General features: G+C 53.6%; 46 protein-coding genes. 22 read left to right on the top strand and 24 right to left on the bottom strand.

What is annotated here, in order from left to right; translation table 11 throughout:
* Positions 1 to 79: 79 nt before the first annotated feature.
* From Pla144_RS12800 to Pla144_RS12810, 3 genes are all read right to left on the bottom strand, one after another.
* Positions 80 to 334, bottom strand: coding sequence for a hypothetical protein (locus Pla144_RS12800; RefSeq protein WP_146451090.1), 255 nt, complete (start codon positions 332 to 334; stop codon positions 80 to 82).
* Between the two features lie 21 nt (positions 335 to 355).
* On the bottom strand, positions 356 to 4,552 hold the full coding sequence (locus Pla144_RS12805; protein ID WP_146451091.1) for a beta strand repeat-containing protein: 4,197 nt from the start codon (positions 4,550 to 4,552) through the stop codon (positions 356 to 358).
* A gap of 1,548 nt (positions 4,553 to 6,100) precedes the next feature.
* Entirely contained in the window at positions 6,101 to 7,615 is a 1,515-nt protein-coding gene (locus Pla144_RS12810; RefSeq protein WP_146451092.1) for a carboxypeptidase M32, read from the bottom strand.
* Positions 7,616 to 7,759: 144 nt separating this feature from the next.
* Between Pla144_RS12810 and bshB1 the strand changes: the two genes are divergently transcribed.
* Genes bshB1 through Pla144_RS12830 form a run of 4 tightly spaced genes read left to right on the top strand, consistent with a single transcriptional unit; the run spans position 7,760 to position 10,577 of the window.
* On the top strand, positions 7,760 to 8,449 hold the full coding sequence (bshB1, locus tag Pla144_RS12815) for a bacillithiol biosynthesis deacetylase BshB1 (protein WP_146451093.1): 690 nt from the start codon (positions 7,760 to 7,762) through the stop codon (positions 8,447 to 8,449).
* Positions 8,450 to 8,491: 42 nt separating this feature from the next.
* Entirely contained in the window at positions 8,492 to 8,695 is a 204-nt protein-coding gene (locus Pla144_RS12820) for a hypothetical protein (RefSeq protein ID WP_146451094.1), read from the top strand.
* The gene (locus tag Pla144_RS12825) at positions 8,664 to 9,089 is read left to right on the top strand and encodes a DUF6036 family nucleotidyltransferase (protein WP_231936343.1); all 426 of its coding nucleotides are present in this window, start codon (positions 8,664 to 8,666) and stop codon (positions 9,087 to 9,089) included. The genes Pla144_RS12820 and Pla144_RS12825 overlap by 32 nt, the downstream gene beginning before the upstream one ends.
* 57 nt (positions 9,090 to 9,146) lie before the next feature.
* Positions 9,147 to 10,577 (top strand): bifunctional folylpolyglutamate synthase/dihydrofolate synthase, encoded by a 1,431-nt coding sequence (locus tag Pla144_RS12830; protein ID WP_146451096.1) that lies wholly within the window; start codon positions 9,147 to 9,149, stop codon positions 10,575 to 10,577.
* Positions 10,578 to 10,689: 112 nt separating this feature from the next.
* Here the strand turns inward: Pla144_RS12830 and Pla144_RS12835 are convergent, their stop codons facing one another.
* The 6 genes from Pla144_RS12835 to Pla144_RS12860 form a co-directional block, all read right to left on the bottom strand.
* Positions 10,690 to 11,016, bottom strand: coding sequence for a hypothetical protein (locus tag Pla144_RS12835; protein WP_146451097.1), 327 nt, complete (start codon positions 11,014 to 11,016; stop codon positions 10,690 to 10,692).
* Between the two features lie 360 nt (positions 11,017 to 11,376).
* Complete coding sequence (locus tag Pla144_RS12840) at positions 11,377 to 12,711, bottom strand: S41 family peptidase (protein WP_146451098.1); 1,335 nt, start codon at positions 12,709 to 12,711, stop codon at positions 11,377 to 11,379.
* Positions 12,712 to 14,387: 1,676 nt separating this feature from the next.
* Positions 14,388 to 15,746: a PQQ-binding-like beta-propeller repeat protein gene (locus Pla144_RS12845; protein WP_146451099.1), complete on the bottom strand. Its 1,359-nt coding sequence runs from the start codon at positions 15,744 to 15,746 to the stop codon at positions 14,388 to 14,390.
* A 97-nt stretch (positions 15,747 to 15,843) separates the two neighbouring features.
* Positions 15,844 to 17,859, bottom strand: coding sequence for a sodium:solute symporter family transporter (locus tag Pla144_RS12850; protein ID WP_146451100.1), 2,016 nt, complete (start codon positions 17,857 to 17,859; stop codon positions 15,844 to 15,846).
* A 259-nt stretch (positions 17,860 to 18,118) separates the two neighbouring features.
* The gene (locus Pla144_RS12855) at positions 18,119 to 20,215 is read right to left on the bottom strand and encodes a glycoside hydrolase family 97 protein (RefSeq protein WP_146451101.1); all 2,097 of its coding nucleotides are present in this window, start codon (positions 20,213 to 20,215) and stop codon (positions 18,119 to 18,121) included.
* Between the two features lie 86 nt (positions 20,216 to 20,301).
* Positions 20,302 to 21,390 (bottom strand): substrate-binding domain-containing protein, encoded by a 1,089-nt coding sequence (locus tag Pla144_RS12860; protein WP_146451102.1) that lies wholly within the window; start codon positions 21,388 to 21,390, stop codon positions 20,302 to 20,304.
* A 576-nt stretch (positions 21,391 to 21,966) separates the two neighbouring features.
* Between Pla144_RS12860 and Pla144_RS12865 the strand changes: the two genes are divergently transcribed.
* The 10 genes from Pla144_RS12865 to Pla144_RS12910 all read left to right on the top strand — a co-directional run bounded on the left by Pla144_RS12865 (position 21,967) and on the right by Pla144_RS12910 (position 31,990).
* Entirely contained in the window at positions 21,967 to 22,575 is a 609-nt protein-coding gene (locus Pla144_RS12865; RefSeq protein ID WP_146451103.1) for a PEP-CTERM sorting domain-containing protein, read from the top strand.
* 178 nt (positions 22,576 to 22,753) lie between these two features.
* A complete protein-coding gene (locus Pla144_RS12870; RefSeq protein ID WP_197530660.1) occupies positions 22,754 to 23,533 on the top strand; it encodes a hypothetical protein in 780 nt (259 codons plus the stop codon).
* 96 nt (positions 23,534 to 23,629) lie between these two features.
* A complete protein-coding gene (locus tag Pla144_RS12875; protein WP_197530661.1) occupies positions 23,630 to 24,742 on the top strand; it encodes a DUF1559 domain-containing protein in 1,113 nt (370 codons plus the stop codon).
* Between the two features lie 23 nt (positions 24,743 to 24,765).
* Positions 24,766 to 25,326 (top strand): hypothetical protein, encoded by a 561-nt coding sequence (locus Pla144_RS12880; RefSeq protein ID WP_146451106.1) that lies wholly within the window; start codon positions 24,766 to 24,768, stop codon positions 25,324 to 25,326.
* Between the two features lie 76 nt (positions 25,327 to 25,402).
* Complete coding sequence (locus tag Pla144_RS12885) at positions 25,403 to 25,840, top strand: hypothetical protein (protein ID WP_146451107.1); 438 nt, start codon at positions 25,403 to 25,405, stop codon at positions 25,838 to 25,840.
* Positions 25,841 to 25,862: 22 nt separating this feature from the next.
* Positions 25,863 to 27,974: a hypothetical protein gene (locus Pla144_RS12890; RefSeq protein WP_197530662.1), complete on the top strand. Its 2,112-nt coding sequence runs from the start codon at positions 25,863 to 25,865 to the stop codon at positions 27,972 to 27,974.
* 124 nt (positions 27,975 to 28,098) lie between these two features.
* Positions 28,099 to 29,895 (top strand): translation elongation factor 4, encoded by a 1,797-nt coding sequence (gene lepA, locus Pla144_RS12895; RefSeq protein ID WP_146451109.1) that lies wholly within the window; start codon positions 28,099 to 28,101, stop codon positions 29,893 to 29,895.
* A 103-nt stretch (positions 29,896 to 29,998) separates the two neighbouring features.
* Complete coding sequence (locus tag Pla144_RS12900) at positions 29,999 to 30,538, top strand: transposase (protein WP_231936344.1); 540 nt, start codon at positions 29,999 to 30,001, stop codon at positions 30,536 to 30,538.
* 471 nt (positions 30,539 to 31,009) lie between these two features.
* Positions 31,010 to 31,558, top strand: coding sequence for a hypothetical protein (locus Pla144_RS12905; RefSeq protein WP_146451110.1), 549 nt, complete (start codon positions 31,010 to 31,012; stop codon positions 31,556 to 31,558).
* 123 nt (positions 31,559 to 31,681) lie between these two features.
* Positions 31,682 to 31,990: a hypothetical protein gene (locus tag Pla144_RS12910; RefSeq protein WP_146451111.1), complete on the top strand. Its 309-nt coding sequence runs from the start codon at positions 31,682 to 31,684 to the stop codon at positions 31,988 to 31,990.
* A gap of 149 nt (positions 31,991 to 32,139) precedes the next feature.
* On the opposite strand, the gene Pla144_RS12915 is transcribed toward Pla144_RS12910, so the two are convergent.
* Together Pla144_RS12915 and Pla144_RS12920 are read right to left on the bottom strand one after the other, a co-directional pair.
* The gene (locus Pla144_RS12915) at positions 32,140 to 35,367 is read right to left on the bottom strand and encodes an efflux RND transporter permease subunit (protein WP_146451112.1); all 3,228 of its coding nucleotides are present in this window, start codon (positions 35,365 to 35,367) and stop codon (positions 32,140 to 32,142) included.
* Positions 35,368 to 35,748: 381 nt separating this feature from the next.
* Positions 35,749 to 37,134: a BBP7 family outer membrane beta-barrel protein gene (locus tag Pla144_RS12920; protein WP_146451113.1), complete on the bottom strand. Its 1,386-nt coding sequence runs from the start codon at positions 37,132 to 37,134 to the stop codon at positions 35,749 to 35,751.
* Positions 37,135 to 37,357: 223 nt separating this feature from the next.
* Between Pla144_RS12920 and Pla144_RS12925 the strand changes: the two genes are divergently transcribed.
* The 3 genes from Pla144_RS12925 to ribD all read left to right on the top strand — a co-directional run bounded on the left by Pla144_RS12925 (position 37,358) and on the right by ribD (position 41,792).
* Positions 37,358 to 38,410, top strand: a complete 1,053-nt coding sequence (locus Pla144_RS12925) for a transaldolase family protein (protein WP_146451114.1) — start codon at positions 37,358 to 37,360, stop codon at positions 38,408 to 38,410.
* Between the two features lie 134 nt (positions 38,411 to 38,544).
* Positions 38,545 to 40,674, top strand: coding sequence for an SEC-C domain-containing protein (locus tag Pla144_RS12930; protein WP_146451115.1), 2,130 nt, complete (start codon positions 38,545 to 38,547; stop codon positions 40,672 to 40,674).
* Positions 40,675 to 40,688: 14 nt separating this feature from the next.
* The gene (gene ribD / locus Pla144_RS12935; protein ID WP_197530663.1) at positions 40,689 to 41,792 is read left to right on the top strand and encodes a bifunctional diaminohydroxyphosphoribosylaminopyrimidine deaminase/5-amino-6-(5-phosphoribosylamino)uracil reductase RibD; all 1,104 of its coding nucleotides are present in this window, start codon (positions 40,689 to 40,691) and stop codon (positions 41,790 to 41,792) included.
* A gap of 83 nt (positions 41,793 to 41,875) precedes the next feature.
* Here ribD and Pla144_RS12940 read toward each other — a convergent pair whose 3' ends face one another.
* The 3 genes from Pla144_RS12940 to Pla144_RS12950 form a co-directional block, all read right to left on the bottom strand.
* The gene (locus Pla144_RS12940) at positions 41,876 to 43,249 is read right to left on the bottom strand and encodes a hypothetical protein (RefSeq protein WP_146451116.1); all 1,374 of its coding nucleotides are present in this window, start codon (positions 43,247 to 43,249) and stop codon (positions 41,876 to 41,878) included.
* Positions 43,246 to 43,785 carry an RNA polymerase sigma factor gene (locus tag Pla144_RS12945; protein ID WP_146451117.1) on the bottom strand — a complete coding sequence of 180 codons (540 nt, stop codon included), beginning with the start codon at positions 43,783 to 43,785 and terminating at the stop codon, positions 43,246 to 43,248. Before Pla144_RS12945 ends, Pla144_RS12940 begins: the two co-directional genes overlap by 4 nt.
* Before the next feature lie 122 nt (positions 43,786 to 43,907).
* A complete protein-coding gene (locus Pla144_RS12950; RefSeq protein ID WP_231936347.1) occupies positions 43,908 to 44,345 on the bottom strand; it encodes a secondary thiamine-phosphate synthase enzyme YjbQ in 438 nt (145 codons plus the stop codon).
* 462 nt (positions 44,346 to 44,807) lie between these two features.
* On the opposite strand from Pla144_RS12950, the gene Pla144_RS12955 reads away from it, so the two are divergent.
* Positions 44,808 to 45,038, top strand: a complete 231-nt coding sequence (locus Pla144_RS12955; RefSeq protein WP_146451119.1) for a hypothetical protein — start codon at positions 44,808 to 44,810, stop codon at positions 45,036 to 45,038.
* Between the two features lie 192 nt (positions 45,039 to 45,230).
* Here Pla144_RS12955 and Pla144_RS12960 read toward each other — a convergent pair whose 3' ends face one another.
* Positions 45,231 to 45,449: a carbon storage regulator gene (locus Pla144_RS12960; RefSeq protein WP_146451120.1), complete on the bottom strand. Its 219-nt coding sequence runs from the start codon at positions 45,447 to 45,449 to the stop codon at positions 45,231 to 45,233.
* A gap of 695 nt (positions 45,450 to 46,144) precedes the next feature.
* A complete protein-coding gene (locus Pla144_RS12970; RefSeq protein WP_197530664.1) occupies positions 46,145 to 47,185 on the bottom strand; it encodes a phosphotransferase enzyme family protein in 1,041 nt (346 codons plus the stop codon).
* Positions 47,186 to 47,321: 136 nt separating this feature from the next.
* On the opposite strand from Pla144_RS12970, the gene Pla144_RS12975 reads away from it, so the two are divergent.
* Positions 47,322 to 47,669, top strand: a complete 348-nt coding sequence (locus Pla144_RS12975; protein ID WP_146451123.1) for a P-II family nitrogen regulator — start codon at positions 47,322 to 47,324, stop codon at positions 47,667 to 47,669.
* 47 nt (positions 47,670 to 47,716) lie between these two features.
* Positions 47,717 to 48,085, top strand: a complete 369-nt coding sequence (locus Pla144_RS12980; protein ID WP_146451124.1) for a hypothetical protein — start codon at positions 47,717 to 47,719, stop codon at positions 48,083 to 48,085.
* 3 nt (positions 48,086 to 48,088) lie between these two features.
* Here the strand turns inward: Pla144_RS12980 and Pla144_RS12985 are convergent, their stop codons facing one another.
* The 8 genes from Pla144_RS12985 to groL (Pla144_RS13020) form a co-directional block, all read right to left on the bottom strand.
* On the bottom strand, positions 48,089 to 49,372 hold the full coding sequence (locus tag Pla144_RS12985; RefSeq protein ID WP_146451125.1) for a hypothetical protein: 1,284 nt from the start codon (positions 49,370 to 49,372) through the stop codon (positions 48,089 to 48,091).
* A gap of 98 nt (positions 49,373 to 49,470) precedes the next feature.
* Positions 49,471 to 49,650: a DNA gyrase inhibitor YacG gene (locus tag Pla144_RS12990; RefSeq protein WP_146451126.1), complete on the bottom strand. Its 180-nt coding sequence runs from the start codon at positions 49,648 to 49,650 to the stop codon at positions 49,471 to 49,473.
* 329 nt (positions 49,651 to 49,979) lie between these two features.
* Positions 49,980 to 50,306 carry an FmdB family zinc ribbon protein gene (locus Pla144_RS12995; RefSeq protein WP_146451127.1) on the bottom strand — a complete coding sequence of 109 codons (327 nt, stop codon included), beginning with the start codon at positions 50,304 to 50,306 and terminating at the stop codon, positions 49,980 to 49,982.
* 86 nt (positions 50,307 to 50,392) lie between these two features.
* On the bottom strand, positions 50,393 to 50,950 hold the full coding sequence (gene grpE, locus Pla144_RS13000; protein WP_146451128.1) for a nucleotide exchange factor GrpE: 558 nt from the start codon (positions 50,948 to 50,950) through the stop codon (positions 50,393 to 50,395).
* 22 nt (positions 50,951 to 50,972) lie between these two features.
* Positions 50,973 to 52,100, bottom strand: coding sequence for a molecular chaperone DnaJ (dnaJ, locus tag Pla144_RS13005; RefSeq protein ID WP_146451129.1), 1,128 nt, complete (start codon positions 52,098 to 52,100; stop codon positions 50,973 to 50,975).
* A gap of 258 nt (positions 52,101 to 52,358) precedes the next feature.
* A complete protein-coding gene (gene groL, locus Pla144_RS13010) occupies positions 52,359 to 53,978 on the bottom strand; it encodes a chaperonin GroEL (protein ID WP_146451130.1) in 1,620 nt (539 codons plus the stop codon).
* 74 nt (positions 53,979 to 54,052) lie between these two features.
* Positions 54,053 to 54,349 carry a co-chaperone GroES gene (gene groES, locus Pla144_RS13015; protein WP_146451131.1) on the bottom strand — a complete coding sequence of 99 codons (297 nt, stop codon included), beginning with the start codon at positions 54,347 to 54,349 and terminating at the stop codon, positions 54,053 to 54,055.
* 132 nt (positions 54,350 to 54,481) lie between these two features.
* Entirely contained in the window at positions 54,482 to 56,173 is a 1,692-nt protein-coding gene (groL, locus tag Pla144_RS13020; protein WP_146451674.1) for a chaperonin GroEL, read from the bottom strand.
* Between the two features lie 419 nt (positions 56,174 to 56,592).
* Between groL (Pla144_RS13020) and Pla144_RS13025 the strand changes: the two genes are divergently transcribed.
* Positions 56,593 to 57,129, top strand: coding sequence for a dihydrofolate reductase family protein (locus Pla144_RS13025; RefSeq protein WP_146451132.1), 537 nt, complete (start codon positions 56,593 to 56,595; stop codon positions 57,127 to 57,129).
* Positions 57,130 to 57,159: 30 nt separating this feature from the next.
* Positions 57,160 to 57,654 carry a GNAT family N-acetyltransferase gene (locus Pla144_RS13030; RefSeq protein WP_146451133.1) on the top strand — a complete coding sequence of 165 codons (495 nt, stop codon included), beginning with the start codon at positions 57,160 to 57,162 and terminating at the stop codon, positions 57,652 to 57,654.
* Positions 57,655 to 57,671 lie beyond the last annotated feature (17 nt).

The following is a 57,671-nucleotide window of genomic DNA, read 5'->3' on the forward strand; positions in this document are numbered from 1 at the left end:
TGAGGGCCACTGAAGTGACGACGTTCTCGCTTGTTGGAACTGCTCTCGCTCATCGAATTCTCCAAAGCTTCGCGTTATACTAACGCTCACCTAGGATAATTCCAATTCCGACTGAGGCAAGACACATCTGCACCGCTGCAAGTTGAAGCCCCAGATCCGCCGCAGCGGATTGTCCAACTTCTGTCAGTTTGGAAATCTGCGAATTGCGTGCGGTCGAATAAACCGAAGTACGTTTCGCTCGCGACCAAGGATGGCATGTCTGGGTGTAATCGTCGAACGTCACACCCCCGAAACGAAACCCCGACAATGGTCGCTTGAGGACAGCATCACGCATCAATGTCTTGACCTGCCGCCGTTATCCGAATACCTGCTCCAGCAGTTCTTCGCTGAGCCACGCTTCGGGGAATTCTTCTGTATCGTTAGAATCGAGGAATCGGAAGTCGAGATGATCAGTGCTCTCTACCTGAAGGAGAACCGTGTCAATCGCTAACATGGTTTCGTAGCTGATTTCCTGTTCCCCTAGAGTCTCGGTGAAGGGAACCGATTCGGCCTCGCTACTTTTCTCGAACTGATGCATTGTCAGAGCGGAATCGATGGCATCGCGGTATTTCGTTAGGGGGTCTTCGGTAGTGCTTACACGCAGTGATACCGATTCGACAGGTTCGCCGACAGTCAGTATCGCGACCGGTGGCGGCAGCAATCCTGTGGCACCAAAGGAAACCTGCCACGCCGCCAGATCACTAACGTCGACGTCGGTGTCATCATCACTGTTGCCGTCGGCGCGCACGGCATTCGCCTTGCCAAAACCTCGCTGCCAACTGAGAAAATCCCGACCATCCACATCGCCATCGCTGTCGAAATCAGCCGAAGCCGGGATCTGCGCTTCGTAGGCTCCAATGTCGATCCGCAAGGGGGGAGGACTCCCTGTCAAAACTCCCTGCGCCTCCCGAGCAAATGGCATCCCCCGCTGATCGAACGCGTTCGCATCAAACACGATCCCCAGATTCCCCGCATCCAAGGCCGGACTCCCCGGCAGGAGCGCGAGGGTCAGCGTCGGTCCCCCATTGTCGGCCAGTGGCCCCAACATCGGGTCTCCGGTGACAGTGGCGACTGCGCCCCCGCTACCGTCTTCGATTAGATTGTCGGTACCAGAAAAAGTACCACCAGAGAGGGCCGCAAGATCACCCCCCGAGGTGCTATTGGCGACGATCGTGTTGTTTAGCGTCGTCTCCATACCGTAGGTTAGAATACCGCCCCCCTGAAAGCTTGCCGAGTTGCCCGAGAGGGTGCTGTTGGTAACCGTCAACGTGTCAAGATTGGCACCGTAGCTGTAGATGCCACCGCCTCTAGCTGCCGAATTGCCCGAGAGGGTGCTGTTGGTGACCGTCGTCGTGCCCCCGGTGCTGTAGATGCCACCTCCTAGATTACTTGTCGAATTGCCCGAGAGGGTGCTATTGGTGAGGGTCAGTTGATTGCCGCTCCAGATGCCGCCGCCCTTACTTTTGGTCGAATTGCCCGAGAGGGTGCTATTGGTGATGGTCACTGAGCCGGTGTTGAAAATGCCGCCACCAAGGAAAATGGCCGAATTGCCCGAGAGGGTGCTATTGGTGATGGTCATTGTGCCGCCGTTGAGAATGCCTCCGCCAGTTGAATTGGCCGAATTGCCCGAGAGGGTGCTATTGGTGATGGTCAGTTGATTGCTGTTCCAGATGCCGCCGCCAGTGCTAATGCCGTTGGGAGCCTTGTTATTGGAGAGGGTGCTATCGACTAGCGTCAGGTTGGCGTTGCTCCAGATGCCCCCCCCTGCGTCACTGTTGGAAGTGGTAGCCATGTTGCCGGTAACGACCACTCCCGTCAGCGTGGTGGTACCGAAGTTGCGCAATCCGCCACCCCGGTCCGTCAGTCCACCGGTCAGGGTGAGCCCGCTGATGTTGGCGGTCGTCGTACCGGCAACCATCATCACGCGCGACGAGCCCCCCGCGTTGATGGTGAGTTGGTCGGCCCCCAGGCCAGTCAGTGTCCCGTCATCGCTCAGGGTAAGCATTCCCAGCGCAAGGTTGATTGTCCCGCCGGAAAGGCTGGCATCGAAGGTGATCGTATCAGCCCCGGGGTTCGCATTGGTTAACTCGAGCGCTTCACGCAGACTGAGATCATTGGCCGAGTAGTCGCCGTCGCTCTCGTCGCTCAGCGTATCGACCACCAGATTAAGCGATTGCACTTCGTAGGCACCGATGTCGATCGTACCATTCTGTCGTACGAAGGGCGCGCCCCGCTGGTCGTTGGCCGGGGAGGAGGCAATCGACGGATTCCCAGCATCCAAGGCCGGGCTTCCTGGCACCAGTGCATGGGTGGGGGTCGCCCCCCCATTGTCGGTGAGTGTCGTGTTGAGGATCGAGCCCAACACCGTGGGTGTGGTGCCATCGCTGTTGGCCAGGATGTCCGTGGCACCGGCCGTAGCGCCGTCCAAGGCTTGGGCGGTCGTCTGGTTGCTGTCGCCGATCAGATTGTAGTTGTTGAGGTTGAGCGTGCCGTCTTGTAGGTCGATTTCATTGCCTGAACCACCGGCAGAATTGCCCGAGATGATCGAGTGGCCCACAGTAGTCACCGCGTTATTTGATAAATAGATACCACCGCCATTACCATTGACCGTGTTGCCCGTGATCGTGCTGTGGGAAATCGTGACCACTGGATTATTCCACGCTCGGAGGCCACCACCATCATCGCCTGCCAAGTTGCCGGAGATAGTTGTGTTGGTGATGATCAGGTTTGAGTTGGGGTTTCCAGTAAAAATTCCTCCCCCATCGCCCAATGCAGCGGAAGCGGTATTTCCAGAAATCGTACTGCCGGTAATGGTCAAGTCGCCGGTGTTCCAGATGCCACCTCCGGCGTCAACGGCTGCCGCAGTGGCAGTATTGCCAGTGATCACCATATCGGAAAGTGTAGTGGTGGCAGAGGCGGTGTTGCGCAATCCGCCACCCCGGTCCGTCAGTCCACCGGTCAGGGTGAGCCCGCTGATGTTGGCGGTCGTCGTGCCTGCAACCAGTATCACGCGCGACGAGCCACCCGCGTCGATCGAAAGCTTAGTTGCCCCCAGGCCAGTCAGTGTAACATCGTCGCTCAGGGTAAGCATTCCCAGCGCAAGGTTGATTGTCCCGCCGGAAAGGCTGGCATCGAAGGTGATGTTGTCGGCGCCCGGATTGGCGTTTGCCAATAGGGTGGCTTCGCGGAGGCTTAGATTGTTCGTTGCATAGATACCGTCGAAGCTGTCGTCGAGGGTGCTTACTACCAATCCACCGCCGGGGATGGTGACATCGTTGAATTCATAGGCGCCGATGTCCACACGATCGAACATGATGCGCGGAAACCCGCTCCCCCGCTGGTCATTGGCCGGGGGGGAGGCAATCGCCGGGTTGCCGGCATTGATCGCTGGGCTTGCTGGCACCAGCGCGTGTGTCAGCGTTTGCCCCCCATTGTTGGCCAGCATTGTGTCGAGGATCGAGCCAAGCGCCGTGGGATTCGTGCCATTGCTGGTAGCCAGAATGTCCGTGGCCCCGGCGCCAACGCCGAACAAGGCTTGGGCGGTCGTCTGGCTGCTGTCGCCGATCAGGTTGAAGTTGTTGAGGTTGACCGTACCGCCTTGTAGGCGGATTTCATTGCCTAGAGTAGCAGAAGAATTGCCCGACACGATCGTGTGACTGAGGGTCGTGGTGCCGAAACTGTGGTAAATGCCGGCGCCCCAGGAATTAGCCGAATTGCGCGAGATGGTGCTACTGGTGATCGTGGTGGTACCGCCATTGTTCCAAATGCCGCCGCCATTGGAACCGGCCGAGTTGCCGGAGAGGGTACTATTGGTGATGGTCACTGTGCCGAGAACGCTGTTGAAAATGCCACCGCCACCAGAATTGGCCGAGTTGCCCGAGAGGGTGCTATTGGTGATGGTCAGTATATTGCTGTTCCAGATGCCGCCGCCAGAACTAGTTCCGTTGGGAGCCATGTTATTGGAGACAGTGCTATCGGCGAGCGTCAGGTTGCCATTGCTCCAGATGCCCCCACCTGCGTTCGTGCCATTGGTAGTAGCCGTATTGCCTGTGACCACCACATGCGTAAGTGTGGTGGAAGCAGGACTGTAGTTGCGTAGTCCGCCACCCTGGTCCGCCTGCCCACCGGTTAGCGTGAGCCCGCTGATATTGGTGGTCGTACCGGTAACCCGCATCACGCGCGAAGAGCCACCGGCATTGATGGTAAGATTGTTTGCGCCGGGACCGGTGACCGTAAGATTCTGGCCAATAGTCAGTTGCCCCAGCGTGAGGTTGATTGTGCCGGTAACCGAGAAGTCGATCGTTTCTCCAGCCGGGGCCAGTGCGATTGCATCGCGCAGGGAAATATCGCCGTCGACAATGCTGCCGTCGGCTTCGTCCATGAGTGTGTTGACCGTGATAGACAATAACCGTCGGTCTTCCAACGCTTCCACCCGCAAACGCCGGGCATAGGGAGACGTGATCCAAGAAGTTGCCTGCCGAGAGCGCGAGAATAGGCGTGAAGAACGAGACATGCGGACCCCTCTTTGGTGGTGTATCGATAGTGCAATAGATCGACGAGGATTACTCCCAGTCTAACCACTAGAACCCCCTCAAAGCAATCTCTTCGCGGCTTGCTATTCTCTGCAACTACCCGTCCTGACACACCCCCCGGCTGATTGCTCTGAGCCGAACGTGCTGCTGGCCAAAATCTAAGCCTCACCCTCTGACATACTAACTAGGTTCCGTAACGCCAAAGGCCCGAGGGCATGCAAAGAAAACTACCCATTGGTTTCAGATTTGTGACGTCCATCTTGATCTCAGTAGGTTTATTCCCGTCGGCGAGTCACCGGGCTGGAGTTGGGGGTTATCTAATTTGGCCTGTTTGCAACCAGGAAGTGGCGAGTTCAAAACAGCATCGCGGTCATGACTCATCGGTCGTCTCGCCTCTGGTGGTTTGCTTCGGGTCAATCTCGCATCGGTTGCATCAACCGACGCGGCTGGGCAGCAGACTTAACTCGCGGCGGTGCTCACGCCCTCTGGCGATAACTGCATTGAGCTAAGTCGCTCGTTTTTATCGACCGCACAACTTGATAAGGTAGCTTTGACTCCCAAAATCGCTCTGTGAAGTGCTCCAAATCGGCCTCGTGTGAACTGCTGGGGCATTCCTCCGCCCTTGACTTAGTGCCCCCTGGCTTGCCTCCTTCTATCCAGCCAAATAGGGTTCATCTGAGTAAAGCAAGCGCTGGGTTCATCGCATTGGGGTGGTTCCGGAACCTGGGCGTGAGTGGCGGTATTTTCTGCTCGGGCAGTCAGGGCCTAACCCAATACCGAAATACCTCCAATCCCCTCCCCGGCCGCTACCGCGTCCGACCCTCCCAGGGATGGGTATTGGGAGAGGCAGTTTGTCGCAACTTTGCGCAAGTTTTTGGCCGCGCGATTTGTTAGAATCTCAAACTAAGCTGTTAGCCGTTAGCTATTAGTTTTTAGCCTGAGATCACCGCAGTTTCGCCTTTTTTCTGGCTAAATGCTAACAGCTAATAGCTAATAAGCCTGAAGCAGCAAACACCGTGGATTCAAGTTTCTGGGTCAGCAACTGTTTTCACTTCGAGTAAGAATCAGCCTTTGTACAAGTTGCCGTGGCCGACGTTCGTGCTGCGCTGTTGTTTGACAACTGAACCCGTTTCTCACTAGCTCAGGTAGCCACCTCGCTCGCAACGACTGGGCTAGAGATCCGTCGGTAGATAGCCTGGCCTTCGATTGCGCGAAGCGATTTCTTTTTGTCACGCGGAGACGTAGTTTTGTATTACAAAACTCACATAAACCTAAGGAGTCGTATGCCACGTAAGTCATTGCCTGCCAATGAGTTGAAGCGAACAGCACTACTAGAAAAAGAGGGAGTTTTGTTTTGTAAAAAAAGTTTTCTACGAAATGACCGTGACAAAACCCCTGCACCGGTGCGCAGAAGCGATAGAAGATGGTTGGGCTTTCGCACCGCTCGGTTGCCCGGCGGATCCCTGATCTGAAAGTTGGATGTGAATCTTGACCGCCATTCTGCGTCGAGAGGTTTCGATTCCAATCCGCTATAGCCCGTAGAGTTCTCCATACTTTGCCGAAAGCTGACCAATGAGTGCCTCGTGCGACAGAGGCTTGCCCGTAATTCGTTCGGCCAACTCGGCGGCAGAGTAGCGCTTGCCGTGGCGGTGGATTTTTTCGCGGAGCCATTCTCGCAAAGTGAGGAATTCGCCGCGGCGGAATTGGGCGTTAAGATCGCCCAGGTCTTCGTTGGCTTGGGCAAAGAATTGGGCTGCGTACAAGTTGCCTAGGGTGTAAGTGGGAAAGTAACCGAACAGGCCGGCGCTCCAATGCACGTCTTGCAACACGCCGTCAGCAGCGGTGGGAGATACCACGCCCAGGAACTCGTGATACTTTTTATTCCAGGCACCTGGCAAGTCAGCCACCGAAAGCTGATCTTCCAGCAGGGCCTTTTCCAATTCGAAGCGGATGAGGATATGCAAATTGTAGGTGACTTCATCGGCCTCAACGCGAATCAGCGAGGGTTCCACATCGTTGATCGCACCGTAGAAGTTGGAGCACGTCACGTCGCTCAAGGCCTGGGGAAACTCTTTCTGGGCGACGGGGAAAAAATACTCCCAGAATGCGCGGCTGCGGCCTACTTGGTTTTCCCACATACGGGATTGCGATTCGTGGATACCCAGCGAGACATATTCACCAGTCGGCAAGCCAAACTGATCCGAAGGCAACCCTTGATCATAGATGCCATGGCCCGCTTCGTGGAGAACGCTAAAAAAGCAATCGGAAAACCAATGCTCGTCGTAACGCGTGGTCAGCCGCACGTCGTTGGGTCCGGGCATGCAACAAAAGGGATGATCGGTGGCATCGAGCCGACCGGCCGAGAAATCAAAGCCGATCGCCGCGGCGGCCTGTTTGCCAAAGGTCTCTTGCACGCTTGCCGGATAATGGCGGGTCAGGATGCTGACATCGGGGCGCTTCGCGCTGCCGGCAATGGCCTGCACGAGTGGAACCAACGCATCTCGGAGGTCAGCCAGGACGCAGGTGATATTTGCCGTTGTTTCGCCCGGTTCGTAGTCGTCGAGCAGGGGATCATAGGGCGTGGCTTCAAATCCGAGGGCTGCTGCTTCCTGTTTCTTGAGCCCGACCATTTTTTCGAGAATCGGTTCAAACGCGGCAAAGTTGTTCGCCTTGCGAGCCGCAGCCCAGACCTGCTGCCCTTCGACAGCAGTGCGAGTTAGCTGCTCGACAAGCGTCTGGGGCAATTTTGTCTTCTTGTTGTAGTCATGCTGCAAGTGCCGAATCACTGCGCCGGTGTCACTGGTTGGGTCGGCGGCCAGCGGACTATCGGCAAGCGCAGAAAGCCATTCGCCGATCATAGGATCAGTTTGTTTCTGATGCACCAATCCAGCGACATGAGCGGCCTGGTCGGCCCGATGCTGCCCACCCGCCGGTGGCATCTTGGTCCGCTCGTCCCACTCAAGCAGCTCTTGGATGCTGGAGAGGATGGCTGCCTCGCGGGTGTGGGTGGCGAGCAGATCGTAGGTTTCGTCATGCTGATTCATGATTCATGTCTTTCAGCTTGCTGGGTAAGTGGCAACTTCAGTACTGGCCAGTTAGAGGTTATGATAGCCGGGTTGTTAACGTAAGTCAGGGGAGTTGACTCAAGCAAGGGACGCCGTGAATTCCTCAAACATAAAGGTTGATCCATGCTCGATATCCTCGTAATCGCTCCGCACCCTGATGATGCTGAGCTTGGCATGGGAGGTGCCATCGTTAAGTTTATATCCGAGGGATTGCGTGTGGGGGTGCTGGATCTTACCAGTGGTGAGCCGACGCCGCATGGGTCATTGGAAATTCGCGATCAAGAGACGGCAGCGGCCACGAAGATTTTGGGGCTCGAATGGCGTGAGAATCTGGGCCTCCCGAATCGCTCTCTGGAAGCGACACTCGAAAATCGCGCGAAGTTAGCGGAAGTGTTTCGGCGCACGCGACCGAGATGGCTGTTCGCACCGTATTGGGTCGATGCCCATCCCGACCACGTGGCAGCAACGGAGTTAGTCGAAGCGGCGCGGTTCTGGTCGAAACTCACAAAAAGTGAACTCGCCGGTGAGCCGCACCATCCTGAGCGGATTTTTAATTATTACTGTGTGCATTTGAAGCTGGTGCCGCAGCCGGCCTTTGTGTTGGATATCACCGCCGAGTGGGAACAAAAGGTCGCTGCCATCCGGTCGTACGAAAGCCAGTTCATCACGGGTCGACCGACGCAGTCTCCCACGTTCCTCGACCAGCTTCGAGATGAGGCAGCGTTTTGGGGAAAGTCGATTGGCCGTCCGTACGGTGAGCCATTTACGTGTCGGGAGCCGATGGGATTGAAGTCAATGGCCGAGTTGCTGTGAGGATGTATTCTGAATCTTGGCCATACTTGATAGAATGTGGTTATGGAACCCACTCGTGATATTCTGGTGCGAAAGTCTACTTTGGCCGAGCAAGGCAATGAGACTGATCTTCAAAACATGACACCCGCCGAACGAATGGCGATGGTGTGGCCATTGACAATAGCAGCATGGGCCATGAAAGGCGAAGACATTGCTAGCCAAAGACTTCAGCGACATGTTGTGCGCATTGAACGACGCAGGCGTTGATTACCTTGTGGTTGGAGCTTTTGCTTTGGCCGCTCATGGAAACGTACGCGCGACAGGTGACATCGACATTTGGGTTCGGCCTACTCCAGACAACGCTCAGAAAGTATGGAATGCTTTGGAGATATTTGGGGCACCTCGTCGAGGCATGTCCGTGGAAGACTTCTGTAATCTTGATATCGTCTTTCAAATTGGCGTGGCCCCATTTCGAATAGATCTTCTTACAGCAATAGATGGTGTTGAATTTCCAGATGCGTGGCAGAACAGGCTTGAGACGTCCTTTGGTGAAATTGACTTGGCGGTAATCGGCCGGCGAGAACTATTGGTCAATAAAAAGGCATCGGGCCGTCCGAAAGACTTGGTGGATGCCGCTTGGCTGGAATCGCAAAACGGCTAAGATTCGGTGTGCCATCTACTTCCACCGCATGCACCGATTTGTCACTAACCTGAAACTATGACCCTACTACCTACTGACGCAGAAATCACTGACCAGCCTCCCTCCTTACGGGAGCGGGCCAGCGAGTTCTTGCTGGGACGCATCAACTACGAACGGGCCGCCAACTTGCCCTACAACAAGCGGCACATGAAGCTCGACCGCATGCGGCAGTTGCTTACCCGGTTGGGCAATCCGGATGCGGGTATGCCGATCGTACATGTGGCTGGGACGAAAGGAAAAGGTTCAACCAGCACAATGGTAGCAGGAATCCTGCAAGCGGCAGGTTACAAGACTGGTCTGTTCAGCTCTCCGCACCTGGAGGCAATCGAGGAACGCTTTCAAGTAAACGCTGTCCCCTGCCCTGGCGAGCAACTCTTCGCCCTCGTCGAGAAACTTCGGCCGATCGTCGAGGAGATGGATCGCGAAGCGGCTGCCGAGGGTTCACTTGGACTCACCTATTTTGAGCTGGCCACCGCTATCGCTCTGATGCATTTTTCCGAGGAGAAGGTGGACATCGCCGTCTTGGAAGTAGGATTGGGAGGTCGACTTGATTCGACGAATGTGTGTCAGCCAGCCGTCACAGTGATTACCAGCATCAGCCTCGATCATACGAAGCAGCTCGGTTCAACTGTCGAAGAGATTGCTGCGGAGAAGGCGGGCATAATCAAGCCGGGAGTACCAGTTCTTTGCGGACCCATGGAACCTGGACCAAGGCAGGTGATTGCTGAAATTGCCAGACAACATGGTTCACGGATGATCGAAGCCGGGCGCGATTTTCAATTCACCTATCACCCGCCTTATAAGTTTGACAAGCACGATCGCTTGGGAAGCTTAGATTTTGAAGGAGACCTGGGAAGTGAGGATGTGAGTTTGACAGATATCCCGCTCCGCATGCTAGGTACTCATCAGGCGGCCAATGCAGCGTTGGCGATCGCTACGGTTGCGCAACTACGCAAGCAGGGCTGGCGGATTTCGAGCGATGCGATTTGCCAAACCTTTACGGAACTCACCCTGCCGGGTCGTATTGAATTGATTCGTCGCAGGCCAGCGGTGGTGCTTGACGTGGCCCACAATGTGGCTGCCGTTGAGGCACTGGTCGAAGTGCTGGCAACCAGTTTCTCGTGTACGCACAGGACGCTGGTACTGGCTGCCACCCGCGACAAGGATGTCAGTGGGATCGTCCGCGTGTTGGTGCCGCACTTTGACCGCGTTATCGTCACTCAGTATCAAGACAACCCCCGCGCTGTAGCCACAGAGAAGTTGGGAAAGATCGTCCAGGCAGAATTGGTTCGTCAAAAGCTTGTGGATAGGACTGTCATCGAATGCCCTATGCCCGTAGACGCGTGGCAACTGGCCCGCAAAGGAGCGCGGGTGGACCAGCTGGTATGCATTACGGGTTCGTTCTTTGTGGTGGCTGAATTGCGTAGCGTTCTCCGCGCAGACGCTTGAGCAGCAGCGGCCTGCGGGGACTTAATCGTCTTGCTACGAGCAAGGCTAGACAACAGCCTAGATAAGTGAGCATTGCCGATTCCTATCGTAGAGAGATTGAAGATTTGGATGCCTACGAACGATCTGGCCAGTTCCAGCGGGGCTCATCACGCCAATCGAAATCCTGATCTAAGTCGGGATTAGTGGGTTCTAACTCTGCCACGGCTGAGTTCTCGATTTGCCAGTTCGAGGTGTGTCGTTCGATCTTGGCAATGCGTCGTTCCCCGCGGACTTCGTCCTGCAAGTTGGCAACCAAACGGGCGATAGTAGGATCCGACCACGGTAGGCGGTCGCTGGGACGATGCTGAATTCGATTATTGGAAACCATGATGCTTTCGTCGGCATCTGGTACCCGGACAACTGTGCAAAAAACGCGGCGAATCTTCCTTGGAGCAACCATGTCAGTTCCTTTTCCCCTTGTGGGCAAGATGTGCCCAATTTGATGATAAAACGAGAGCCCTTGAAAAGAGGCGTTGTGTTGCCCAAGCCGAAAATCCCTTAGCCTTGTGGCGGAACAGATTCGCCCGAGTGAGGTCAGCTCCTTTGCCTCCCGTCACTCTTCTGGGATCGTACAATGCAGACCCCGTGCCAAACTGCTCTGGCAGACGTGGGATTTGAAGCCGAGAGATGACAAACTATTGTCTGACAGTCACTTAGTGCGATCTGCTAGCGATGGGAAGAACCGTCCTTTCACCACGAAATGAGGAAGAACTTTCAATTCCTCTGTAACTAAATAGAATCCTTGCGGATTAGGTAATTCTTACTGTTTTTTGTTTAGTTGCGACTCCAGATAGCCGACGGCCAGATCGAGTGCTTCGTCAGTGAACTGCTCAGGAATCTTGCCGTCTTGCTCGTCGAACTGAATGGCTAGCGGGCCATCTTGATGCTCGCCGAGCAGATCGCGGCGATAACGGTATTTGCGCCAAGTTAGATATTGGTCTTCATCCATCAACACCTCAAATTCGGCATCCGGTTTGACGCCCCAGGAGTCGGACTCCTTTGCATCAGCCATGCGATGGATGTTCTGTCCGCTCGGTCGCCAGTAGGTGGCTGAGGTTAGCTTTAACAGGCTGCGGCCAGATTCGATCTGCATGATGCGCTGGACGGTACCTTTGCCGTAAGAACGCTCGCCGATGATGACAGCCCGGTTGTAGTCCTGCAAACACGCGGCAAGAATTTCACTTGCACTGGCACTATTGTGATTGATAAGCACAGCGAGAGGGAGATCGTGATAGCCGCCGCGACCGGTAGACACAAAACGGTCGCGGATCTCGCCGTCGCGATCGCGGGTTGTGACGATTGGTTGCCCGGCACGCAGAAAGAGATCACTGATGCCGACCGCCGCGTCGAGAGTGCCGCCATAGTTGTCGCGGACATCAAGGATGAGCGCCTTAATCCCAGCGGAATTCAACTCTGCCAACACGTCGGTAAACTCGTCGAGGGTCTTGTCACCGAACTTGGCGATTCGCACGTAGCCAATGCGATTATCACCAGGGACAAGGAATTGCCATTTATTCTGCTCATCGCGCAGGTCACCGAAAACGGATTCAACCGTAATCACCGCTCGCACGATTTTGACATCCGTCGGGTCCTTTTCGCCGGGATGAATTACCGAAAGGGTAACCGGGCTGCCAATCGCACCGCGGACCAATCGCAAGACATCGCGCATCTTCATTTCGTCGGTTGGCTGGCCGTCGATGGCGACGATGCGGTCCCCGGCACGGATATCGGCGCTGAAGGCGGGGGAGCCAGGCTCGGGAGGGCCGATCACTGTGAGCTGAGGAGGATCCCCCAGTTGCAGAATGCGGACACCGATACCACCAAATTCCTGGATTAAATCCTCCTGGAAATTGTCTCGTTCCAATTGGTCGACGAACATCGAGTGCTCGTCCCCTCGTTTATTCAGGACCTCGATCATGCCATTCATGGCCCCATCGAAAAGTTCCTGGTCAGGGGGGGAGACCAACGACCAACGGTCGATTACCGAGTAACTGGCCGCCACATAGCGGGCATAGGGATTCTGCTCGGCCCGCACGTAGCAGACGTACGAGAGCAAAGTAATAGCCACGAAGTAAAGCAGGTTGCGGAGCGACACGGGGGATGAGTTCTCTAAAATAGGGATTGGAATGGATGTGGGTCTAATCGTAGCAGGGGCAGAAGGAATGTTGAAGTGTGGGGCACTGGGAATTGGGGGCTTTGGTCTGGGGAAAGAGAACTGGCGAGCCGGAAACGTAAGTGATCAGAAGAATAGTAACGCAGAGAGAGACCCCCCGCCTGACATTTTTCAGGGAGGTTTGGGAGATTGAACAGGCGGGAACAGAGAGGGGAGTTGATGGCCAGGAAAAACACAAGAATGCACAAAAAGAAGAAGACCTACTGTCGGGCTGTTCGAGTTCTTTTCGCGACTATTCGTGTTTTTGTGGATATCGGAGATCATGGAACGGCATGAGATTAAAAATGGGGCGCCCCAAGCGCAAGACAACGAAGACAATCACTCAGCACCAATAATCCCGTGGCCAACATTGAACCGTCGATTGGTCCGCTGCATCTGAAGCGGTGCGAACTTCTCAGCTCATTGGACAAAAGGAAAACCTGTGCCTTGCGATGAGCTTCATTATAAGGAAACGGGGTGCAGTGTTTAGAGACTATTTTTGGCCACCTGGGAAATAGGCGCGAGACGCTAGTTGCTAGGCGTAAGTCAGAGATGAAGGGACTGGAGGAAGATTTTCACCGCGGAGACGCAGAGGGGAGAGAATGGGATTTGGATCAAGGGCTGGGGAGTTTCTGTGTCATTCCGACGGGAGTTCCGGGACCGAGTAATCTGGTTTGAATGGGTTACGACGAATGATTAACATCTCTTGTAGCTGGGGGAAGATTTTTTGCCACCGAGTTCACAGAGTGCGCTGAGGAGGGGAGAAGAATATGAGCGAGGAACAGACTTGCGGGAGCACGGCGCCACCATCCACCTTCAACTAACCACTAACAATTCCTCACCTCCCCCCTGTTTGAGGGGGTTTTATTTTGGTGAAAACGTTTTTTTTTATTAAAAAACCCCCTCACTTTCCGCCGGTCTGAATTGCTTCAACTCGTTAGTAAGTCAAGGCTTACGTAGTATATCTCGTCGTCAGATCACCGGAGTTTTTAAAAACAAAACCCTTCGATAACTCGGCCGGCCGCGCCGCTGACTGGGTTCGCAAGTTTTAGGTTTTCAAGGAACTCGCGTAACGGCTGGCTTTCGCATTATCCGAAATCGAGTGGCCAATTGCTAATAAGAAATGTGGGCCAGAGTAGTCGCGAGTTGCGAGGCGTAAATCTGTTCGGGGAGGCTGGTGGATGGGGAGGAGAGTTGAGTGGCGGGTGATTCGCCAGCGCAACTTTGCCAACCTGTTACGAACCACTTCTTACTAGCATCTAGCGAACGTCGCTGCGGCAGGCGTCACGTGACTTGTTCGACTCCGAGGCATCGTCGAGACTCCTCCTGCGGACTACTTCCCGCGCATCAATCCACTCCAACATGTATGACTCAGCACGCGCAATATAGCGACTGCAGCCGATCCGTGGCAACCTGGTAGAAGGGGGGGGAGAAACGGCGGTTAGCGGCAGGTGGGGAGTGGTTGAAGACCTGGGTTCCCGCATGCGCGGGAATGACCGGCGGGAGGGAGAATTGTTAATGATTAGAGTTAGCCGCTAGACGCTGGTTGCGAGGCACTAGTCAGAAAACAGGTGTGAATAGTAGGGAGAGGGACTTAGTCGAATGGCGATCTGCTCGTGTTACTGGGCCAAGTCGACGCAGATGATTTCTTGGTCGTTGCGGAGATAGACGCACCGGTTGGCGAATGCCGGGTGGGACCAGACGACCGGGCGACCGGCCATCATGTTGTCTGGTTCGATGAGGTGGGCGCGGCTTGTTTCCTCATAGCCTGCAGGTGTGAGCTGGGCGATGATCAGATCCCCTTTTTCGTTAGCTAGGAAAAAACGGTCCTCGTGTTTGATGAGAAACGCATTCGCCCAGCGGTCGGTTCGGCTGTGGAGGTCGCCCGTCGAGCCGGTGGCGCGGAGGTCTTCCCATTTCCGTTTGCCAGTTTCGAGTTCGAGGCAACGAAGCTGGCCGTAACTGTCTACGCCGTAGATGTGGCCATCCTCGATAAAGGGAGTGCTCATGACCGTGTGGAGCTTGTCGGTGTTGCGCTCACTGTGGCTGTCGCCGCGCCAGAGAAGTTCGGGTACGGACTCAGAATTCTCAAACCCCAGCAGCATCGGCCCATCGTAAAAAGCCGAGACGAATAGCCGCTCTCCCGCCTTGCGGGGCGTCGCAATCGTCATGCCCGCCTTCACGTCAAAAGGGATCGACCAGAGGACTTCGCCCGACACTGGATCGAGGCCGTTGACCGCCTGAGGGTGCCAAATTACTAGTTGCCGACGACCGCCGAGTTTGTAGATCATCGGGGGGCAGTAACCCGGCTCGGCCGCGGAGAGCGAGCGCCAGATTTCCTCGCCCGTGTCCTTATTGAAAGCCACCGCGACACTCCCCTTCCCCCCCACCAGGCAAATGAGCCGATCACCGTCCAAGAGCGGATGCCCGGCAAACCCCCACACGGGGGCGGGCATGTCGTAGTCTTGTTTCAAGTCGCGCGACCAGATCGGCTTGCCGGTGTCGGCATCGAGGCAGAGGAGATTGCCCTCGGCACCGAGCGTGTAGACTTTGCCTTCGGCGACGAGTGGCGAGGTGCGCGGTCCCGCGGCGTAGCTGATGGAATATTCGCACGGATACTCATGGTTCCAGTTGATCGAGCCGTCCGTCGCGTCGAGGCAGAGCACCCGTTCGCTGCCGGCGGTGGGGGAGCGATCGAAGGCATTGTCGGAATTCTGCTGTCCCGCGTTCAGCTGCCGATCGGTGATGTAAACCCGATCGCCCACCACAGCCGGTCCCGAGTAACCGCTGCCGATGGGGGTCCGCCACAGCACGGGCGGACCCTCGGCAGGAAACTCTCGCAGGATCCCCGATTCGCGCCAGACACCGTCTCGATCCGGCCCCAGCCATTGTGGCCAATCATCGGCGGAAACCGATTGGCAGCGCAAGCAGGCAATACAAAGTAGACCGATGATATAACTCAAGCGTTGCAGGGGCATGAGATTTTCTCCGTAAATTTTTCAAGGCACAACAGTTGAGGATAGCGCATCAGGGCAAAGATGCAAGGGAGAAGGGGGGGGCAGGGGACAGGGTGGGTTATTCTTTGTGATGGAGAAAGTCTCGCGCGGCGAGGACGTTTTCGTCGGAGCGGTGGATGTGGCGGAGCCAGATCCAGTAGAGACCGGCCAGGGCCAGGATTGCTGCCAGGGTGCAGATCAGTGCAGCATCGTTGTTGTGAATTAAAAAAAGCATGGGTGCCAGGAAGATCATCACTTGATAGGTGAGGGCAAAGGGGATCGCGGTTATTTCGCGGCGGTGTTCTGTGGTAACTCGCTCGCGGAGGGAGTTGGGGAGTTCGTTCTTGTATTTTGACCAGAAGCCGAAGGGGAGTGTTGTCAGATAGAAGTTGCGTAATACGGGTTCGGGGGTCGGTTTAGTTAGCAAAGAGCCGACGACCGACGCCACTAGGCCGATGAGTCCCAAGGAGACCAGGGACCACGGTTCGGTGGTGAGGAAGCGGTACGACTCACCGATCCAAGGCGTGAAGACCCTTTGAGCAATTGCCGCCAACATGCCTACGATGCATCCGATGGCGAAGCCGGTGCCGTTAAATCGCCACCAGTAGAAACGCAACAGGAGTGGCACCATGAGGCCACCCCCGAGGCTCATGATGATCCAGACCCAGATGTCGTTGATGTTGCTGACATAAAAAGCACAGAAGAGCCCCGCTGTCACCAGAGTCGCGATAAAAATCCAAGTGGCGAGGATCAGTTCGGGCATCTTGGCTGATGGCCGAAGGTGTTTTTGGTAGATGTCGCGGACGAAGAAACCCGAGGAGAGGTTGACCCACGAGTCGAAGGTCGACATCGAGGCGGCAATCAGTGCAACGATCATCAAGCCCCGCAAGCCGATGGGAATGTAGGCGAGAAATACGGCCGGCATGATCCGCTCGGAATTCACGGTTCCATAGGAATTGATGAGTAGAAGCTTGTTGGGCCAATCGGTTCCCAGTTGGGCCTCCAAGCCGGCGAGTAGCTGAGGTGGTTGCGATGCCTGATCGTGGACAATTGTGGAGAGTGTGCTGTCCCAATTTTCATCGCTCGTGGGGGCATGTTGCTGGATCAGATCGACGACTTGGGGAAGAGTCGAGGTATCGGGGATCAGTGTGTTGACCAGTGTGATGCCGAGTACCGCGATCGCCATTAGCGCGGGCCATCGAATTGAAAGTAAGCTGGTCCAAAGCAGCGAGAGTTTGGAGCAATCGGCATCGCTCCGGGCTCCGAAGTATTTGGGGTCGTCCCCGCAACCAAGCCCGAAGATCAGATTGCGGAACAAGTAGATCGTGGCGAAGAGCAGCAGTGATTCGTAGCGCTCGTATCCGGGGGGCATGTGAGTTTGGAGTCGGGGGACGGCTTCGGTCCAATGCTCGTTGTGCGTAACCGTTTCTGCCATGGTCGCGAGGCTGTGGATGTCAGGGATTTTTTCCCAAGAAAGCACCACCAGCAAGGCTGCTGCTATTCCAATGATGATGAATTGCAGCACGTCGGTGAAAACCACTCCATAGAAGCCGGAAAGCATGGTATAGCAGGTGGCGACGGCGAACATTCCCAGCGCACAATTCATGGGCGAGAAGGGGAGCATGGTGGAGAGAAAGATGCCGGTTCCCTTGGCCAGATAGGTGAGCATGCCGAGGGTCGTGAGGATTCCCGAGAGGGCTTTGGCAAATTGAGCAAATTGTCCGCCGGCATCGTTGCCGAATCGATAGATCATCCATTCAGCTCCAGTGAGGCAGCCTGAACGTCGATGCCATTTGCCGGTCCAGAGCATCATGATGACTAACAGCAAGGAAGCACCGCCGCGAAACTCGATGAACAGCCCGCGTGGGCCGAGCATGTAGAGAAAGGAAACGATAATCATCGAACCGGCCACGTCCATGTACTGCGAGGTCCCCGAGATGCCGAGCATCCACCAAGGAAGTGAGCGACCGCCGAGGAGATAGTCTTCCAGGCTGAGTGAGGCTTTTTGCTTCAGAAGGAATCCGAGAAGGATCAGACCTAAGAGGTATGCGCCGATAATGAGGTAGTCGGCGGAATTGAGATAGTACTGAGACAAGGTGCCGTGCTCTACGACGAAAGACTCGGAAGATCCCTACTCAAGAAAAGCAGAGGCATTCCCAAAGGGTTGAAAAGAGTGCCTCCATTTCTCTCGCATGACCTTCTCCAGTTTACTCTTTCGAGGGTGAATAGGAACAGGTAGGCGGAGGAAATGACGAATGTGTAATGAGCAATGTCCAATGACCAACGAGCAGTTGAGGGCTCAAGTCTAACTCGTTTGGTTATTGAACCTTGGAAATTGGAAATTCATCATGTACCTACTTCTTCGGGACAGCGGCTGCACGTTGCTGTGAGATCCTCTGGGCATCCTGCGGTTGAAAGGAGATCGCCTGTCCGCCACCGGCGGCTAGTCTTAATGGAAGGACCGTCTGAGAGGTTACCTCAACGCGATCGATGGTGTATTTCGTGGGCTCAGTTTGCCAGTCGGCATCGTCCGCATCGCGGTAGATCGTGGCCAGATAGGTGCGATTTCGATCAAGGAATGCGAGCGGCACTTCCAGAGTGCGATCAGCCTCATCGGTTATGGCGCCCAGAAACCAATCCTGGCCGCCGCGCTCTTTGCGTGCGATTGTGATGAAGTCGCCGATGGCGCCGTTGAGAACGCGGGTCTCTTCCCAATCGGTTGGCACATCGACGATGAATTGAAAGGCATCTTGATAGGGCTCATAGTTTTCGGGGACATCGGCAACCATCTGCAATGGACTGTAGATTACGACGTAGAGGGCAAGTTGCTTTGCCAGGGTGCCGTTCACGCGATTGTCTGGGCGGGCTTCTTCATAGAGCAAATCGAAGATGCCGGGGGTGTAATCCATGGGACCGGCCAGAAGTCTGGTGAACGGCAGGATGGTCGTATGATTGGGGGGATTTCCGCCGTCGGCGCTCCAGGCATCGTATTCCTGGCCACGGGCTCCTTCGCGGGTCATCATATTTGGATAGGTCCGACGCAATCCGGTTTCTTTGATCGGTTCGTGCACGTCGAGCATGAGCTTGTGGCGGGCAGCTTCTTCGAGCACTCGTTGATAATGATTCACCATGAACTGCCCATGATGCCATTCCCGACACTCGACACCATTCTCATCGATTCGCTTGATGTTTTGGCCGTAGTTGACGTAACCTGTTTTCACACCTGCGTAACCGTATTTCTGATACAAATCCATGGCGTCCTGTAGCTGACTCTCGTAGTTGAGTACCGCACCACCCGTTTCATGGTGGCCGATAAGAGAGACGTTTTTTGATTTAGCGTAGTTGGCGAGTTCTTCAATATTAAAGTCCGGATAGGGTTTGGTAAAACTGAATTGGTCACCGTTAGTTATCCAATCGCCGTCCCAGCCTTGATTCCAACCCTCGACCAAGACGCCATTAAAGCCATTTTGCGCGGCGAAATCGATGTAGCGTTTGACGTTCTGCGTCGTGGCGCCGTGGTGTTCTCCAGACCCCCAGGTCGTCCGGCCCAAGTGCAATTCCCACCATATGCCGACATACTTGCCTGGTTTGATCCAGCTCGTGTCCTTGATCTTTGAGGGTTCGTTCAAATTGAGATTTAAGTAGGAAGTAATCAGATCGCCAGCGTTGTCAGCTACTTGAATCGTACGCCAAGGTGAGACATGAGGCAGCGTCGCTTTCACCTTCGTGCCATCAGACCAAGGAACCAGATCAGCTTTGAGCTTATGATCACCCTCTCGGGCAAGGGTCATGCTGGCGTAGTCGACCAGCGCTGCTTCGTGGATGCTGAGGTAAATGCCGTCCGGGGTGGACATCGTCAAGGGAGTGTGGACTTTTTCGATCTTACTGACCGACGTATTCTGATAGAGGTATTCGTAGCGTTCTTTATCGTAAGCAGGAATCCACCAAGCCGAGCAATCATCGATCAGATTGAACTCGGTGCGTTCATCCATGATGACCAATGAGGGTAAGTTGAGTTGCTCTGGCCATTCGTAGCGGAAGCCAACACCATCCTCGAAGAGCCGGAAGACAATTGCCATTTCTCGTGCCTGGGCGCCTTGTTGACGCAAATTTATTTGAAGCTCGTTATAGGCGTTGAGTATCTGCCGCTGTTCTCCCCAGGGCTGTATCCATGTTTCTTCATGGGGGGTTTGGCTGGTCGAAGCGATTTCAAAATCTTTATCAAGGTCGATGCCGTTTGCTAAGGCGACTCCCAGTTGGGACTCACCGATAATATCTTTTCCCTGCCTCTGCATAGTATATGTGGGCACCCCCTCGCGCAAGTTGAATACAAGCTCAAGATTTCCATGAGGAGATTGGACTCGAACTTCCTGGGCTACGCCTGGTGACAGGCAAGCAAGGATAGAACCAAGTGAAAGAAAAGTTGCTAAAAGTTGAGAACGATTATTCATGAGAGCTACAGACTGGTAGTCGAGAAGGAATTTGTAATGGGAAGCAAGAAAGGAAGTTGGTTCGCCGGGATCTCGATTGGAGGTGATTATCCTAGTTCTACTAATCGCGAGGAGCTTCTTCGAATAGGTTTTGCAGTCGATTCCCCTTCGAAGAGGGCCGGTTCGTTCGGCTCAAGCAAATGAGAGCCATGATACGACTTGGTGCTGAACATCCAATTGACACATTTTTCCAAGACATCAGATAGATCGGGTAGCTTCAAACCTGTAATCGAGGGGCAAAAGAATTCGGCAGGGGGCTCGATGTTAACCGAGCAGATAGAGAGATCTTTCCCCACGCGAATATCTCGCTCCCAGCAAGCCCGCATCATGCCGATGGCAGCAGGGCATGTCGTACATATCATCGCCGTGGACTTCACCTTTTGTTCATCGACCAGTCTGGCCGCCAAGTTATAAGAAACGATGGTTGGATCCGTGAATTCAGCAGCCGGTTTGTCCCAGAGCTGACCTTTGAGACGACGCTCCTTAAGCCAACACTGCCAAATATCAATGCGACGTTCAATTTCTGGATTGCGATTCTGCGTGTTTACGCAATCGATATGCCTATGGCCGAGCCGATAGAGGTGCTCGAGTACTTCTTCAACACAAGAGTCGGAGAAAAGTCGAATAGAAGGCAGGCCTTCGGAAGAGAAATCGCCATCGAGAATCACGACTTTGTTTTCTCGAAATGCTTCAATGAGTCTGGCAGGCATTCCAGGTCCGTGCGGAATGACAAAGGTCCCGCGAGCTTGCGCAGCGGCTTCGAGCACCGTCTTCTCATCCCAGTGGACAAATTGCGCCGGTCGGAGTCGAATACCGCGTTTCTCGGCGAAGTCGGATACCAGTCCACGCAATTGAGTGAGGTAGGTCGAAGGATAAGCCGGATATAGTAGCACGACCTCGGCAGGCTTCGCGCGCTTAACGTACGAGGGATGGATACCGAGACTTCCCGAAGTGTCGCGGATGAGAACTTTGTTATCGATCAGCTTCAGCACCGCTCGTCGGGCTGTCATGTAGCTGACACCGGTCTCTTCTGCAATCTTGCGTTCACCAGGGATGCTATCAAGTAAGTAGTCACCCTCGCGAATTCTTCGCTCGATGACAGTCATTACTTCGGTGAACTTTGCTATTGGCGGCATATTGAGTTTCAGGAGACGAGCAATAGTCTCAGTTTCATGAGTCGTTCCAGATATCCGGAGAAAAAGTAATAGCGAACTTCGTCGACAAATCGCTAGGAAATCGCCTCCTTTACGGGGTCAACGGGTTCGTTTGAAAAATCAACCCTTTTTTTATTGACAAGCCCTAAAACGCAGTATAGCATAAACGCTACAAGGTGCAATAATGCTATAACATAAATCTTGCTTTTCCTCGGCATTTTCGCACTTTGAAAAAGTCAGGCCTTTTCGGAGACACTTATGCCTTGTCGCAGTAGTCGGATCAAAGAGTGAAGTCTGCCGCTGTTCTTCAATGAAGATGCACATCTTAGTTGTAGTTTTTGCGGCCTCTCATCTCAGTGATCGCTGTCGAGAGCGAGTAGTTTTCGGAATGTTCTTACTAGAAATCCAACCGAGTGCGGGGCGGGTGGTGGCAGTTTATTGGATACCGCTTAGATCAAGTACGGAAACGCAAGATAAAGAAAATGCTTTACTTAGGCGCGTGCGTGTCTGGCATGTTTCTTAATCGAAACTTTGTTTGATTGGGTAGAAATCTAGCTAATGATGGGAGAAACGATGATGAGAAAAATGATGTTTTGTGCGGCTTTCGCTGCGGCGCTGGGCGCCGTGGTTGGTACTAGTGGGCAGGTAAAGGCTGACACCCTTATCACAGATTTTAATAACTTTGTCTCCGACGCCTTGTATCCGTCCTGGGCGTTGCCTTCATCGACCATTGTGTCGGGTCCAAATAGCTACGACATCACGGCGACGGGTTACGGTAGTAATTACAAGTACATCGGAGGCCTTGGCATTGTTGGTGCTGGAAATAATAAACTTGAGCTAACGGTCACGCTTGAAGGACCTCCAGCCGCAGATGGTCAATTGGGCCCACTTGTCCAGCTCATCGATGATGATGGAACGAATCAGCACTTCAATTGGTATGGACAAACTCTAGGAAGCCATGTGCTAACCATGGACGTTCAACCTGACCTGAACCTTAATACGCTGACTCATATGCATATGGAGCTTGATCCGGGTGGGTTTGGTACTTCAGGTGCTTACACGGTTAAATGGGAGAATCTCAGGCTTATCAACACGATTCCTGAGCCAAGCTCAATATTACTGCTTGCCAGCAGTATTGGTCTGTTAATGGGAGTTCGGCGTCGTTAAGCGAGACTTTCAGGAAAGCTAAATGCCATGCACTGCTGGGTTGTCCAGCAGTGCATGGTGAATACTATTCCTATACGAAGGGTCGGATAGACCTTCAGTTCAAAAACTATTCGGTTCGCATTGATTCTTGATTTGATCGTCAATGTGTTTGAAATCATAAAGAGGGAAAGCGACTACAATGAACAGAAAAGTGAAACACTCAGCAGTGGCTTTGGCGCTCATTGCTACAATGACATTCGTCTCAGAAACCAACGCACAGACGTTGGTCACAGATTTCAATACCTTCTTTGAGAATGAGTCCTACGCTTCGTGGAATGAACCCAGTGCGATACTTATATCAGGCCCAGATTTCTACACGGTGACTGCCACAGGCTACGGCAGCAACTATACGGACATAAGTGGCTTTGGTATTCAAGGGGCTGGAAATACCCATGTTCAGTTGGACATCACCATCTACGGCCCCCCCGAAGCCGACGGCCTTCTGGGTCCGATTATTAGTTTTGTTGATGCAGATGGTTCTTACTATAATTATGCATGGTTCGGGCAAACACTGGGAAATCATGTCCTTACGCAATTGCTCGCTTCGCCGACATGGATTAGCGCTCCTGGGACAACGCCAGGCCTCGATTTGGACATGTTGGTTTCTATGCACATGCAGTTAGACCCTAGCAGTTTCGGCACAATGGGGGCATATACCTTAGAGTGGAATAACCTGAACCTCATCCAGTCGTCGATTACTCCTGGTGACTTCGACGAAGATGGTGACGTCGATGGTCATGACTTTCTGCTATGGCAGCGTGACTCCAATGTAGGGAGTCTTACGGATTGGCAATCCAACTACGGCCCAGGGCCATTGGCAACCCTTGGTGCCGTGCCTGAGCCAGGGGCAATTTTGTTGGCGCTTCTAGCGAGTGTCGGTACTCTCGGTTTTCGTAGGCCTTCCAAATCAATCAATTGATGGGGCAGCGTCGTACACCGCCGGACGATTGAGGCGGTGTGCGACTTTTTAATAATATCTCAGTCCGCTTCTGAGTGAATCAAAATGGAGAATACCTTGAAATCATTCAGCCCTCGCAAGTGCCGCGCGACAGCTTGGATTCAGAATCGTCGCCACTCGAAGTTGTCTGGAAATCAGGGGTTCACACTCGTTGAGCTCTTGGTGGTGATTGCAATCATAGGTGTGCTTGTGGCCTTGCTGCTTCCCGCGGTTCAGGCTGCTCGCGAGGCTGCCAGACGGATTAGTTGCAGCAATAATTTGAAAAACGTTGCCCTAGGTGTGCTCAATCATCATGACGTCAGAAAGCACTTTCCGTTGAATTATGGAGCCGCCTGGCCCAATGAGTCTCCATCAGGTGTAACTCAATCAGCAGTGGGTTGGACCGTCGAAATTCTTCCCCAACTCGAGCAGCAGCCGTTATACGATCGATTTAAGCAAGGTGGCGCCTACGAGGGACAATTCCGTGCGGACTTTGCTCCTAATAGGTCTCAACCCAACATGGGTATGTTTTCTACGAAGAATGGAATCTCTGTTCCAGAATTGATGGTAACAGAACTGCCACTGCTGTCCTGTCCTTCCGATGGCAGTCCGAGGATTCGAGATGACCAATGGCAATGGACCAAAGCGACTGTCGCTGTGACAAATTATAAGGGAGTTCTCGGTGACACTTATCTGGGGAAGACCTGGGGTTCCAATTATTCCAACGATGCCTCGGACTATCCCAGCGGAAATTATCAAGGCGATGTCTCGCTGACGGGATTTCAGCTGGATGATACAGATTGCCATGCCGATACACGCTGTCGCGGCATATTCTTCCGTCATAGCTTCCAAAGTCCTGTCAAGCTTAAGGATGTCGTTGATGGTACGAGCAATACATTTATGATTGGCGAGGACTTACCTGAATACAATCGCCATTCGGCTGCATACTATTCGAACAGCAGTTGGTGCAGTTGTAATATACCACCAAATAATTTGATTGGCTTTGATCCCTCGGTATTGGATATCAATGCCTGGTGGGATCAGCAAGGGTTCCGCAGTCGACATCCTGGTGGGCTTCAGTTTGCACTGGCCGATGGTTCGGTGAGGTTTGTTTCCGAAGACACGAATAACGAACTGTACCGCACAAGCTGCACGAGAAACGGCAGTGAGGTCGTGGGCACGGGTCTTTAATATGGGTTCTGAGGAGGCGATCTGTGCAAGAGTGTGATTCCAAATCATGGCAGACGATACGAACCTGGCATTGCTTCTGTTTCTCGTTGTGTTTGTTTCTTGGTTGTGGTAGTCCGCAGGGGACTGAGATTACTGGAAAAGTCACCTTGGATGGCAAGCCCCTGAACCTCGATGAGAATGTTCATGGAACGGTTGTATTCCAGCCCGCCAGCCGGCAAGGCCCCACGCTCAATGGGATGATCGACCCTAAGGGTAGATTTCAGCTCACTGCGGGAAGTTCTACCACTGTCGCACCTGGGGTGTATCTGGTAACGGTCTCTGCGGTCGAGATTCAGAAGGCTACTGAGGAGAACCCTCAAGCAGTTGGTCGACGGGTAACTCCTGCCAGATATGCAAACAGTTCGGATTCCGGCTTACGTGTTGCAGTTACACCAGGGGAGAATGCAGTTCTGCTGGAACTGGTTTCTGAAACTGAGACTCAGGAGGAGTCTGAGAAGGAAGCTGAGGCTGTTGATTCTTCGCTAGATTCTCCAACTGAACAAGTAGAGACTTCTAAGCAGCAGTTGGACACACAGGAGAAATAGTTGGATGTTCTCGGACTTAGCCCACAAAATAAAGCAGTCATATTCTCAAGTGAATTGTGATGCATTTGGAAGCTATATGCGAACCTTTGGGCTCATGGTCACTGTCCTGCTGATGACAGGTTGCGGAAACAATCTGTCCCAAGTGACAGGCGTGGTTTCTGTTGATGGCCAACCTCTCCAAGGTGGAAGCGGGGTACACGCTACGGTATTCTTCCATCCCGTTTCAAAAACAGGTGCTGCCGCAGTGGGCGTAGTAGGTGAGAATGGAATCTATAAGCTTTCTACCGGCTCGCAGAGCGGAATTACTCCTGGTGAGTATGTAGTCACTTGCTCTGCTTCTCAGATTATTCCTTCCGAGACTCCAGGGGGAACACCCTCTGGCAAACGAATTTCTGATCCGAAGTATGCCAGTGCCAAGACTTCAGGATTGCGGTGCGAAGTGCAGCAAGGTGACAATGTTTTTGATATCAGCATGGACTCCGCTCCGAAATCTGCCTCGCGTCAACGTCGATGATATTGCACGAAATAATCTACTTATGACTTACACATTGTTGCACGTGACACGATCTATCCATGGGCGTATTCCCTGGTTGCTTGGGATGCTGCTGTTGGTCACAATTTCAATCCCTGCAAGCGCGCAGACGATTCTCATTGATCTTGGCAATGACAATAGCTATCGGGGGGCCTCGGTATCCAATCCCGACGTGAATGGAAACTATTGGAACAGCGTTTGGTCCGGAGCACTATATCCCAACTTGCTCGACATCCAAGGCAATGCGACCACTGTTGACTTGGGTTTCAGTTCAGCGGCGGGAACGGATAGCTACAACGGACCAGCCGGCCCGACGGATATTTATGGTCCGAGTGACTCGGTTTACAATGCGGCAGCCCTAGGAAATTTGGGAGTTCAAAACGCGGTTTACGACTATTACGTCTCCTCTAATTTTCAGATTCAAGAATTGGATCCAGCGAAGACTTACGACCTGACGTTCTTTGGCTCGCACAAATACAACAACGATGACACCACCAAATACACGATCTATACCGATGACACGTTCACGACCCCTGTAAGTTCCGCGAACTTGTTTGTCGGATCTGGAGCGTCGCACAACCAGTCGAATGTGGTAACGATTCAAGGGGTGGCACCTCAAGCGAACAATAATCTCTATGTTGGGTTCCAAGGGGCCAATGGTGGAAGTGGCTATCTGAATGCGTTCCAAATCACCGAGGCCCAGGAGCCTCCTCCTCCGCCGCCACCTCCAGGTCCGAATTCGAAGAAAATCTACATGCACTACATGCCATGGTTTGACACGCCTCAAAGCTTGGGGGGAAGTGCCGGCAACAACTGGGGAGGCCACTGGACTGGTTTTGGAGCAACCAATCCCAACAACATTAGTGCCGAAGGCAAGCGGCAAATCGCTTCGAAATACTATCCAAAGATTGGTCCCTACGAGTCCAGCGATCCGGATGTACTCGAGTATCATATGCTGCTGATGAAAATGGCAGGGGTCGATGGGATCTTGATCGATTGGTATGGCGTCCAGGGTACGAACGGCGACATCAACAGTCTGCTCAAGAATTCCAACGCTATCGTTGCTAAGACAGACGATTTTGCGATGGATTTTGGCGTTGTTCTCGAAGATCGATTTGCTGCCAATACAGGTCAGGTGGCGACAAACGTCGCTTATCTTCGCGATAACTATTTCAACAAGCCTGAATACATCCGCATCGGCGCAGGGGATGACCCCCTGTTGGCAGTATTTGGCCCAATCACCCAGCAGCAGCCTGCCAACTGGACCACGATCTTGGCCCAGGCGGGAGAACCCGTCGAGCTGCTTCCACTGTGGGGTGAAAAAAATGATGCGGGATCGAATGCTACGGGAGAGTATGTTTGGATCTATGAGAATGAGGCGACCGACGATTACTTGACCCGACTGGAGAGCTTTTATCAGAATCGGGCCCCTGGATTGGGGACGGTCGGCGGAGTTGCGTATCCTGGATTTGATGCCTTCGGTGGTTTTTCGTTCGAGATTCCGCATGACGACGGACAAACTTTGGCCAACACGCTTGCACTGGCGGGACAGTACAGTGACGATCTGGACTTCATCCAACTTGCTACGTTCAATGATTTTGGCGAGGGGACGATTTTTGAACCCACTGTGGAGACCGGTTTTGCCTACCTGATGCAAATTCAGGAGTTTACGGAAGTTCCCTATGGTGAGGCCGAGTTGCAGCTCGTCTTTGATCTATTCCGAGCAAGAAAGGAATTCAGCGGCAACACCACGACTCAATCGCTCCTGAATCAAGCCTCAGCGCATTTGAAGGCTTATGAAATCGAGGATGCTCAAGCAATCTTAGATTCCATCTATCCGCCAGGGGACTTCGATGGCGATGGAGACGCCGATGGTGCGGATTTCTTGATCTGGCAACGGCAAAATGGTTCGACGGGATTCTATCCACTCAACACGTTGGAAGCAGACGGAAATGCTGACGGCGTTGTGGACGAAAAGGATCTTCTGCTCTGGAAGCAGCACAGCAATAATGTCTCGATGGCACTCCCTTTGAGGCAAAGTCTGGCTATACCCGAGCCATCTACGGTCGCACTCTTGCTGCCGATTGGTTTGGGAATCTTGCTGAGAGTGTTTTGACTCGGGTAATGTTCGCGTCGAAACAGGGGAATAGCCAAATCTGATGGGCGGTTTTCAGTGCGTGGCCGTATAATCTTCTCACCGCCACCTGATTCTACGCGATGTTTCCTGCTAAAACTAAGTTATGGAACACATCCGAAATTTCTGTATTATTGCCCATATCGACCACGGCAAATCGACTCTAGCGGACAGGCTCATTCAAACCTGCGGGGGCATTGCGCAGAGAGATCTGCATGAGCAGATGCTCGATTCGATGGATATCGAACGCGAACGCGGCATCACGATCAAGAGCAATACGATCACGCTGAATTATTGCGGTCCGGATGGCAAAGACTACCTGCTAAATCTCATTGACACGCCTGGCCATGTGGATTTTTCGCATGAAGTGCGGCGATCTCTGATGGCGTGCGAAGGCGCGTTGATCATTGTTGATGCGTCCCAGGGCGTGGAAGCGCAGACGGTGGCCAATTTGTATATGGCCTTGGAACACGATTTGGAACTGCTGCCGATCATCAATAAGATCGATTTGCCGTCGGCCGACATCGAGCGGGCCCAGGAAGCGATTGACGCGGAATTGGGACTCGACCCGTTCGCCGCGATCCCGATTTCAGCGAAGAACGGCATCAATATTGAAGCCGTGTTGCAGGGCATTGTCGAGAAGCTGCCCCCTCCCCAGGGCGATCCCAGCGCGCCTTTGAAGGCGCTAGTGTTTGATGCGCACTTCGACAAGTTTCGGGGCGTGATACTGCAATGCCGCGTGATGGAGGGGACCCTCAAACCGCGCGATATGATTCACTTCATGCATGCGGATCGCGACTTCAAGGTAGATGAAGTTGGCTACAACCAGTTCCAACTCAATCCCCGCAAGCAACTCAGCGCCGGCGAAGTGGGCTACATTGTCGCTGGAGTGAAGAGTGTGCAGGATATTGAAATAGGCGATACGATCACACTACTGGATCGGCCAGCGGACGAGCCAATCCCCGGCTATCAGCCAGCCCGGCAGGTGGTGTTCTCGTCTATCTATCCGATGGATACAGGCGAGTACGAGGAACTCACGAAGGCTCTGGAAAAACTCGCGATCAATGACGCGGCCCTGACTTTTGAGAAAGATAGCTCGGCGGCACTTGGTTTTGGATTCCGCTGCGGGTTTCTGGGCCTGTTGCACCTGGATGTCATTCAAGAACGCTTACAGCGAGAGTTCGATATCGGCCTGGTGATCTCCGCTCCGTCGGTAAAGTACAAGCTGACATTGAGAGATGGTTCAGAGATCGACGTGGATAACCCCAGCTACTGGCCCGATCCGATGTCCATCGAGTCTGCCAGCGAGCCGTATATTAAGGCTTCGATTCTCACTCCCGAGGAGTATGTTGGCGGGGTGATGGAATTGTGCCGCGAGCATCGTTCGGAGAGTCAAACGATGGACTACCTGTCCGCCAAGCGGCTGGAAGTCACCAGCATCATGCCGCTCGGAGAGGTACTGTTCGACTTCTACGGCAAGCTAAAAATGCTCACCCGGGGCTACGGATCGTTCGATTACGAGCCGATCGAGTATCGTACGACCGACATTGTGAAAGTCGACATCCTGGTCAACAAAGAGCCTGTCGATACGCTTTCGTACCTCGTGCATCGCGACAAAGCACGCTCCCGCGCTTTGCACTACTGCGAACAGCTGGCAAAGGAAATTCCTCGCCATCAATTCAAGATTCCGATCCAGGGCGCGATCGGTGGCGAGATCATCGCACGAACCACCGTCGCACCCTACCGGAAGGATGTCACCGAGAAACTCTACGGCGGCGATGTAACACGTAAGAAAAAGCTGCTGGAGAAGCAGAAGAAAGGCAAGGCGAAGATGAAGCAGTTCGGCAGTGTGAACATCCCGCAGAAGGCATTTGTCTCGGTGCTGCGGGCGGATGATGACTAGGTTTGCGTCCTATGCTTCACCTGGAACATACCCTCGCGGTTGAATTCGCAGTGTACGCCAAAGGCGTTACGTTATTCAGCCCAGGGTTGCCTCGGCGTCAGCCGTGGCTACCCTGGGTAAGTGGGTAATCATTTATCAATTACGCCGAAGGCGTTATGTCAACCGTGCCAATGCCGAGGGTCTCGTCATGCCACAATCGCTCGCAAACGTTGCCGTTCACTTGGTCTTTTCAACAATGAACCGACAACCATTCCTCGCGGATGACGAATTACGCGGGGAGATGCACAAACAACTCGGCGGCGCGTCAAAGACACTCGCTTGCCCCCCATTGATTGTCGGCGGCGTGGAAGACCACGTCCATCTGCTGGGCCGAATGAGCCGCTCGATCACGATTTCAGAATGGGTCAAGGAACTCAAACGGGTGACGTCGATTTGGATCAAGCAGCGGGAACCCAAGTTGGCTGAATTCCAATGGCAATCTGGATACGGTGCGTTCTCAGTGAGCCAATCCGAAACTGAGCGCGTTGTAACCTACATTGAAAACCAACGGGAACATCATCGGCAACGCGACTTCAAGGCGGAATTCCGGCTTCTGCTTGAGCGCCATGAAATCGAATTCGACGAACGGTACGTGTGGGATTGAATCGCAATCGTTAGGCAATGGCGACGCAACCCCTTCGGGGTAACTTTGATTTACGAATATACCCTGGGTAGCCACGGCTGACGCCGTGACAACCCAGGGCTGTGAGGCACAACGCCTTCGGCGTAAATAATTCCCTTTCCAGCGCCGTCCTCGAAGGCCGGAGTTTAGACCCACCGTCGATGGAATCGGACAGACGTGAAGCCACTTCGAAGTGAGAATCCGCAGAGACTTAAAACCGAGTCGGATGATGAATTCTGTGCAGTTTCGGAAGAATCGATTTCCGCACAATTAGTGTCACATCTGTGTAATTTAATCTCAGCCAGTTTCGGGCAATCGGGCGATAAGTTGATGCTTCATAGCAATACAAATACGATTGCAAATGTTAGAGCGGTACTGTTATATTTTGATTAGGAGTAGTTTTCGTGGACCTGAAACAGGGAATACCTCAACTGGTTGTGAGTTGCCTGAATTATGCGTATCGATGAACTCGATGGAACAATTATCTTTCCAAACGGCCTATCCATCAGTCCGTCGATTACACAACAAGAATTTATAGAAACTCCGGGTTTTGCCTCCGCAGAGAGCAAAGAATACGGAACCTTGCCATATATTCACTATCGCTTTTCAGGCGGATGCCACGATGGCAAGGAGCTAAGTGCCAGTGTCTGTTTTTATGACCAGATGTTCCTATCCATAAATATTTCAGCCAACCTCTATCCACCAGGTGACTGGGATTGGTCCAATTATTCGTTAGAAGTGGAATCGAAGGCAAAGCATTTTCACGACCAGTTGCTCGAACAGATTCTTGGAAAGCCGACAAAAGGTGGCAGCTTTTTGTTTCACCAGATTCCTGAAATAGACGAAACGCTCAAGAAGCCGCTTGAGTGGAGGTTTCCGTGGGGTAACGTCTATTCCGGCCACGATTGGAGAGGTGGTGGCACATCCTTTGGCCTTAATTTTGGCACTAGACACGAAAAAGCACACTGGGCATATAAGCGAATGAAGGGCGAGCTTGAGTAGAAAGGGAATGAAACGAGAGTAGGTCGCCGAATTTTTTTGGAGTGTCGTATAATTGCCTTTGATACACTTCACCAGAGATTGGAGCCTGAGATAGTCCCTCTAACTTTCAAACCAATATTGATTATGCAACCGAATTCTGATACTCCAGATTCACTTGGGATCACTGGCGACTCCAGGCCCAACGTTCCAGTATTTGTTTGCCTTGTCTACGTTCACCAAAACGAAGATGCAACAGTGACCGGCAGGGTGGCGAATCTGGCCGGGATCGAGACCAGCGGTAGTTCGGAGCGGGAGGTGTTGGGCAAACTGGTGCGCGAATTCAAGGCGCGTGTTTCAACACTGTTTGCAGCAGGTCAGGAAATTCCTTGGATTGATCCTCCTCAAGCGCCCTCAGAAAGCGAGCAAGTCCGTTCGGTTCCTGTGCACTTGTAGAACTCATCAAGAGATTACAAGAAGTAACTGTTAGGACATGTGCCGACATTCAGCCAAAGTAGAATTAGACGCGCTCCGCTTTGTCGAGCTCCACTCGACGGCGCGTCGCGGCTAACGGTAAGGCACTTCGCTTCGGGTTGCGGCTAAACTTAGCGGCCTTGGGGGCTCTCGCGGCGGAGGCTGCGGAGGCGGGCGTGTAGGGCGGCGTGCGGGCTGTCGGCGAGGTCTTTGTGATCTTCGTCCGCCAGAATCGTGCGCGTAGGTTGCGCGGGGAGTTGAGAATCCCGGGATGCAGCGGCAACTGGTTCGGCTGGCTGGGTTTTTGGCTCAATGGCCGGAGGTGGATCAATCGTTTCAAGCGACGTGGTAGGCGCAGAGGATATGTCATTAAGTTGGCCACTGGCCGCTAGTTCTTCGATAAGTTTCTTGGTGGCTTCTGCGAAGGCTCCAGGGGAGGCGAGGGCAGCGGTGCCGGCTTCAGATATCTTTCCTCCGAAGCATACGCCCAGTGGACTTGCCAGGATCGCTGGCAGTAGGAGCAGATCGCCTATGAGTGCGGCGCCCAGCATGGAAATCATCAGGTAGCCAAATTGTTGGGTTGGCGTAAAGGTGCTCGTAGCAAAGACGGCGAGCCCCAGGCCGCCGATGATCGTGGTTTGCAGCATGGCCGTGGCACAGCGGTCGTACGCGAGCATGACGGCTTGCACGCGGCCCAGGCCGATTTTGATACCGCGGCGGAACCAGGTGAGGAAATGGATCGTGTCGTCAACGGCCACACCTAGCGCGACGCTGGCACTCATCATGATGCCAATGTCTACCTTAATGCCTAGCCAACCTAGAGCACCAAAAATAATGACGATCGGGAATACGTTGGGAATCATGGAAATCAGCCCGGCCAGTGGGCTCTTGAGCAGGAACATCATCACGACGGCAATCAAGATGGTTGCCCACATGATGCTTTCATTCAGGCTGATCAAGAGTTGCCGTTGGGTCTTGTAGACGAGCGGAACCATGCCGGTGTAGACCGAGCGAATGGGGCGTGTCTTGTCCGACTCTTCTAGTTCTACAGCTGCGGAGAAGGTTTCGTCAGGAATGTCTGTCACGTCGATCAGAGGAAGACCACCTTGGGCGAATTGCTTGGCAGTGGGATCGCTGCCGGCAGAAACTAGAATCAGTGCGTCTTGATTGCTGAGGGCCTGAATCGCGCGATCGAGGTAGCCGGGTTCATCTTCATGGGCGTCGAATTCGGAAAGGTTGTAGAACGAAACGGCGCGGGCTTTGCCAGCTTTCTTGGACTGCACACCACTCTTTAGCAGAAGGTTGCGGAGGACCGTTTCCTGGGCTGTGGGCGTCGGTTCAGGATCACCGTGGGGGGTGCGGTAAAGGATGCAGACCTGCGAGCCGTCAAGTTTCTTGTCCATCTTGTGGAGGCCACGGACGATCATATCGCGCTGTTGGTAGGCGACCAACACAGGATCGACGGCACTTTTGAGTTCCTCAACGAATTGTCCGTAGTCGATGCCTCCGTTTTCGCTGTCGTCATTTCCCAAGGCAGCAACGCGGGCGCTGACTCGCCAAAGTTCGCGCCCCGTTTCCTTCTTAGATTTCTTGTCGTGCTCCATGCGGAGATAATCGCCGGAGAGAAGCTTGTCGCGATGTTCTTCGAGACTCTTATTCTTTGCGTAGTCGGCACTGCGATCGGCGCCGCCGATGCCGGTGTTAGTGGTTTCAGGAGTGAAGGTGGCGACCGACATGACGCGGCTAATTTCGGGAAACTCTTCGATGCGGGATTGAATTTCTCGCATCAGGTCCAGGCGTTCGAGCATAGTCATGCGATATTGCAGACCGTCGGCCTCTGCATGTTCGTCGGCGGTGCGGATCTTCTCAGGAGGAACGGTTAGCACGACCTCCATCGGTACGAGGTTTCCCAAGTTGCCTTCCAGCCAGGCGTAGTCGTGGATCAAGCGAGTATCTTCGTCGAGTAGTTTTAGGAGTTGCACCGATGTGCCAATGCGGGTGAAACCGATGGCAAATATCCCCATGACAGCTAGCCAGAAGATGCAGGTCAAGACATTGCGGCCTACCACAATGCCAAAGAGCCTCAAAGCCCAGTCGGGGAGGTGACCGTGTTCATGATCGCCGGACTGACGTTTGAGCAAGTCATCGCTAATGGGAAAGCGGTGGAGGAAAACGGGCAGGAGAGTGAACAAGACGACAACGGTCCCCATCACAGCAATGCCGGTGAAGAGACCGAATTTCTTGATGGGCAGGATGTCACTCGTGTAGAGCGAGCCCAGGCCGACGGCTGTTGTAAATGCTGCCAGGGTGCATGGCCACCAGCCATGACGTACGGCGGCTTCCGCTGCACCTTTGAGGCCCTGCTCACGGCGGGCATCTCGGTAGTAGTTCACGATGTGGATTGCGCCCGAGAGACCGAGCACATAAACGACGGCAGGCATCGACATCAAGATGGCGTCGACGGTGCCAAGTCGGGGCCGATCGGCACCCCCCACCATCACCTCTAGGATGCCAAAGTAGAAGACGATCGCGAGACTCATGCCCGCGCTGAGTACTCCAATGGCAAAAACAATGGTGGTGACTTTTACGCTCCGAAAACACCAATAGGAAAGGCCAAAGCCGACCAGTCCCGCCAGTGACGCCAGCCGGATGAGGGTTCTTTCACCTTCAATATCGATGGTAATATTGTCCACCGGCGGGCCACCCATATGGATAGCCTCCGGAGCGATCGCACATTCGGTAGTCGCGATCTTGGAGATCTTCTCGATCGCGGCTCGCATGGTTTTGTTGTCTTTGGTGGCATCTTCGCTGAGATAGACGATCAGACACGTGGTGCGACTTTCGTTTCCTAGAGAATTTCCCTCGGCATCGCGCTTGACCGGCCCAACGAGGGCACCTTCAAGTCGCTTGAGAGCCTCGCCGTAGCCAAGGCTCACAGGAGGACTCGTAAGTTCTTCGAGGACGGCTGGACCGCTGATGACGCGTTTATACCAGTGGGCACGTTTGGCGAGATCGGAATCAGGGCCCGCCTGGGCAAGGGCCTCTTTGCTAGGCATCAACTTGCGGGCGAGCTCGTCGAGCTTTGTGGTATTACCGAGAGTGCAGTCATCCCAGCTAAGGAGTGCGAATTGTTCGCCGATGAAGTGGTCACGAAACCAACGGAGATCAATCGATTCCGAGTAATTCGGCGGGAGCCAATCCTCGGCCTTGTTGGTGTTGCTCTCGATAGCCTTGCGCGCGCCGCGGGGCAAGAAGGCAATCAGAAACGTGGCCGCAATAGCCAACCATAGATAGTTGGCCTGTCCAAAGGTCTTGCGAGCCAAAAAGGAAGGCTTCTCGATCTGAGCGGGAGAGGACACAGGTATTAACTCTCGTGGGAAGCTTGTCTACTGTGGAAACTCGGGACTGCCAGCAACGCTTGCCTAGCATACAGGTGCGTACTGAAAAAATGTCTTCACAATAACCTAGGCTAACGAGAAACCCTGGATAAGTCTATGTCGAACGAGTGCCTTCAAGGTCTCGTTGAGGGGACTTTGTGCTTGTTAGGCAATCTGATGTAGGCCAGATCAAATGCTAGGCGAACCCGGCATGGTTGACACGGCGGTCAGGATGGCCTGCCAACAGGGGTTGATAGCAGGATTCCTCGCCAAAAACCCCAATGTACAAAGACCAACAATGTTGAAATTACAGCTAAAAGACAGTATTTTGCCTTTGGACATTGCTCATTGGACATTGCCTTTCTACCAGTAGCTTTCGAAGCCGATTGCCCCCCCCAGGTAGACCACGTCGCTGTTCATCAAGAGTTGAGGGCTGCCGCTAGGGATGAAGTCGACCTGATAGGGTGCTAGCGAGACACCCGAGAGGTGCATCACTTCGAAACTAGTTCGCAACGAAAAGTTGGGGCGCAGGTGCCATTTGCCGATGAGAGCCGCCTGACCAATCCAGGTCATGTTATCTCCTTCGAGATCGGTGCTGCCTGAAGTGATATTGCCGGTGACATCGAAACTCGAGTCGAGGTCGATCATGTTTAAATACATTCCACCCTTCACCTTGGCTTCAAGACTCCAGCGAGACGTCTCGTAGGAATGTCCGATTCCCATTTCGGTACCGATCAAGTGATTGCCTGTTCGCACATGATAGTTGCCGGTCTCGTCATTTAGGTCGGCATTTCCGTCTGGGATTCCGAAAGCCATGATTTTCAAATCCTCATCGAGGCTGAAGTAACGCAGGCCTGCCAGCAACGAGTTTGTTGACGATGGTTGAGCACGTCGCACCCAGTGGCCGCTCGGCTCGAGTTCCATGCGATCCTTCTGCATGCGCTGCTTTACATTGTAGGTCAGTTCAAAGCTGTTGAACCAACTGTTGTAATCGAACTCCATTCTTTGAGCGCCACTAAAGCTAGGATTGCCATTGGTTATTGTAAGAGGCATCACCAGGTTTCCACCGTCGAGCTCAGAGCTCTGACTCCAGTTGCCGCCGCCAAAAATGGTAAATTCCATGGTGTGATCTCGATTCGCACAATCGCGAAACAAGAAGCGACCCACGTTTAGGCGGGGGGCCCCTTCGACTCCCGGCTTGGCACCGTCGATAGCCAACTGATTTTTCGTCCCGAGTCGCTGAATAGGATTCAAGACCGAGGCGTCAAAGGCCAGGGTAACACCTGAAGTGTCAAAGCTACGTTCGAGCAATACGGCATCTATTTCGCCGTACCAGAATCCGCGTCGCAGCCAGGTGCCCGTGCTTTCAAGTAGTGCAGGTTGGCAATCGAACGTGCGGAAATCATCCTGTGCGGCTTTTTCCACATCGGACTCAAAATCATCTGAGCTCAGAGGAGTTGAAAGAGGCTCCGCGATCGGCTGAGGGATTTCTTCGCCAGGAGGCAGCATCATGCGCTGCAAGCCGGGTGCTGTCGCCTCGCCCTGAGCAGCAAACATGAACTGAGGAGGGATGTCTCCCTGGGTTTGGGCTTCATAAAGATCCTGTGCAAGAGCCCCACCCCTGGGGATTCCCAGCACACCTAATATCAGCAGTCCAACTATCTTTTTCACCGCAAAGACCTCCCCTTTGGAACGACAAGCAAAATTCTCGCGCATCAAGTGCGAAAGAAATTCGTACAGGGGATTCATCGTCCATGATTCAGGGAAGATGCAGGAATAACCGGCAGAATCGTAAAAATCCTCAAAAACCCGCTAAGCGGCAAAGGCTTCGATAGCTCGTGTATATTAGCTAAACTAACTGGTTTGACATCGACCGACTTAAAGGCTGCGACTGCTAAGACTCAAACGGCAGCTGGAGTATAATCCGCTTTACACATTTTCCCATCAAGAGCCCACAAGGAGCGAAGCCATTATGTCCGCCAATTCGATTACCTCTCTGATTCGTACAGGCACGAAACTGTGGCTCGACTCGGTCGATCCTGACCTGATTGCCGAGAATCTCAAACTGGGTGCCACGGGTGCGACATCGAATCCCATAATCATCAGCGACCTGGTGAAGTCCGGGCGCTACGACAAGGAGCTTGCCCGATTGCTCCAAAGTGCCGACTCGCCGAGTGATGCTGCGTGGCAACTCAATGACCAAGTTGTTGCAGAAGCCCAGCGAGTCTTCGAGCCGACCTGGCAGAAAACTCAGGGGGATGATGGCTACGTGAGTTTTGAAGTGGATCCCTTGTTGGAGGATCCTTCTGCAGATATGCCGATGGCCGATCGAGTGAAACGATATGTCTCCGAAGGGATCAAGTGGTCGCGAGGACATAAGAATCGCATGATCAAGGTCCCTGCCACACCGGCGGGTATTGCGGCGCTCCCTGAGCTAGCGGCCCAGGGTATTCCGCTGAACGTCACATTGATTTTCACCCAACGGCAATACGAGGCCGCGCGAGATGCAGTCTGGGAAGGAGCTCAGCGAAGAGAATCGCTCGACACATTCAAGAGTGTCTACAGCATCTTCATTTCGCGGGTTGATGTGTACACCCAGAAGCATGTGCCTGATTTGTCGGCAGCGGCGCAAGGGCAAGTCGGAATTCTGAATGCCAAGCAATTGTGGCAGTCGAATCAAGCTTTCTGGGCCAAGCACTCGACGCCTCTGAAACAAGAGATCGTGTTCGCCAGTACTGGAACTAAGAATGCCGAGGATCCGCCATGGAAATATGTGATCGTCTTGGCTGGCAGTGACATTCAAACGAATCCCCCTGCAACGAATGACGCAGTCGCCCAGAGCGATCTGACGTTTACACGCACGGTTGACGAGCTCCCTCCTTCCGAGGTCGTGGAAGAAATCGCTGCGAAAGTTGATATGCAAAAATTGGAAGAGACGCTGATGCGAGAAGGAATCCAGAAGTTTGCTGATCCTCAAAAGGCACTTTTAGCCCTCGTCGAAGAGAAGGCAAAGCAGCTGGTCTAGTGCGGCAGAGGCTCAGTAGGGCGGTATTGGTTGCGGCACTATGCCTTGGTGCGATACTATGCTGCATGTGATTTTCGAATCTATTCGATTCTCGTATTCATTTCTGTTTTCATTAATTCAAACGGTAGATAGTCATGGCAATTGATCCTTACTCTCCGTGTCCGTGTGGTAGTGGCAAGAAGCTGAAGTTTTGCTGCCCTGATCTTGCTGGCGACATCGAAAAGATTCACCGGATGGTTGCCGGCGATCAACCGCATGCCGCGATCAAGCATTTGGATTCGCTGCTGGCGAAGCAGCCTGACAGGGCATCGCTCTTGGACCTGCGGGCCAATCTGGAACTTTCGATGCACGAGTTCGATGCCGCGCGTAAGACAATTGAGCATTATCTGGCGAAGCATCCTCGCAATCCGGCGGCACTCGGGCAGAAGGCAATTCTCGTTGCGGCTAGTGAGAGCGGCACGGCAGCCATTGCGCCCTTGCAGGATGCACTGGAATTGCTCGATGACGACATGCCACTGCACGTGTTCGAGGCGATAGGTGCAGTAGGGCATGCGCTGTTACAAGAAGGAGAATTAATCGCTGGTCGCGGGCACTTGCTGCTTTATGCAGGCATTGCACCAAAAGATGACAACATGGCGATCAAGCTCCTGCTGCGGATGAACTTGCAGAGTGGTTTACCCTTGTTGATTCGAGAGCTAGCGCTCCCTCGGGATTGTCCGGAGGACGTACTCTGGCAAGGGGAATTCAATCATGCTTCTCGCGCTATTGCACGCGGTCAGTGGCGAATCGCTGAGGAGATGCTTGTTTCACTGAGAGACAAGGCAGGGGCACAGCCTGAGATCGTTTACAATCTCGCCTTGGTGCGGGGATGGTTAGGAAATCTAGAGTTGTTTGCAGAGGGATTGCATGAATACGCTCGGCTGGAGACGAACGAAGATCGTGCAGTTGAAGCCGAGGCCTTGGCGCAATTGGTCGATCCCAGTCTAGAAGACCCCAAGCTGGATACCGTGCGGATTGCTTATGCCGTTGGCGATGAAGATGCGTTAGCTGAGAGGTTGGCCGAGGACAAACGAGTTGAAGACTATCCACTTGATCCTGAACAATTCGAGGAAGATGCGCCTCGGCCTAGGAGTAGCTATATCCTGCTTGACAAGCCCACCCCTAAGACACGTCCCGATCTCAAGAGAGAAGAGATTCCAACCGTCTTAGGTTTTCTTAGCCTTTATGGCAAGCGGACGGATCGCCCAGCTCAATTGGAATTGACGACCGATCGCGAAGAGGGATTCGAAGGTGTCAAATCACAGTTGGTCGATGTGACTGGAGGATATCTTGGCGAAATTCTGGAAGAGGAAGTGGTCGCTGAGAAGTCATGGAGTGAAGAATCCTTGAGTTGGCGCTGGCGATTGCCGCCTGGTACGCCTCTCGACCAGCGGAATGAATTGGTGGCTGAAGGACGACGCGAGGCGATTCTTGAGCGGTGGACTGAGGCGCCGCGTGCAGCGCTGGGGGGCAAGAGTCCTCGGGAAACCGTGGGTGATCCGGAGTTTCGACTAGCCCTACTTGCTAGTGCTCTGATCATTGAACAGGCCGCAGACAATCCGCAGGAATTGCCCCTGTTCGCGGAGCTTCGCCAACAACTTGGTTTGCCGGACAATGCAGTTTCGGATTCCGAGCAAAACGTTGATAGTCGATTCCCCATGGTGCGAGTTCCTCAACTCGACCTTTCCAAGCTTGATGAACAACAATTAGATGACCTCTTGAATCGTGCGACTATGTTAGGCGCGAATCTGGCTATCTTGGTGGTAGGAAGTGAATTAGTCGCACGAGCCGACCAGTTGCAAAACATTGATCTTAGCAAGGCATTTCGCCAAATGGTTCGAGTCGAGCCCGATCTTAGCCGAGCGCAAGAGTGGATTGCCAAGGCACGAAGGTGGGCGGAGAAAAACCATCGCTCAGCGTCTGAATGGGCATTGCTCGACTTAGAAGTAGCGATTGCTCGCAACGACTCGACAGCAGCCCAGCGAGTGCTCGAAGAGCTTCGTACAGTTCATATCAATGAGCCAGGGGTAGCCGAAGAAACCTATCGGATTCTATATTCAGCTGGTCTATTGTCTGCAGATGAAACTGGCAGACCTACGCCATTGGCCATGCCAGCCGGTCAAGACTCCGCTCCACAGGAAAGTAGCGGACTATGGACGCCGGAGGGAGATGGTGAGGAAGTTTCTGCAGCTGGCGGTGGTAAGTCCGCGATTTGGACTCCGTAGACTGCGAGTCTCTCATGAATAAACCTGCCGACAATCTGCATATGACCCGCGCGCTCGAATTGGCAGAGCAGGGGCGAGGCTATGTGGAACCCAATCCGATGGTTGGCTGCGTGATCGTCCAAGGCGGGAAAGTGGCTGGGGAGGGGTGGCATCAAAAGTTCGGTGGGCCGCATGCGGAAATCGTGGCTCTTGCCGCTGCTGGGAAAACGGCAAAAGGGGCAGAAGTGTACGTCACATTGGAGCCCTGTTGCCATCAGGGCAAGACTCCTCCGTGTACCGATGCACTTATCAAGGCGGGGGTAACCCGTGTCGTGGTCGGTTGCGAGGACCCCAACCCGCAAGTGGCCGGGAAAGGAATCTCGCAGCTGCGTGAGGCGGGGATCGAAGTCGAGTTGCTTGCAGACTTTGCACCGGCTCGCAGATTGATCGCTCCCTTCGCCAAGTTGGTTTCCACGGGGAGGCCGTGGGTGATTGCCAAATGGGCCATGACCCTGGACGGCAAACTGGCTACGCACACGGGAGATAGCCAATGGATCTCAGGCGAGGCATCCCGGGCAGTGGTGCATCATGTGCGGGGGTTGGTCGATGGGATCGTGGTTGGAAAAGGAACAGTCGTGCAAGATGACCCGACGCTCACAGCAAGACCAGCCGGTGCGCGGGTTGCCACCCGAATTGTACTGGACTCCTTGGCATCGCTTTCCACAGACAGCCGACTGGTACAGACGTTGGATGAGGCCCCCGTAATGCTTGTCGCCAGGGAGGATGCTCCCGCACAGCGAATCAATGCGTTGCGCGAACTAGGAGTGGACGTGCTTCCAATTTCTTTGGGAGATCACGAAGAGTTCATCGACCAATTGCTGGATGAGTTGGGGCGAAGGCAGATGACCAATCTACTCGTTGAGGGCGGAGCAACGTTGCTCGGCATCCTTTTTGACCTCGGTGCCATTGACGAGGTCCATGTCTTTGTGGCACCTAAGCTTGTCGGTGGCCAAACGGCATTGACCCCTGTTGCCGGCCAGGGATTAGCGGAGATGGCCACGGCACTCGAATTGGATGAAATCGAGGTAAATGTTCTCGACGGCGATGTGCATATACACGGCTATGTCAGACCGCGTTGAGCAATCCTTCCTATTCGCCTCACAATTTGGCCACGGTACGCTGGCGGCCGGCTCGGTTGCGATGTTCGCACAACCGGATCCTTTCACTCAATCGATTCAATATCAACCAGCGAGAATAGTTCCTGCCTGGATTTGTTTGGCAAGGTGCGACGTTGAGCCTCAAAGATAATCTCTTGCAATCGCTCGCGTGGGAATCGTAGCGGCTTTAATTCTTGAGAAGTTCGGGTTTTTTCGTCGGCAACCTTAATACTCAGCATGTACTCACCAACTGGCTCGTTGTCGTCCGGGAGAATCAAAGACCATCTCCAGTGGGTATCGTTTACTTTGTTTGTCGAAATGGTGTGCTCACGGCAGGAGCGTGACCTATTGCCTTGGCAAAACTCAAAGGTTGGCTGGCGGGCAAAGAAAACTTTCTCTCCCTCTTTCGTATCGTACTGATACCAGCAGGCCAAAACAGCTCGCTCTTCAACGTTTAGGCTGTGCCATGATCCTAGCCAAGTTGTGTCGGAGCCCCCTTCACCGTAGGGCGACAATTTGATGCCTTGCATGTCTAGGTCCTCCGCCTTATTTGCATCAAGCTTGATTAGTTTGTAATCCTGCGGGGCTTGGAAGGAGAAGAGCGAGACAGGCGGTTCGACATCGACTTGAATGACGTCCCTCGTACTGAGCTTTTCGACACCTGATTCATCTACAGTGTTGGTTTCCGATTTCATCGGGATGCCGGTCAATCGGTTGAGCCATACGCGATGCCGCCCTGCAAACGCAAATGGGACTTCCTCTTGGTCGAATTCATACACGTCACAGAGAACACCCTGAAAATCTACGGATCGAATCTTGCGATAATATTCGGGAGGTCCCTGGAGGAAATTACTGGCGATGCTGGACTGGATAAATGACTCCACCATAAGTTCTGTATAAAAGGCGTCACCAGCGACATTAGCGATTGTCGCTTCTCTTTTGTCGTCTGACACAACGATTGTCTCTTTGCCATTGCTGGCCATGTATGCGCTCGTTACGGTCGAGGGCTTTCCTCCACCTGGAATACTGAATCCATAAGACCGATAACCGAGACAATTCGGTCGCCTGGCGTATAATTCCGTTGGGAATTTTTCTAGCTTCTCGTCGCCATTCTCGGAAGTGATTGTCTGGTAAATCCATCCTTTCAGGTAGAGGCTACGAATGGTCATAAGCCTCTCTGCCAAGTGCTCCATGCCATACACAGTCTGGGGAGTTCCTCCGCCAAGAGACAGAAGTAAACCGATCGCTACCAGCAAAAGTGCTGCCACGGCTAGTCGTGAATATGTCAACCACTTAGGAAGATGACTGGCATTGTTAGGATGAGCGGCGATGGGTGTGCATGACAGTAAGTTGAGTAGTTCCCTGCGGCACATGTCATGTCGAGCATCAAAGGTGTCGTAGTAGGAACGCAACATGTTATCGTTTTGCTGTAGATTCATTGTCTTACCCTTTTTTTCGAGGTCATTTGCTTGGCCAAATTCGCACGCGCTCGCTCGAGCAGTTTGTAGAAACCTGAAGCGGATAATTCGAGTACTTTCTGTGCAACTGGGGCGGGCTGTTCAGTCAGGTAAAAGATGTGAATTGCGAGTCGTTCGCGTTCTGGAAGTCGAGAGATGGCGCGATGGAGGTCTTCGAGTTTCGAAAGTTGGGAATCATCTGTATCCTTAGCGTGTAGGTCGAAAAAAGGTTCCATCTTTAGATTGTTTATGGCGTTATTTCTTCTATGCCAATCGATGGTCATGCGACGCGTGATTTCGACGAGCCAAGAACCAAATTGGTCGGCATGTTGAAGCTGCTCCAATTTGTGAAAAGCTCGCAGAAAAACCTCTTGAGCCAAATCCTCGGCATCTGCTTGATTCCCCAACCGGTCATAGCAGATCGCACGCACGAGACGTCCGTACCGATCATAAAGTATCCCAAAGGCATGTAAGTCACCCGCTCGGACTCTCTCCACCAGTTCAGAACAGTGTTCCATTTTCAAGATTCCATATTTGGGGGAGTAATCCGCTTCAATCAACTAGACGAAAGAGTTGACCGAGATTCCACTGAAATCTATGAAAAACATGAATACTTGCTATTAAAAAGCGCAGGCAGCCTTTATTCGCCCCACATCGTGGCCACGATGCGGCGACGTGCGGCCCGATTGCGATGTTCGCAAAGATAGATGCCTTGCCAGGTGCCCAGGCAGAGTTGACCGTCACGGATGGGAATCGACTGGGAGCAGCCCAGCAGCGAGGATTTCACGTGCGCGGGCATATCATCGGGCCCTTCACACGTATGTCGGTACGGGAAGGACTCAGGGGCAATTGCCGACAAGCTGCTTTCCATATCTAGTGGTACGTCGGGATCGGCATTCTCATTGATCGACAGGGACGCCGAGGTGTGTTGCAGGAACAGATTCAATAAACCCACGTGGAATTGACTAATCTCGGGCAGGGAATCGAGGATTTCAGCCGTTATGAGATGAAAGCCGCGCCGGTGGGCTGGTAGCTGTAGATTTCGCTGGATCCAAGGCATGGCGGAGCTCTCTCTCATTTCGCGGTCTGCAGGATAGGACATTATTCACGTCTGCGATGCTAGCATTTGCGTTTCAAAGTGTCGAAATGTCCACTATCCAGGAAATGAAATTTCGGGCGAGGAAGTTGTCGGCGTGAGGAGAGAAACCTCCCGAGTTTGCCGTTTTTTCGGGGGTTCTAGACTGCCACAGCTACCCATATGGCACATTTTACCGGTTCGAGGCTCCTCTTCATTCTTTTTGTCAATAGCTAATAAGAAAAAACTTGACTTCAGGTTTCCTGTGGTAATAATCATAGCTCAAAGGTTGCACAAGCTAGGCAGTTACGTTTTTGGGAAGTGACCCCTTCCTGGTCTGCAAATGTCTGGCATTTAGTTGTAGTTGCGAGTTTTATTTCCTGTCGAGTTGGTCTCACCAGTTTCTTGGAGTGAGAACTTGGCCCCGCCGGGACCAACGCATGTTGTTGTAGGAGTGAAAAAGTTATGCCAGACCCAAAATTAAAGAATGTTTTCGAAGCGATCTTGAAGTATGGTCACGATGAGGATTTTGCTCCTCGCGTTGATGATCAGTTCAAGAGCACACAAGCTCCCGCCGGTTCCCGTGAAAAGCTGGAAGTTATGGCCGAGCGAATCCGTATGGGCCATCCCTTGTGGCATCAGGATGACCGGGCTGACTACAGCGGTCTAACTGGAGCTGTCCGGCCCCGGGATTAGTTCCTCGGGGGATTAGTTTCCCCTTATTTGGCAGAATCAAATCGAGCCGTCCGGGAGTTTCCGGGCGGCTCGATTTGTTGTTTTTCTTATTCGGCGGGCGATGGCGGAGAGTGAAAAGAGTTGCGATAAGGTTCTGGCAAACAGACGCTAGCAGACACTGTCGGGGGGTCAATGTCTCAGTTGAGCAACCGCTCAGCCTGCTGCCTGGAGCTCGGAGAGCCCTGCTTCTATTGCGGCGGGAACGTTTTGCGGAGTTTTAGCAAAGGGCTCCAATTCATCGCGAAGGACCAATACATCTTTGGGTGCTTCAATTCCAATCCTGACTTTGTCTCCGCCGATACGTACAACGGTAATGACAATGTCGTCTCCGAGACGGATTCGTTCAGCTTCTTTTCTAGACAATACCAGCATCTGGCACCTCCTTGTTAGACCCGTGTTGGGTAATGTGTACTTATGTATAGTAATCGTAGTTAGGTAGTTCAGCAATTCCAGTTGGTCGCTAGGTGAAGGAGAATTTCTCGATTTGTTCTCTTGCCGTGCTAGCAAACCGTATCCTTGAGCGGAAGCTGTGGTGCTTCCTTCAGGCGAGTCCGCTGCACTCGCTCTCCTCGCGTCCCGTAAAACAGAATTGTGTTCGAATCTGTTTCCCAGATAGCTGAGAGCCTGACGGCCCGGGGCCCATGCAGGCAGAAATAAACTCCGCAGGGTTTGCCATCCCGTGTAAGCATTCTCACGGTCAGATGGCAACAATCACTTTTCAACAGTTCCATTTGGCTAAGGGTTTCAACGACGTAACAACGAATTTCCTCAAAATTATGAATGCGTTCGTGGCGCTCCAGCATTGAGATCGTTTGCCTCCACTGAAGTTAGGACGGATGATAGTTAAAAAATTCCCGTAAAGTAGTTTGGTAGAAATGGGTTGACTGGCGACAAGATTATTTATCGGCAAGATGTACCGAATAATGAAGATGGGATGAGAGCAAAGAATAGTCGGAATATTTTCCAAAACACTCAAGTCTGTTGGGGGGAAATAAGGATTGAAAGAAACTCAGAAATGAGTGCTTGTGGGAGGTGGAAATCTTCCCAGGATTCTATGCATTCAATCCCTAAAACCTTTCCGCATCTTCCATTTCCCAGCTACTGGGTTGTCCCAATTGACGGGCAAGCTCGGCCAGTCTGGCTTGGGTAGTATTGGCCAGGGGAATGCTCCGTTCTACAACCAGCCAGCGGACCCAGTTGGCCGCCGACGAGATAAGGCCGCCGACAAGATAGGCTCCCACAGCGCGCCGCTCCTCGACAGTGAGTGGTCGAATTTTTCCATAGGCTTTCAGGAGCTCCTGGCGCTCGATCGGTTCACAATCGAAGCCACCTATGAGCCGTGCAAGATCACCGGCGATTGAATCGAAAGAGGTGGCCCCGAAGTCGATGATGCCGGTCACATTTTTTCCAGTAATAAGGATATTTCCTGGGTGTACATCTCGTAGGCACCACTGCAAAGGGAGGGAAACTCTTGAACATTTTTCAACCGCAGCTAATGTCTCCGGCAGGGCTTTTTCAATCATGCGGAGCATTTGTGCCATCGTCTCTCGAATATGCGAAGGGGGCTCGAGTTGGACTGCTTGAGAGAGTTCAGCTAGGTTGCCCTGCAGTAAGTTCGCAAGTATTTTTTGTCTTAGGAGCAGTCCGGGTGGAGGACCAAATTGCGATTTATTTTCCCCGGAGTCGAAGCTGTTTGCCGCCAGGTGAAATTCGGCTAGCGCTTCGAAGGCTGCCCGGCGCTGCTGCGAATTGGAATTACGGTTGCTGAGAGGTTCACCGGACAGCCAAAGTGAGAGTTCCCACAAATGGCCCTCATGAGTAATGAAGGAATCACCTCGCAAGGTCTTCTGTGGTATTGGAACAATGCGCAGCCCCGCTTGCCAGACGTGTTTAATTGCTCGGTGAATAGTCCGTAAATGGTCGGGGGCCGGATGATTAGGGGGCCAGCGTCGCAGGCAGAATTGCCGCCCTGCATGAGATATGCTCCAGATTTTCGCTCCGCTGAGGCCTCCAGAGATTGCTCTTATTTCCAGCGAATCACCCGCCGGGGTAATTCCCCAGTGGCTGAGGAGAGGAATTACGTCATCTTCGTCAAGATGCTTCTTCAAAAACTCTCCTTCCACTTCGTGGTGCAGGCTTCCAACCTGTAATACTAGCAGCCATGATGGCTGACCAACGTGCTTTGCCCGACGCCTTGCACAGGGTAAACTGGGAAACCTCTAATTTACTCGGACTCTATGTGCTATGAAACTCATTATCGCAGTAATTCAACCAATTAAGCTGGAGCTGGTGCTGCAAGCACTCAGGCGAATCGGCGTGACTCGGCTTAGTGTCTGTGATGCGATGGGCTTTGCTCGGCAACGTGGTCAGACGGAGACCTATCGTGGAAGCGAATATGCCACGAATTTGCTCAGAAAAGTGGAGCTGGAAATCGCAGTCAATGACGATTTCTTGGAGCGAACAATCGAGTGCCTGAAGCAGCAATGTCGGACTAGCGCAGAGGGGAATATCGGCGACGGAAAGATCTTCGTGCTGCCGATGGAAGAATCCATCCAGGTGAGTGACTCTGCCCGTGGTCCGGGGGCGATTTAGTTAGGGCTGTTAGTCGTTAGCTATTAGCCAGAATAATTCTTCAATCAATGCCTATCGTTCTCGTTAGCCGTGATCTGATGCTTTCCTCGAAACTCGAGGGGGTGGCACGCTCACTCGGTCAAACGCTCAAGAGTGTAGGGTCAGGTGCGGCAGCGTTGGGAAATGCTGAAGAGCGCCAAGTGATCGTCGTTGATCTTGAACTCCCAGGTCTAGATATTGCTGCGTTGGTTAAAGGTATTAAAAATCGCACCCAACAGCCGGATAAAGTGATCGCTTATGCCCCTCACGTCCGCACTGAAAAACTCGCAGCGGCCAAGGAGGCGGGCTGCGATCTGGTGGTCTCGCGGGGGCAAATCATGAGCGATGCGGAGTCGATTCTGCGCAGGTTTCTCGAAACAGATAACCCGCAGAACTAGCGACTATTCGGCTGGTGTGCGACCCCGGGTAGAGAGATCTTCTGGCTCATGCTGCCCGTCCTGCGGGCCCGTCGGCAATGGGAGATGAGGCGAGCGAAGATCTTCACCTGGTTCGCCCACGATCTCATCTAATTCTGTAGAATCGACGTGATGCCGGAGAAGGAGATAGATTCCCACGCTAGCGCACCAGATAAATGCCAGCGGGTAGGAGTCCGCAAAGGACGCAAGCAGTCCTTTCCAGATATGGATTCCGCGGGCACCAGTAACGGCGGCCCCCGAGGAGGCCAATGGGTTGTCACTCTCAAGGGTTTGAGCGACCAATGCCGCCGTGCGTTCTGAACCGGCTCCCCAACTCACGGCCCAATCCGTGAGTTCGTTTCCAGCGGAAGCAAACCCAGCAACCATGAGATGCCCGAAGAAGCCCAACAGCGAGGCCACAGCCACGTAGAATCCTAACCGGAGAGGTCGTTGATACACGTATGCGGTCGCTCGACTTGCGGCGTCGAAGGCGTCACTACGCTCAACCCCGATCGCGGCCCAAGCGAGAGGCCAGCCGAACCACAATGCGACGAGTACCACAGCCAGCAGGATCCCCCAGGCGAGATAAAGTCCCCACAAAAGCCCTGCGATCAGCACAAAGAGATTGAGTCGCAAGAGCAGTCCCATCAACGCAAGTGGGAAAGCTACAAGAGCCGCGAAGAGCAAGCCAATCAGCGGCGCTCCAGCAGTAGCTGTCCACATGGTTGCTGCAGACTTGAGCGCAGCGAGCGGGTCGAGAGAATCACCTCGCGTCAGATAGCGGGCGGCGATGCGAGAGATTGCACCTCCGGCCAAAGCCCAGACACAGATTGCCCAGGCCCCGCATAAGAAAAGTTGACAGGCGAGCGACAGAGGTGTTTGGAGTCGAAAGATACGAAAAAACGGTGTTGAGAGCCAGTACCAGCCTTCGACAAGTGGTCCCAGATCCTGCTGAAGAAGGTGATTAGACACCCACAGAATAACAGGTCTTTCGCCCGAAACGGCGGCATCTGATAACGCTGACTGAAAGATTAACCCCTGGTGTAAATCGTCTGAGGAAGTGTCATCGAAAGCGATTCGTGGGAGATCGGCAGGTTCGCTGAATGTGCCTCCGATGAAGTGCCAACCACCCTGTGTAACAAGCACTCCGATCCAGGCGATCACCATTACCCGCAAAAAAAGACTGGCGCGAAGCGACTTCACCAAGATTAGCCAAGGGAACAGCTCGCGCCAGCGGATTTCGTAGATCGATCCAGGGGGTTGCGACATCGGGTTGCCACCTTGCTAGGAGTGGGGTGCTAGTGCTCTACACGATTATAGAATGGCAGCGGAGGCAATCCTAATCAAGCAAGTTGGTCACGAATACCCTAGTTCCTCAACGTATCGTCGTCCGGTTCTTCATCATCTTCCGGATCGGCGATGCGAGGTAACGAATAGCCCTCCTCGAGCCAGCGGCCGATGTCGATCTGTCTACAGCGATCGCTGCAGAAGGGCATGGCTACCGTTTCATGTTGCTCGAACTGTGAATTGCAAATGGGGCAGTGCATTGTAAATCATTTTCTAGCCGGAGATGGACACGGATGAAACCCTGCGCGGCCCTTGGCCGAAACAAATTATAGAGTAAGAATTTAGACGCGGATGAACGCTGATCGGGCGGATTTTCGCGGAGTATACAAGAAGAGGAATCTTTTTAGATTCGCGCTTCATCCTCTAAATCTGCGTTTGTCCGCGTCTAATTTCCCCTCTTCAATCCCTGCTGGCAAAAGAATGTGCAGACTGCGAAGAATTGAATCATTAGCAGCATGGATATTGTTTGGCTTGCATTCTTCCTGTGTTTCATCAGTGAAAACCGTAGCCAAAAGTTCCGTGAGTCTTGTTAAGAATCTTTCTTCGTTTGCTTTGCTGGAGACTCTTTTTTGGACTCGCTTCCCTTGTCAGAAGATTTTGATGATGACTTATCTGACTTGTCTGATGATTCGCTCTTGGGTTTGTCCTTCTCGGCACCTGATTTATAAGACTCGCTGCGGTAGTCCGTCTGGTAGAAGCCTGATCCTTTAAAAACCACGGCGGCTCCAGTGCCAAACAAGCGACGCAGCTTGGACTTCTTGCACTCGGGGCACTTGCGCTTCACTGGCTCAGAGATGGACTGAAACAGTTCAAACTCGTGGCCACATCCGTCACAAAGATAATCGTAGGTTGGCATATTGGATATTGATGTTGATTGAGGGTAACAATGGGCTTCCTAGTAATTGTAAGCCGGAGCTTGTGGATATCGATCAGTCCTACTCATTAGGGACCATCCGCTGGGCCGGTTGAGATGATCACCTGCGCGGGGCGGACGACCCGGTCGTGCAAGAGATAACCTACTTGGGCCACATGCGCAACGTGCTGAGCGGGGAATTCGTCGCTCGGTTGTTGCAGGATGGCTGCATGGAGATTGGGATCAAAAGCTTCCCCCAAGGCTGCCATGGGTTTGCAATGGTGTTGCTCAAGTGCAGTCAAAAGTTGCTGATGTACGAGCTTGAAACCTTCGAGCAAAGAAGTTGCTTCGCCAGATTTTACTGCGGCGTCGATAGCCCGTTCGATGTTGTCGACAACCGGCAGGAGATCGCGGATCAATGGCATGGCCGCGTAACGCTGTTGGTCAGCGAGTTCCCGTGAGGTGCGGGCCCGCAGGTTTTCCATGTCTGCCTTCAGTCGGAGGACACGGTCTTTTTCTGCAGCTAGTTCGGCAGCCTCGGCGCTCTCGACTTCTTCGAAGTTCATAGATTCCAGTGCTTCGTCCTGCAATTCTTCTGCAGACGCCTCGTTATCGGGTCTATCTTTGGCAGATGGTTTCATGGCCATCGGTCTGAATTCTCCTTGATGCTTATGATTCCGCTGTTTCGTGCTTAAAGTACTCTTTGACTTTGTCGAAGAAGCCTTTGCGTTCGGGCGCGACGTTTTTGTGCTCGATCTCAGCTAATTCTCGCAAGAGACGTTCCTCGTCGGCGGTGAGTTTCTTGGGGACCTCGATGTTGACTTGCACTAAGAGGTCGCCGAGGCCGACGATTCGTGGATCGGGGAGTCCCTCTCCTTCCAGGCGGAAGACGTCGCCCGACTGGCTACCTGGAGGCACTTCCACGGAACCGGGGCCACTGAGGGTCGGGACTTCCAATGTACACCCGAGAGCTGCTTGGGAGTATGTGATGGGGATGCGACAGATCAGGTGTCGGCCTTCGCGTTCGAACAGGGGATGCTGCAATACGGAGACAAAACAATAGCAATCGCCGGGAGGCCCGCCATTGGGGCTGGGTTCCCCCTGCCCGGTGATTCGCACCTGCATCCCTTCGTCGACACCGGCTGGAATCTGAACTTCGGCATGGACAGTCTTGAGTCGCTGTCCTGAGCCACGGCAAGAACGACATGGCGAAGTGACCGAGGAGCCTTCGCCGTGGCACGCTGGGCAAGCCGTCTGAACGCGGATGATGCCAGCCTGTTGGATGACCTGGCCCTGACCACCGCAGTAGGAGCATTTCTCGCGCTTGCTTCCTTTACTGGCCCCCGACCCTTCGCAGACGTCGCACGGATCGTGGCGTTGGAATTCAACCGTTTTGCGGACTCCCTGGGCAGCTTCTTGTAGGGTGAGTGTGACTGTACAGCGAACATCGCGGCCCTTGCGGACTCGACTACGACGACTGCGGCCACCTCCAAACAGGTCGCCAAAGATGTCACCGAATGCAGAGAAGATATCCTCCACGTCGGAGAAATGACCGGCCCCACCGTGACCGTTTAAACCCGCATGTCCAAAGCGGTCGTAACGGGCTCGCTTATCTGAGTCGTGCAGAACCTCAAAAGCTTCGGAGGCTTCTTTGAATCGATCGATGGCCTCTTGGTCTCCGGGATTCTTGTCAGGATGGTATGTGACGGCAAGCTTTCGATAGGCCGTTGCGATCTGGGCAGGCGACGCCGAGCGTTCGACTTGCAGCACCTCGTAATAGCATCGCTTTTCAACCATGGATCAAGTATCTCGCGATTTAAGTCGTGCGTGGAAGAGCAGTTTTGCGGGAGGAAAGAAATGGGCCGCGGAGAATCGCAGATTTTGCAGATGATCGCGGATATAAACCAAGAGCAAAATTACTCCAATCCGCGATAATCCGTTTAATCAGCGTTTCTCAGTGTTCTATTTCTTCTCATCCTGATCTTCCCGACACGCAACCGGGCCACTGGCAAATTGCCGAGCGGCCCGATGGCGAATCTTCAATGCGGGGTGCGACTAGCGGATGCTGCCGACAACCGCGCGTTTGTCTTCATCTTTCGAATCAAAATTGGTCACCAGGGCCTCGGTGGTAAGCATCAGGCCGCTGATGCTAGCCGCGTTGGACAGGGCCGTCTTCACGACCTTGGTTGGGTCGATGATACCTGCCTTGACCATGTCGACGTATTCGCCATTGTTGGCGTCGTAGCCAGTGTTTTGTGGCTTACGCAATAACTCGTCGGCGATCACGCTGCCGTCCAGGCCACAGTTGTCCGCAATCTGCTTGAGCGGGGCATCAAGTACGCCCAGCACAATGTCGACGCCGATTTTCTCGTCGCCTTTGGCACCGCTCCTGGCTGCTGCGACTGCGTCTCTTGCTCGGAGCAAAGCCACGCCGCCGCCAGGAAGTATCCCTTCCTCTACGGCAGCACGAGTTGCATGCAGGGCGTCTTCGACACGGGCCTTCTTCTGCTTCATGTCAGCTTCGCTGCTGGCACCCACCGAGATGATGGCCACGCCACCGGTCAGCTTGGCAAGCCGCTCTTGGAGCTTCTCACGGTCATAATCGCTGGAAGAGGCCTCAATCGACTTGCGAATCTGATCGATCCGCTTCGATACGTCGGCCTTACTGCCGGCACCCTGAACCAGGGTCGTGTTTTCCTTCGAAACCGTGATTTTCTTGGCTCTGCCTAGTTCGGCCAGGGTGATGTTCTCGAGCTTCATACCGAGGTCTTCGCTGATGAGCGTGCCGCCGGTGAGGGTGGCAATGTCGCTGAGCATCGCTTTGCGACGATCGCCGAAACCGGGAGCCTTGACGGCACAAATATTCAATACGCCACGGAGCTTGTTTACGACCAAAGCGGCCAATGCTTCGCCTTCGACGTCTTCGGCAATGATCAACAACGGCTTGGCCTTCTGGCTGACCAGCTCGAGAATCGGCAGCAAGTCGCGCAAGTTGCTAATCTTCTTCTCATGGATCAGGATGCAAGCATCTTCGAGCACGCATTCCATGTCAGCTGTTTGATTGATGAAGTACGGCGAGAGAAAACCTTTGTCGAATTGCATGCCCTCGACAAGTTCGAGTGTGGTCTCGGTCGATCGGCCTTCTTCGACGGTGATGACACCATCTTTGCCGACCTTTTCCATGGCGTCAGCCAAGAGGTCGCCGATGACACGGTCGCTGTTGGCACTGATGGAGCCAACCTGTGCGATTTGCTCCTTGCTGGTGACGCTCTTGGAAATCGAGTCGAGATACTCGACGGCGGCATCGACGGCCTTGCGGATGCCGCGTTGCACTGCCATCGGATTGCTACCGGCGACGATGTTGCGAGTTCCCTCGCGAAGGATCGCCCGGGCCAGCACAGTTGCGGTCGTCGTGCCATCGCCAGCGATGGAGGAGGTTTTGTCAGCCACCTCATGGACGAGCTTCGCACCCATATTCTCGAATGGGTCTTCGAGTTCAATTTCTTTGCTCACCGTCACGCCGTCCTTGGTGACCGTGGGGCCACCAAAGGATTTGTTGATGATCACATTTCGGCCAGTGGGACCCATCGTCACTGCGACGGCGTTGGCCAGTTTATCAACGCCACGCAGCAGTTTGCTGCGGGCCTGATCTTCGAACATTAATTGCTTTGCCACGATTATTCTTCCTCTTGATTAGGAGTAAGTTGTGTTGTTGGGAAAACTGCAAATAGCTAGCTGCCAGTTGCAAATTAAACCACCTTCGCCAGGATGTCGCTCTCGCGGAGGATCTTAAGTTCTTGACCATCGACTTCTACGTCAGATCCGCCGTACTTGCCGTAGATGACCTCGTCACCGATGGTGACGGAGAGTTCACCTCGCTTGCCACTGTCGAGCAATTTGCCACCACCGATGGCGACAACTTTGCCCCGTTGTGGCTTCTCCTGGGCGGCGTCCGGCAACACGATGCCACCAGCGGTCACTTCTTCGGCGTCACTGGGTTTGACTACCACGCGGTCGTCCAACGGTCGGAGATTGATCTTTGCCATGATTGAGTTTCCTTGTTTTATAGCTGTTAGCTTTTAGTTGTTGGTTATTAGTCTTTCGTGTTGAGAAGTTAGCTCTTAGCAGTTTGCCAGAGACTTTCATCTGGCTAATAGCTAATGACTAACAGCTTCTCATTACATCATCCCTGGCATGCCACCCATGCCTCCCATACCGCCCATTCCAGGCATGCCGCCACCCATGCCGCCCATTCCACCCATACCGTGGTCATGGTGATCACCGCCGGCAGGCTCTTCATCCTTAGGGGCATTCACGACCAGCGAATCGGTGGTTAGCAGCAGAGATGCCACGCTGGCGGCATTTTGCAACGAGGTGCGAACGACCTTCGCGGGGTCGATGATACCTGCGGCAACCAGGTCGCAGTACTCGTCCTTGTCGGCGTTGTAGCCTTCGTTTTTGCCTTTAGCGTGGCGAACGTTATTGACAACTACGGCTCCGTCGACACCAGAGTTTTCGGCGATATAACGTAGTGGGTAGTCCAGGACGCGGCGAATGATTTCGACACCGAGCCCTTCGTCTCCTTCAAGTTTCAGCTTGTCGAGTGCTTTTTCGCTCCGCAGCAGGGCGACACCACCACCGGCGACGATCCCCTCGGCCAGGGCTGCCTGAGTGGCAGCACGGGCATCTTCCAGCAGGGCTTTCCGTTCCTTCATCTCAGTCTCGGTAGCGGCACCACAATTGATCTGGGCCACGCCACCCGCGATTTTGGCCAACCGTTCTTGCAATTTCTCACGGTCGTAGTCGCTGTCGGTATTTTCGATTTCCCGGCGAATCTGATCCGCACGGGCATGGATGTCGTCCTTCTTGCCGCCACCGCCGACCATCGTGGTGTTGTCGCTCTTGATGATGATCTTGCGACACTTACCGAGGTCGGAAAGTTGAATCGCATCGAGCTTGATACCGAGATCTTTGAAGATGGCGGTCGCTCCTGTGAGCGTAGCAATATCGCCCAACATGGCCTTGCGCCGGTCGCCGTAGCCGGGAGCCTTGACGGCACAGACGTTGACGATTCCTCGCATCTTGTTGACGACCAGTGTCGCCAGGGCCTCGCCCTCGACATCCTCGGCGAGAATCAGAAGCGGCTTGCTCGCCTTGGAAACGGCTTCCAACAGCGGCACCAAGGCCTTAGCGTTGGAGATCTTTTCCTCGTACACCAGGACAAGGCAGTTCTCGAATTCGACAGACTGATCGTCTTCGTTATTCACAAAGTGAGGTGAGAGGAAACCGCGGTCGAACTGCATGCCCTCGACTACCTCGACGCTGGTCTCGTTGCTCTTGCCTTCTTCGACCGTGATGACGCCGTCTTTGCCGACCTTGGCGAAGGCCTCGGCGAGCACAGCACCAATGGAGGGGTCGTTGTTGCCCGCGATGGTCGCGACTTGCTGGAGGCTTTTCTTGTTGGAGACGTCAACTGGTTCGGCGAGTTTTCCAATTGCAGTGGAAACAGCCTCGACGGCCTTGGCGATGCCACGGCTCAGGGCCATCGCATCGGCACCCGCGGCCAGCATTTTGATGCCTTCACGGAAAATGCCTTCTGCCAGTACGGTGGCGGTCGTGGTGCCATCGCCAGCGACGTCGTTGGTCTTGCTGGCGGCTTCCTTAACGAGTTGGGCACCGAGATTCTCGAACGGGTCGTCCAGTTCAATGTCTTCGGCGACGGTCACTCCGTCCTTGGTCACTTTGGGAGAACCCCATCCCTTGTCGAGCACAGCATTGCGACCACGGGGGCCGAGGGTGCTGCGAACTGCCCGGGCGAGTTTCTCGACACCGGCTTGCAGGGGCTTGCGGGCTTCTTCCTCAAATAGCATTAGCTTGGCCACGGTTTACTCCTCTATAGTTTACGTTGGTCAGGGCTTGGATTAAGCCGGTTGATTGAATTGTCAAAAAGCCAGAATTGAACGAACTGGCAGGTGATATGTGCGGGAAAACGAAGGGTCTCACCCTCCGCCAAGAACCAATTTTGGCAGACAGACCACTACGTGCCAATTAGGTTAAGCAAGAGGTGTGCCAAGCGGGGAAGGGGAGGGGAGAAGGCGTTTAAAACCGCTGATTATAATGTGTTCGAAGCCTCAGATGCACTTTGCGAGCGAAACTGACGGAGTGCCATTTTGGCAGGCAGGGGATGTCTCAGGGCTCTCACCTTTCAGAGTGACCAAACGGTTTTATGCTTACGCTGTAGCTGCATTTTTTGCACAATCTTGATTGATCTCATCCAAGAGACAGCACCATGAAACGACTTCGCTACAATGTTGCCGCCAGTCTTGATGGATTCATTGCAGGTCCAGATGGCGAGTATGATTGGATCCCCATGGATTCCACGGTCGATTTCGCGGCGCTCTTTGATCAGTTTGATGTGTTCGTCATGGGGCGGCGAACTCATGAAACCCTTTTGGCCCAAGGTGATGCCAATCCCACGATTGGAAAGAGGGTTGTCGTGGCTTCGCGAACGATGTCGCCGACAGTGGAGGATCCACTTCTTGTGGTGACGGATAAGATCATAGAAACCGTGACCGAGTTAAAGCAAGAGTCAGGCAAGGACATCTGGCTCTTTGGGGGCGGTGAGCTCTTTCGATGTCTGTTAGATGCTGGGTTTGTAGATTCGGTGGAGGTAGCTGTCGTACCGATATTGTTGAGCCAGGGTGTCCCGCTGCTGCCATCCGGTTGCCGATCACCGGCACTCAAGCTCGTGGATAGCCAGGTTCTGCCGAGTGGAATAGTAATGCTAAGCTATGATGTGTCGTCTGATAGAGTCGGATTGATATGAATCCATTTTGGGAAATACCACAGAACTCAAATGATTCGCCCCGAACGACTTTACGACCTGCCTTCAATCCACACGGTCCACTCAACAAGCTTTCCGACAGATGCGGAGGCGCAGTTGGTAGATTCTTTACGTGCAGGGCGCCGGCTCGCGGTATCGCTCGTGGCCGAAGCCGATGGTCTGGTGGTAGGGCATGTCGCCTTTAGCCCGGTGACGGTCGCATCGGGAGCGGTAGGCGCAGGGCTCGCGCCGCTTGCCGTGGTTGAGGCGCAACGTCGGCGGGGGGTGGGCGCGGGGTTGGTGAGTGCTGGTTTGCAGTCCTGCCGCGAGGCGGGGTTTGGTTGGGTCGTCGTTCTGGGGGATCCTGCATACTACGCTCGGTTCGGATTCAAACCGGCCTCAGATTTCGGTCTGGCGGATGAGTATGGGGGTGACGCCTCTTTTCAGGTTGTTGAGCAGGTGCCGGGCAGCTTGCCGATTGGTGGAGGGCTGGTCCAATATGCACCTGAGTTTGCTTTCCTAGAGTGAAAACTCTCATTGGTACG

This window comes from Bythopirellula polymerisocia, assembly GCF_007860015.1.
In the GTDB taxonomy this organism is placed as follows: Bacteria; Planctomycetota; Planctomycetia; order Pirellulales; family Lacipirellulaceae; genus Bythopirellula; species Bythopirellula polymerisocia.

What these genes read in the sequence shown, in the direction of transcription:
- Pla144_RS12800 (WP_146451090.1), bottom strand. Translation starts at nt 334, where the DNA reads ATGCGTGATGCTGTCCTCAAGCGACCATTGTCGGGGTTTCGTTTCGGG.
- Pla144_RS12805 (WP_146451091.1), bottom strand. Translation starts at nt 4,552, where the DNA reads ATGTCTCGTTCTTCACGCCTATTCTCGCGCTCTCGGCAGGCAACTTCT.
- Pla144_RS12810 (WP_146451092.1), bottom strand. Translation starts at nt 7,615, where the DNA reads ATGAATCAGCATGACGAAACCTACGATCTGCTCGCCACCCACACCCGC.
- bshB1 (WP_146451093.1), top strand. Translation starts at nt 7,760, where the DNA reads ATGCTCGATATCCTCGTAATCGCTCCGCACCCTGATGATGCTGAGCTT.
- Pla144_RS12820 (WP_146451094.1), top strand. Translation starts at nt 8,492, where the DNA reads ATGGAACCCACTCGTGATATTCTGGTGCGAAAGTCTACTTTGGCCGAG.
- Pla144_RS12825 (WP_231936343.1), top strand. Translation starts at nt 8,664, where the DNA reads ATGTTGTGCGCATTGAACGACGCAGGCGTTGATTACCTTGTGGTTGGA.
- Pla144_RS12830 (WP_146451096.1), top strand. Translation starts at nt 9,147, where the DNA reads ATGACCCTACTACCTACTGACGCAGAAATCACTGACCAGCCTCCCTCC.
- Pla144_RS12835 (WP_146451097.1), bottom strand. Translation starts at nt 11,016, where the DNA reads ATGGTTGCTCCAAGGAAGATTCGCCGCGTTTTTTGCACAGTTGTCCGG.
- Pla144_RS12845 (WP_146451099.1), bottom strand. Translation starts at nt 15,746, where the DNA reads ATGCCCCTGCAACGCTTGAGTTATATCATCGGTCTACTTTGTATTGCC.
- Pla144_RS12855 (WP_146451101.1), bottom strand. Translation starts at nt 20,215, where the DNA reads ATGAATAATCGTTCTCAACTTTTAGCAACTTTTCTTTCACTTGGTTCT.
- Pla144_RS12860 (WP_146451102.1), bottom strand. Translation starts at nt 21,390, where the DNA reads ATGCCGCCAATAGCAAAGTTCACCGAAGTAATGACTGTCATCGAGCGA.
- Pla144_RS12865 (WP_146451103.1), top strand. Translation starts at nt 21,967, where the DNA reads ATGATGGGAGAAACGATGATGAGAAAAATGATGTTTTGTGCGGCTTTC.
- Pla144_RS12870 (WP_197530660.1), top strand. Translation starts at nt 22,754, where the DNA reads ATGAACAGAAAAGTGAAACACTCAGCAGTGGCTTTGGCGCTCATTGCT.
- Pla144_RS12885 (WP_146451107.1), top strand. Translation starts at nt 25,403, where the DNA reads ATGCGAACCTTTGGGCTCATGGTCACTGTCCTGCTGATGACAGGTTGC.
- Pla144_RS12890 (WP_197530662.1), top strand. Translation starts at nt 25,863, where the DNA reads ATGACTTACACATTGTTGCACGTGACACGATCTATCCATGGGCGTATT.
- lepA (WP_146451109.1), top strand. Translation starts at nt 28,099, where the DNA reads ATGGAACACATCCGAAATTTCTGTATTATTGCCCATATCGACCACGGC.
- Pla144_RS12905 (WP_146451110.1), top strand. Translation starts at nt 31,010, where the DNA reads ATGCGTATCGATGAACTCGATGGAACAATTATCTTTCCAAACGGCCTA.
- Pla144_RS12910 (WP_146451111.1), top strand. Translation starts at nt 31,682, where the DNA reads ATGCAACCGAATTCTGATACTCCAGATTCACTTGGGATCACTGGCGAC.
- Pla144_RS12920 (WP_146451113.1), bottom strand. Translation starts at nt 37,134, where the DNA reads ATGAATCCCCTGTACGAATTTCTTTCGCACTTGATGCGCGAGAATTTT.
- Pla144_RS12925 (WP_146451114.1), top strand. Translation starts at nt 37,358, where the DNA reads ATGTCCGCCAATTCGATTACCTCTCTGATTCGTACAGGCACGAAACTG.
- Pla144_RS12930 (WP_146451115.1), top strand. Translation starts at nt 38,545, where the DNA reads ATGGCAATTGATCCTTACTCTCCGTGTCCGTGTGGTAGTGGCAAGAAG.
- ribD (WP_197530663.1), top strand. Translation starts at nt 40,689, where the DNA reads ATGAATAAACCTGCCGACAATCTGCATATGACCCGCGCGCTCGAATTG.
- Pla144_RS12940 (WP_146451116.1), bottom strand. Translation starts at nt 43,249, where the DNA reads ATGAATCTACAGCAAAACGATAACATGTTGCGTTCCTACTACGACACC.
- Pla144_RS12945 (WP_146451117.1), bottom strand. Translation starts at nt 43,785, where the DNA reads ATGGAACACTGTTCTGAACTGGTGGAGAGAGTCCGAGCGGGTGACTTA.
- Pla144_RS12950 (WP_231936347.1), bottom strand. Translation starts at nt 44,345, where the DNA reads ATGAGAGAGAGCTCCGCCATGCCTTGGATCCAGCGAAATCTACAGCTA.
- Pla144_RS12955 (WP_146451119.1), top strand. Translation starts at nt 44,808, where the DNA reads ATGCCAGACCCAAAATTAAAGAATGTTTTCGAAGCGATCTTGAAGTAT.
- Pla144_RS12960 (WP_146451120.1), bottom strand. Translation starts at nt 45,449, where the DNA reads ATGCTGGTATTGTCTAGAAAAGAAGCTGAACGAATCCGTCTCGGAGAC.
- Pla144_RS12975 (WP_146451123.1), top strand. Translation starts at nt 47,322, where the DNA reads ATGAAACTCATTATCGCAGTAATTCAACCAATTAAGCTGGAGCTGGTG.
- Pla144_RS12980 (WP_146451124.1), top strand. Translation starts at nt 47,717, where the DNA reads ATGCCTATCGTTCTCGTTAGCCGTGATCTGATGCTTTCCTCGAAACTC.
- Pla144_RS12985 (WP_146451125.1), bottom strand. Translation starts at nt 49,372, where the DNA reads ATGTCGCAACCCCCTGGATCGATCTACGAAATCCGCTGGCGCGAGCTG.
- Pla144_RS12990 (WP_146451126.1), bottom strand. Translation starts at nt 49,650, where the DNA reads ATGCACTGCCCCATTTGCAATTCACAGTTCGAGCAACATGAAACGGTA.
- Pla144_RS12995 (WP_146451127.1), bottom strand. Translation starts at nt 50,306, where the DNA reads ATGCCAACCTACGATTATCTTTGTGACGGATGTGGCCACGAGTTTGAA.
- grpE (WP_146451128.1), bottom strand. Translation starts at nt 50,950, where the DNA reads ATGGCCATGAAACCATCTGCCAAAGATAGACCCGATAACGAGGCGTCT.
- dnaJ (WP_146451129.1), bottom strand. Translation starts at nt 52,100, where the DNA reads ATGGTTGAAAAGCGATGCTATTACGAGGTGCTGCAAGTCGAACGCTCG.
- groES (WP_146451131.1), bottom strand. Translation starts at nt 54,349, where the DNA reads ATGGCAAAGATCAATCTCCGACCGTTGGACGACCGCGTGGTAGTCAAA.
- groL (WP_146451674.1), bottom strand. Translation starts at nt 56,173, where the DNA reads ATGCTATTTGAGGAAGAAGCCCGCAAGCCCCTGCAAGCCGGTGTCGAG.
- Pla144_RS13025 (WP_146451132.1), top strand. Translation starts at nt 56,593, where the DNA reads ATGAAACGACTTCGCTACAATGTTGCCGCCAGTCTTGATGGATTCATT.
- Pla144_RS13030 (WP_146451133.1), top strand. Translation starts at nt 57,160, where the DNA reads ATGATTCGCCCCGAACGACTTTACGACCTGCCTTCAATCCACACGGTC.